The organism is Streptomyces sp. NPDC001927 (assembly GCF_053594455.1).
In genome coordinates this window covers 1-57,671 of sequence record NZ_JBSFEN010000011.1, presented here as the reverse complement: position 1 = coordinate 57,671, position 57,671 = coordinate 1, and the positions used below count along the sequence as shown (strand labels likewise).

Here is a 57,671-nt window from a genome sequence, read left to right as displayed (position 1 = left end):
CCACAGGCGGGTGAATCCCTTGGTGGCGTTGGTGCCGAGCGCGAAGAGGACTTCGAAGACGATGGCGATGCCGAGGTAGACCCAGGTCATGGTGGTGACTCGTTTCGGGAAGGTGGGACGGAGCGGAGGTCGGGGAAGCGGGTGAAGCTGCCGAAGCGGCTGAAGCGGCTGTGGGTCAGCCGACGGGCTGCGCGGCGGGGGCCTGCGCGGCCTCGGCGGCGGCCTGCTTCTTCGCGGCCACGTTGTCGGAGATCCGCAGGCCGAGGGCGCCACCGATGATCAGGATGAAGGCGAGCACCTTCCAGATGGTCATCTTCTCGTCGTAGATCAGGGTGCCGAAGACGACGGTGCCGACGGCGCCGATACCGGCCCAGACGGTGTAGCCGACGCCGACGTCGACGGTCTTCAGGGCCATGGAGAGCGTGAAGATGCCGCAGGAGGCGGCGGCGACGGTGAGCAGGGACGGGCCGAGCTTCGTGAACCCGTCGGTGGCCTCGGTCGAGAGCGCGAAGGTGATCTCGAACAGTGAGGAGAACAGGAGCCAGGCCCAGCCGACGTTGGCGTTCTGCGGCGTTGCCTGCGGGGAGGGGGACGTCATGGAACTCACTCTCCAGGAAGTTGTTTGTCCGTGCAAGTTCTTCGGGGGCGTAGTCGGCCGGTGACGGACTGACGCGGCGCCCATGAGGTTGCATGAGCATGTACCCTGTTGTCAACTCTCGATGAAAGGTGCGTCACCTTATGGTCGCTACCCACACCGCGTCGTCCGACCAGGTCGTCTGGAGCCGCCTTCTCGTCCTGCACTCGCGCGTCGAGCGGGAGTTGGCGCAGGCGCTCCAGCGACGCCATGGGATCGGCCTGTCGGAGTTCCGTGCGCTCGAATCGCTCACCCACGCCGAGGACAGCGAGCTGCGCATGCAGGACCTGGCCGAACGGGTCGGTCTCGGCCAGTCCTCGGTGACGCGCCTGGTCGCACGCCTCGAAGTGGCCGGATTCGCCTTCAAGGACCTCTGTCCGTCCGACAAGCGCGGGGTCTACGCGGTGATCACGGACGAGGGCCGCGAGCGGTTCGCCGCCGCCCGTACGACCTACGCGGACGTGCTCTCCTCGGCGCTCAACGCCCTGACTGCCGACCCCGAATACGCCGCCACGGTCCAGTCGCTGCGCGCCGCCGGCGTCTGACGGGCACCTGGTCCGCACCTCCGGACAGAGTCGGTTCGGCACTCTCCCCCAACCCCTGACGCGCTGTCAATCGCGGGATCTCGGCATAGCGCGCCAGGGGTGCTTTCGTTGCATGATCAAGCGTAACGAGAACGCGGTTCCCGGTTCTCGACTCGTCAATCTCGTCGCGAGATTCTCGCGATCTCTTTGTATGACGATGCAAGCACCGCCCCTTCGGAGGGCGATGCGCGCACTTGATCTCAACGACTCGAACGTCTCGGGGGAGAGACCGCCGTGCCATCGACACTTCTCGCCGCATCCATCGACGCCCACAGCCGGGAACGCGCCGGCCGGGTCGCCCTCTCGTACGACCGGCGCACCGTCACGTACGAGGAGCTGGGCGCCATCACCCGGGAGCTCCGCGACCAGCTGGGCCGCCTGGCGCTGCCGGCCGGCAGCACCGTCTGCGTCCCGGCCCACAAGAACCCGGAGACGATCGCCCTCCTGACGGCCGTCTTCCACGAGGGCCTGATCGCCCTGGCGCCCTCGCCCGACCTGGGCCTCGCCGCCCGCACCAGGCTGGCCCAGCAGGCCCGCGCCTCGCACACCCTCACCGTCTGCGCCGAGGGCGACCTGGTCGCCGAGGCGGTCGTCGCCAACGCGGTGGAGGCCGAGGGCTTCGACCGGCCCGACGCCGGCCGCACCCGCCTCCTGCTCACCACCTCGGGCTCCACCGGCACCCCGAAGATCGTGCCGATCCCCGCCGAGGGCTTCGACGCCTTCGCCGACTGGGCCACCGCCGAGTTCGCGCTCACCGGGGACGACGTGGCGCTCTCCTACGCCCCGCTCAACTTCGACCTCGCCCTGCTCGACGTCTGGACCTTCCTGCGCCTCGGCGCCCAGGTCGTCCTGGTCGAGAAGGACCGGGCCACCGAAGCCCCGCACCTGCAGGGCCTGGTGGCCGGCCGCGACGTCACCTTCGTCCAGGGCGTGCCCATGCTGCACCGCCTCCTGGTCCAGGACGGGCCGGAGTTCGCGGCCGTGCGCACCCTCATCACCACGGGCGACTCGCTCGCCCCCGAGCTCCTCGCGCCGATGACGCGGACGTTCCCGAACGCCCGGTTCCACAACATCTTCGGCTGCACGGAGACCAACGACTCCTTCATCCACCCCATCGACCCGCACGCGGCCGCCGCGCCGCCGATCGGCCGCCCCCTCGCCGGGGTGAGCGCCCTCGTGGTCGACGCCGAAGGCCGGGCCGTCCCGGGCGCCGGAACCGGCGAACTCCTCGTCTCCACACCGTTCCAGACCGCCGGCTACCTCAGGTCCGCCCTGAACGAGCAGGCGTTCACCGTCCAGGACGGCCAGGTGTACTACCGCACCGGCGACATCGTCACCCGTACCGAAGAGGGCCTGTACCGCCTCGAAGGCCGGTCGGACTGGCAGGTCAAGGTGCGCGGCGTACGCACCAACCTCCAGGAGGTCGAGACCGTCGTCGCCTCCCACCCGGACGTCGCCGAGGCCGTCGTCGTGGCCCTCCCCGACGAGCAGACCGGTGTCCGCCTGCACGCCCATGTCACCCGGCACCCGGCCACCGCGCTGACCGGTCTGCGCCTGCGGACCCACATCAGCAAGCACCTCCCGCGCCACGCGATCCCGTCCTCGGTGCACGTCACGGAGGCCCCGATGCCCCGGACGTCGACGGGAAAGCCCGACCGGAACCTCATCAGGAACAACCGCATGAAGGAGAACCAGACCGCATGAGCGAGACCGGCGCCACCCACGTGACCGCGGAGATCCGTGCCTACCTCGTCACCGAGTTCCTCGCGGGCGAGGACTCCTCGGACCTCACCGACGACTACGACCTGATCGACTCCGGAGTGATCGACAGCCTCGGCCTCGTCCGGCTGATCTCCCACATCGCGAGCCGCTACGGCGTGGCCGTGGACGACATCGACTTCGGCCCGGACGACTTCCGGACCCTCACCGCGATCACCCGCCTCGTCCGGGAGAACGCGCCCGCCACGGCGGCCTGACCGCCGTAACGACCCCTCCGCCGGCGCCGCCCGCTCGACCGGCGCCACCGCTCCACCAGCTCCGCCGGCGCCACCGCACTTCCGCTCACCACACCCGCACACACACCACACCCGAGGGAGTAATCCGCATGTTCACCCGCAGCGTCGACGACGTCGTCCCCGTCCAGTGGGGCAACGGAACCAGCCACCGCCTCCTCACCAAGACCGACGGCATGGGCTTCGCCGTGGCCGTGACCCTCGTACGTCAGGGCACCACGAGCGCGCTGCAGTACCGCGACCACCTGGAGGCCTGCTACTGCGTGGCCGGCTCCGGTGAGGTCGTGGAGAAGGACGGCACCCGCCACAAGATCACCCCCGGCACGATCTACGCGCTCGACGAGCACGACCCGCACTACCTGATCGCGTCGGACTACGAGGACCTGCACCTCATCTCGGTCTTCAACCCGCCGATCGTCGGCACCGAGAAGCACAGGCTGTCCGCCGACGGCTTCTCCCAGTACTGATCCACCCCGCTCCGGGACGGCACACGCCCGTGCCGTCCCGGAGCACCCCCTCCCCACCCGATGTGACAAGGACCAGGCTGTGACCGACGACCTCTTCCACCTCGCGACCCCGTGGGCCGACAAACTCAACGCCGACCTCGGTGAACTGGACCGCAGCGGCTCGTTCCCCACCGACAAGTGGCCCGCCGTCCAGGACTCCGGGATCCTGCGGACCCCCTTCCACCCCGACTACGGAGGCCACGGCCGGTCCCTGACCGAGACCATGCGCGTCCTGGAAGGCCTCGGTCACACCTCCCACGACGCCGGCCTCTCCTTCTCCACGTCCACCCAGATCGTCTCCGTGGGCATCCCGCTCCAGCAGTTCGGCAGCGAGGAGCTCAAGCGGCGCCACCTCCCGCGGATCATGGCCGGTGACGTGATCACCGCCCACGCCATCACCGAGGAGTCCGGCGGCTCGGACGCCATCAACTCCACGACGACGGCGGTCCTCGACGGCGACCACTACGTCGTCGACGGCAGCAAGATGTTCATCACCAACGCCCCCGTCGCCGGCCTCTTCCTGCTGTACGTGCGCACCGGCGCCCCGGGCCCGTTCGGTCTCACCACCCTGCTCGTCGAGGCCGGCACGCCCGGCCTCACCGTCGGACCGGCCATGGACAAGATCGGCCTGCGCACCAGCCCGATCGGCACGCTCGCCTTCGACGGGCTGCGCGTCCCGGTGTCCCAGCGGGTCGGCCGGGAGGGCTCCGGCTTCCGGGTCCTGGACTACGTCATGAAGCGCGAGGTGCTCTTCGCCTTCTCGATCACGCTCGGCGAGATGACCCGCCGGCTCGCGGACACGATCCGGTTCGCCAAGTCCCGTACGCAGTTCGGCCAGACCATCGGCTCGTACCAGGCCGTCAGCCACAAGATCGCCGACATGAAGATCGGCCTCGAGACCGCGCGCAAGTGGCTGCGCGACACCGGCGCCAAGGTCGAGGCAGGCCAGGACGCCGCCATCGACCTCGCCGCCACCAAGACCGTCGTCTCCGAGGCGAATCTGAGGATGGCGCTCGACGCCGTCCAGATCCACGGCGGACGCGGCGTCCTCACCAGCCACGGCGTCGAGCGCGAACTGCGCGACTCCGTCGCCGGAACCATCTACTCCGGCACGAGCGAGATCCAGCGCAACCGCATCGCCGCCCTCCTCGGCCTCTGAACCGGCCGCTGCCACCCGGCCTGAGAACCGCCCTCCGCACGGGCCTCCGAACCGGCCTTCGACCCAAGGGAACCCGATCGTGATGACCCTCGACCTGTACGACCGGCTGACGCAGCCCACCGAGTTCCTCGACTACGAGACCGACGCCGTCCAGACCTTCATCGACGACGTGGTCAAGGACCGCGCGTCCGACAAGCGCACCATGGCCATCGAGCTCTACTACGCCGTCCGCGACGGCGTCTTCTACGAGGTCTACGGCGCCGACCTGTCCCCGGACGGGCTGAAGGCCTCGCACACCGCCACCACCAAGTCCGGCTTCTGCCTGCACAAGTCGGCCCTCTACGCCGCCGCCGTCCGGGCCCTCGGCATCCCCTCCAAGCTCGTCTACGGCGACGTCCGCAACCACCTCGCCTCGCCCCGGCTGATCGAGCACATCGGCGGCGACGTCTTCTTCCACGGCCTCACCCAGGTCTACCTGGACGGCAAGTGGGTCAAGGCCACCCCGGTCTTCAACAAGATGCTCTGCAAGCTCTACGGCATGGAGGCCCTGGAGTTCGACGGCCTCGCGGACAGCCTCTACCACCCGTACGAGGGCGGCGCCGGCGCCATGGAGTTCCTCACCGACCACGGCGCCTTCGACGACGTCCCGTACGAGTTCGTCATCGGCTCGATGCGCGCCCGCCACCCCAAGTTCCTCAGCGACACCGGCGTGAGCACGGTGGCCGGCGGCCGGCTGGCCGACGAAGCGAAGTAAGGAGCCGTACCCCATGACCCAGGTCACCGAGGCCGCCCACGCGCCCCAGGCAGCCACGCCCACCGACGGCTGGGACGCCGCCATCAGGATCGGCGTCGTCGTCCCGCACGCCGACGTCGGCCCCGAGGCCGAACTCCAGGCCATGGCCCCCGCGTCGGTCTCCATCCACGGCTCCCGCGTCCACTTCGGCGCGATGCGCGCCGGCGGCGAGATGGACGAGAAGATCCCGCACGACCCGGTCCGCGCGTTCGTCGAACCGCCCTTCCTGGACAACGCCGTCGAGCAGCTCGCCGCCTCGCCCCTGCACGCGCTCACCCTCGGCTTCACCTCCTCCAGCTACGTGCTGAAGGCGGCGGGGGAGCGGGAGCTGTACGAGCGGCTGCGCCCGGTCACCCGGGAGCTGCCGATCACCGGCACCACGAAGGCCGCCCGGGCCGCGTTCACCGCGCTCGGCGCGAAGCGCATCGCCCTGGTCAACCCTCCGTGGTTCGACGACAAGCTCTCCGGCCAGGGCGCGGACTACTTCCGGGAGTTCGGCTTCGACGTGGTCCACCACGGACCGTGCGGGCTGCCCTCGAACCAGAAGGCGATCACCCCGCAGAACCTCTCGGAGTGGCTCCGTACCACTGTCGCCTCCCACCGGCCGGACGCCGTCCTGGTGGCGGGCAACGGCATCCGCGCCGTCGGCACCATCAAGCCGCTGGAGGAGGAGCTGGGCTTCCACGTCGTCACCGCCAACCAGGCGATCTTCTGGCACGCCCTGCACCTGGCCGGCGCGACGGCCATCAGCGAAGGCGTCACCGAGTACGGCGCCCTCTTCGCCACCCGCCCGGCGCCGGCGGACGAGGCCTGATCCACGCGCGCGTGAGCCCGGGCGGCCGACGGCCGCCCGGGCTTCGCGTGGGGTGAGACCGCTCAGAGCTCGGTGGGCACCTCGGCCAGCGCGACGACCGAGGTGAAGATCTCCTCGCCGTTCTGCTGCGCCGTCACCAGCATCCACCGCCGCCCGTTGGGGTCGTCCGGCAGCGCCCTCGCGGTGATCCAGCACGGCGCGTCGAGCTCGGCGTACCGGGTGAAGTCGCAGCTCATGGCGGTGACCAGGGTCTGCCGCGGCTGGGCCGCGGCCTGCGCCGCCTGGCGCGCGGCCTCCAGGAGCAGCATGCCCGGGGCGTGGTCCACGGGGTGGTCGAAGAGGACGGGGTGCGAGGTGTCCGTCCGCAGCTGCCAGCGCAGGGGGACGTCGGTGCAGGAGAGCACGACGTCCTGGAACCGGGTCCGGCCCGTCTCGTGCGTCGGGGACGGCGGCGGCAGCGGCAGCACGCGCGCGTTGGCGCTCGCGATGTCGGCGTACTGCCCGCGCAGCCGCTCGTAGACCGCACGGTCCTGGATGGTGAACCGGGTCCTGGCCGTGGCGAGCCGGCGCCCCGCGCGCGTGGCCTCCACGGCGAGAGTGAGGGCGGTCGCCCGCCCCTTGCGGTACTTCACGTCCGAGCAGGTGATGTGCAGTTCGACATGGGCGTCCCGGCCGTCGTCCCACAGCTCGTCCGGGTCGATGTCCCAGGCGAAGTCCTTCCACAGCAACTGGTGTCCGAACGGGACGTCGTACGCGGCGTGGGAGAGCATCGGCAGGGTCTGACGCACGGTCTCCGTCAGGAACAGGGGGTCGTACCGGCCGTGCCGCGCCAGGTAGAAGGTGTGCTCGCGCGGCCAGCGGGCGGTGATGGTGAAGGTGTCGGCCCCGGTCCGGCACCAGCTCACGAGGAGCACTTCGGCCGGGTTGGTCTTGTGGGTGTACGACATCGGAACGGGCACGGGACCGGTGGTCGTCCGGTCCGGTGCGAGCTCTATCGGAGGCACAACAGTTCTCCCCTGACTGTTTCCAGATATTCGCGGACCTGCACACTGGTGTGGTGGCTGGCCGCTCACATAAGATAGTGGTCACTCTTTTTCTTTGTCGATGTATACGGGGTAAAGGCGCAGTGGCGGAACACAGGCAGGAACGGGCGGTCCGCACGCGGGAGTTGGTGCTCCGAGCTGCGGCGGAGGTGTTCGACGAGGCCGGATACCTCGGCGCGAGCATCACCAAGATCCTCGATCGGGCGGGTGTCACGGCGGGCGCCGTGTACTTCCATTTCCGGTCGAAGGAGGGACTGGCCCGTGCGGTCATCCTGGAGCAGGCGGCCGATCTGAAGTTCCCCGAGGGGGAGGGCGGCCTCCAGCAGCTCCTGGACATGACCGGCTACCTCGCCGTCGAGATGCAGACCAACACCCTGCTGCGGGCGGGCGTCCGGCTCGCGGTCGAGCAGGGCGTGGTCGGTCCGCAGGAGTACCAGATTTACGAGTGGTGGGCCGACCACTTCCACCAGGAGTTCGTCCGGGCCCGGGAGATGGGCCAGCTGCTCGACGGCGTGGACGTGGCCGCCTTCTCGCAGCTCCTCGTCGCCGCGTACACCGGTACGCAGGTCATGTCCCAACTCGCCACCGGCCGCGCCGACCTGCCCCGGCGGATCGGCGACATGTGGCGATGTCTGCTCCCCGCCCTCGCCCCCGCCGAGGTCGTCGCCGGGCTGCGCCTCCCCGCCGACGACACCGTGGGCGCTTCGTGAGCGCACTGCATGTCGTCCTGACCGGGGCGACCGGCTTCGTCGGTTCCCGCGTGCTGCACGCCCTGACCTCGACCGCGCACGACACCGGCCGGACGCTCTCCGTCCGGGCGCTCGGCCGCTCCGCCACCGCCCCCGCCTCGGCCCCGCCGGGCGTGACATGGGTGTCCGTGGACCTGACCGACCGGGCCTCGCTGCGGAAGGCGGCGAGCGGCGCGGACGTCCTGATCCACCTCGCCTCCCGGATCTCCGGTGACGACGCCCAGTGCGCCGCGGTCAACGTCGAGGGCACCACGGCCCTCGTCGAGGAGGCCGTCCACCGGGGTGTGGACCGTATCGTCCACCTCTCCACCGCCGCGGTCTACGGACCGGGCCCGCACCGCGGCATCGCGGTGAACGAGATCGCCCCCGCCCCCGTGTCGCCCGCCAGCCGCACCCGCCTGGCCGGCGAGACCCCGGTCCTCGCGGCGGGCGGAACGGTCCTGCGCCCGGGCCTCGTTCTGGGCGCCGGGGACCGCTGGGTGGTGCCCGCCCTCGCGGAGCTGCTCGCCCGCGTCCCGGCCCGCTGGGACGGCGGCCGCGCCCTGCTCTCCGTCGTGGACGTGGACGACCTCGCGCGCCTGATCGCCGGCCTGGCCACGTCGCCGGCCGCCCCGCCGCCCGGCGTGCACCACGCGAGCCACCCGGTCCCGGTGAGCAACGGCGACCTGATGGCGGAGCTGGCCGCGCTCGACGTCCTGCCGAAGGTCGAGGACGGGGCCGACTGGTCCTGGGACGCGTGCCTCGACCGGCTCCGTACCGTGCCCGGCCGGACGAGCGAGCGCCAGTTCGGGCTGCTGGCCCAGGACCACTGGTACGCGAGCGAGTCCATCTGGCCCGCCGCCTCCTGCCCCCCGGGTCCCGGGCCCCTGGCCCGGCTGGCCGCGGCGGCCCCCTGGTACCGCTCGTTCCTGGCGGGCTGACGGGCGCCCGGTTCGACCGGGCACGGCACGAAGCGGACGGGGCACGACGACACGAAGAGGGCGGCGTACTCCGACGGTTGGTCGGTGTACGCCGCCCTGGGCCGGCAAGGGGGTCGTCGCGGGATCTGGCCCGCGTGGTCACGGCGACTACTTCGGGTCGTCGTTGAACTTCGAGGTGGACCAGAAGTAGCCGAGGACCGCGAGACCCACGCACCAGGCCACCGCGAGCCAGCCGTTGTGGCCGATCTCGGTGCCGAGCAGCAGACCGCGCAGGGTCTCGATGGCCGGCGTGAAGGGCTGGTACTCGGCGATCGGCTGGAACCAGCCCGGCATCGAGGAGAGCGGGACGAAGGCGCTGGACAGCAGCGGCAGCAGGATCAGCGGCAGCGCGTTGTTGCTGGCGGCCTCCGCGTTCGGGCTGATCAGGCCCATGCCGACGGCGATCCAGGTGAGCGCCAGGGCGAAGAGCACGAGCAGACCGAAGGCGGCGAACCACTCGAGGACGGTGGCGTCGGTGGAGCGGAAGCCGATGGCCACGCCCACCGCGCCGACGAGGACGACGCTCACGACGGACTGGAGCACGCTGCCGACGACGTGTCCGACGAGCACCGAACCGCGGTGGATCGCCATCGTGCGGAAGCGGGCGATGATGCCCTCGGTCATGTCGTTGGAGACGGAGACCGCCGTACCGATCGTGGTGCTGCCGATGGTCATCAGGAGCAGACCCGGGACGATGTAGGCGATGTACTTGGCACGGTCCGGCTCGCCGCCGCCGATGCCCACGCTCATCGTCTCGCCGAAGATGTAGACGAAGAGCAGCAGCAGCATGATCGGCGTGAGCAGCAGGTTCAGGGTGAGCGACGGGTAGCGCCGGGCGTGCAGCAGGTTCCGCCGCAGCATGGTGGAGGAGTCGCGCACGGCGAGGGAGAGGGAGCTCATCGGACAGTCTCCTTGGTCTGGTTGGGGATGTCGGCGGTGGCGGTCGTGGTCGCGGTCAGGGCGAAGAAGACGTCGTCGAGGTCGGGCGTGTGCACGGTCAGCTCGTCGGCCTCGATGCCGGCCGCGTCCAAGCGGTCGAGGACGGAGCGCAGTTCGCGCTGGCTGCCGTCGCTGGGGAGCTGCAGCGCGAGGGCCTCGTCGTCGCGGGTGGCGTCGTCGCCGAGCGCGGCGCCGGCGGCCTGGTACGCGGCCGGGTCGGAGAACCGGAGCCGTACGTGCCCGCCCGGGACGATCCGCTTCAGTTCCTCCGCGGTCCCCTCGGCGGCGATCTTCCCGCCGTGGAGCACGGCGATGCGGTCGGCGAGTTCGTCGGCCTCCTCCAGGTACTGCGTGGTGAGGAAGACGGTGACGCCGTCGGAGACGAGCTCGCGGATGATCTGCCACATGTTGTGGCGGCTGCGCGGGTCGAGGCCGGTGGTCGGTTCGTCGAGGAAGATGATCCGCGGGTCGCCGACCAGCGTCATCGCGATGTCGAGGCGGCGCTTCATGCCGCCGGAGTAGGTGGAGGCGGGCTTCTTCGCGGCCTCCACGAGGTCGAAGCGCTCCAGGAGTTCGGCCGCGACCCGCCGTCCCTCCCGCTTGGAGAGGTGGTTCAGGTCCGCCATGAGGAGCATGTTCTCCTCGCCGGTGATCAGACCGTCGACGGCGGAGAACTGCCCGGTGACGCCGATCGCGGCGCGTACGGCCTGCGGGGCGGTGGCCAGGTCGTGGCCGGCGACGCGGATCTCGCCCTGGTCGGCGGAGACGAGCGTGGAGAGGATCTTCACGGCGGTGGTCTTGCCGGCGCCGTTCGGGCCGAGCAGCGCGAACACGGACCCGGTGGGGATGCGCAGGTCGATTCCGTCGAGGACGGTCTTGTCACCGTAGGACTTGCGCAGTCCGGTCGCCGTGATGGCGAGGTCGTTCATGGGTGGTCACTCCTTGGGGAGGCGGAGGGGCGAGGGGTCTCAGAGGCTGCGGGCCGTGATGTCGCCGAGGGCGGTGGTCGCGTGGATGGTCAGCTCGGCGGCGGCGCCGCCGGAGTTCTGGAGCGCGTTGTGGATCCGGCCGTGGGCAGTGCCGGCGTCCAGGGAGGCGGAGACGCCGCGGGCGGCGCCGACGGTGATGGAGCCGGCCTCGGTGCGCAGGGTGACCGTGCCGCGCACGGCCTCGGCGACGCGGATGTCGCCCTGCTGGGTGCTGATCTCGGCGGAGCCGCCCAGGCGGGCCACCGAGACGTCGCCGGCCTGGAGGACGAGGCGGGCGTCCGCGGTCTCGTCGAGCTCGACCGTGGACTGCTGGCCCTCGAAGGTGACCTCGCCGAGCGGCCCGGTGGAGCGGAACTCACCGGCCGCCGCCTTCGCCTCGACCCGCGAGCCGGCCGGCAGCTGGACGGTCACCTCGATGGAGCCGCTGTTGCCGAGCACCCGGTTCTTCGCCTCGGGGACCTCGACCCGCAGGACACCGTCGGCGTAGGCGACCTCGGTGACCTCCGCGGCCTTCACGTCGCGGCTCTTGGTGGGGTCGGCGGGCCGGACCTCGACCGTGGTGTCGACCCGGTCGGCGGCGACGAGCCGGATGACGCCCGCGGGGATGTCGAGGACGGCGGTGACGGGGGCGGGGGTCGTGAACGTCTGCATGGTTCTCTCCTTGACTTCGTTGCTTGACCTCGGTGTTTCTGATGGATGAAACACTACGTTGCGTTCGAAGGTCTGGCAACAAGCCTGTTGCGCAAGAAACCGGTAATCGCAGGTAGTTGCGGCATTTTCGTTGCAACGGGATTGATTGCAATGCAACGACGGCCTCTCGTTGCGTTGCAATGGAATGAGATTGAACGCCCTGAGGGCAACGAGAAGGCCCTCCGGGGGCGGGAGGGCTGGACGTCCTTGTTGCACATATATTGCAAGTGCAGTTGCCGTGCAGAAGGAGGGGCGCAGTGGGTGGACCAGTGGTGCTCGGGATCGAGTCGTCGTGCGACGAGACCGGGGCGGGGATCGTGCGGGACGGGAAGCTCCTCGCGCACGTGGTGGCGTCGAGCATGGACGAGCACGCCCGCTTCGGCGGCGTCGTACCGGAGATCGCCGCCCGGGCGCACCTCCAGGCGTTCAACCCGGTCGTGCGACAGGCCCTGGACCAGGCGGGGTTGCGCCTCGGCCAGGTCGACGCGGTCGCCGTCACGACCGGGCCCGGTCTCTCCGGCGCCCTCCAAGTGGGCCTCGCCGGGGCCAAGTCGCTCGCGTACGCGGCGGGGGTCCCGCTCTACGGAGTGCACCACCTCGCCGGGCACGTCGCCGCCGACACCCTGGAGCACGGCCCGCTGCCCTCGCCCTGCGTGGTCCTGATCGTCTCCGGCGGCCACACGTCCCTGCTGCTCGTACGGGACCTGGTGCGCGAGCCGATCCTGCACCTGGGCGACACGCTCGACGACGCCGCCGGCGAGTGTTTCGACAAGGTCGCCCGCATCCTCGGCCTGCCCTACCCCGGCGGGCCCGCCATCGACCGGGCCGCACGGGAAGGCGACCCGCGCGCCGTGGACTTCCCCCGGCCGCTGACCCGGCCCGGGGACGCCCCGTACGCCTTCTCCTTCTCCGGCCTCAAGACCGCCGCCGCCCGCTGGGTCGAGAAGCATCGCCTCCAGGGCCGGGACGTTCCGGTCGCCGACGGCGCCGCCGCCCTCCAGGAGGCCGTCGCCGACGTGCTGACCCGCAAGGCGCTCGCGGCCTGCGAGGCGTACGACGTGAGGACGCTGATCGTGGTCGGCGGCGTCGCGGCGAACTCGCGCGTGCGGGGCCTCGCCGAACAGCGCTGCGCCGCCGCCGGGGTGGAGCTGCGCGTGCCGCCGATGACGCTGTGCACCGACAACGGCGCCATGATCGCGGCCGCCGGCGACCTCCTCGTACGCTCCGGGGCCGAACCGGCGCCCCTGAACGTGTCGATCGACCCGTCCGCACCCCTGGAGTACGCCTCCCTCACCCCACTGCCCACGCCCTCGGCGAGAGCCGCTTCGTGACCGCCCCGTCCGTCACGCCCCGCTGACCGCGGCGCTCTCCTGACGTTTGCGGGCCCGGTAGGCGGCCACGTTGGCGCGGGTGGCGCAGCGGTCGGAGCAGTAGCGGCGCGAGCGGTTGGTGGAGGTGTCGAGGTAGGCGTTCCGGCAGGGCGCCGCCTCGCAGAGCCCGAGCCGACCGGGCCCGTACTCCGTGAGGTGGAAGGCGAGCCCCATGGCGCAGAGCGCCGCGTACCCGGTGGTGGCATTGGACGAGTGGTCGGCGAGGTGCATGTGCCAGCGGGGCCGGCCCTCGTCGTCGAGATGGTCGTGGCCGGAGATCTGCGGGGAGACCGGGAACTCCAGGAGGAGGGAGTTGAGCAGATCGACGGTCCCGGTGTGATCCCCCGTGTCGGCGGCGACGAACACGGCCCGCAGCCGCGCCCGGACGGCCCGGAACCGGGTCAGGTCGGCGTCGGTGACCCGCCGGGCCATCTGCGCGGCGGGCCCGAAGAGCTCCTTGACCACGTCGACGGAGCTGAGCGCGTCCTGACCCTTCGCCGGCACCTCGGTGTTGACGAGGCGCACGGCGTACTCCGCGTACTCGGCCAGTTCCACTCGCAGTCCTTCGTAGCCGTGATCCGTAAGCAACTTGGTAAGGAGGAGGGTATTACGGCGTGGTACGGGGGTGTCGGGCCCGTTGCGGGCGCCACGACGGCTCACCTTGTCGGTATGAAGGAGAACGCGGAGCCGACTCCGATGACGACCGACCCGCACGTGACGCGCCGCGCAGCCCTGCGCGCGGCTACGGTCACCGCCACCGCAGCCGTACTCCCGTGGGGACCGGCGGCAGCGCTGGGCTCCACCCCGCCCCGGACACCCGAGCCGGCGGCATGGCGGGAGCTGCGCCGGCGGCTGAGCCCGGCGGCACGGCTGTACCGGCCGGGGGACCCGGGCTATCCGGCGCGGGCGACGCCCGACAACCAGCGGTACGCGGACATCCGCCCGGCGGGGGTGCTCGCGTGCGCGGTCGAGGCCGACGTACGCACGGCGATCCGGTGGTCGGCCGAGCACGGCGTCCCGTTCGTCCCCCGCTCGGGCGGCCACAACTACGCCGGCCACTCCACCACGCCCGGCCTCGTCGTCAGCCTCCGCCCGATGCGGGACGTGGCGCCGCGCGGACGGCGGCTGTACGTGGGCGGTGGCGCGACCAACTCGGACGTGTACGCGGCCCGGGACGCCGGCCTGTACTTCCCCGGCGGGCGCTGCCCGGGCGTGGGCGTGGCCGGCCTCACCCTGGGCGGCGGACTCGGCTTCAACGACCGCAAGTGGGGCCTGACCTGCGACCGACTCGCCGAGACCCGCGTGGCCCTGGCCGACGGCACCGTGGTCCGCGCGGCGGAGGACGAGAACGCGGACCTGTTCTGGGCGTGCCGGGGCGGTGCGGGCGGGAACTTCGGCATCAACACGGCCTTCGTCTTCGACGCGGTCCCCGTGGCCCGGCAGCGCGCCACGGTCTTCGACCTCACGTTCCCGCTCACCGCGGGCCCGGCGGTCGTGGACGAACTCCAGCACGTCCTGGACACGGACCGGGCGGGCGACTTCGACGTACGCATCGGCTTCAAGCACGCGGGAACAGGCGCCAGGACGGTAGGTGTCCTGGGCCAACGCCTGGGCCGGGAGGCCGCGCTGCGCCGCACGCTAGGCCCCCTCCTGAAGCTGAGCCCCTCCACGACATTCATCGAGGAACGGGACTTCTGGTCGGCCCAGGACCACCTCATGGAAACCCCGGGCGCGAAGGACAGCTACGCGTCCCGCTCCCTGGTCCCCGACCGATGGCTGACCCCCGACACGGTCACCCGCATCACGGAGTGGACCCGCACCTGGCGACCGGGCCCCACCGAAGCGACCGGTTACGTGACCCTGTTCGCGATGGGCGCCGCCAGCTCCGCGCCACGCCCCGACGAAACCGCGTACCCGCACCGCGCGGCCACGTTCGTCATCGACATCGGCACGCACTGGAACCCCGGCACACCGCCGGCCGAAGTAGCGCCGCTCCTCTCCCGAACTCACACGCTCCACCGCACCCTGCGCCACGACCTCCGCACCGACACGGCCTACGTCAACTTCCCGGACCCCGACCTCCGCGACTGGCGTCACGCGTACTACGGCGACAACTACGCCCGCCTGGCCAAGATCAAACACCGCTACGACCCGAAGGGCCTCTTCAGGAACCCCCAGTCCGTAGGCGCCCATTGATCCACCACGGACGCCCGATCCGGGGGACGATGACCGCATGAGAGATCAACAGGCGCTGCTCCGCGCGGCGATCGAGGGCAGCGGCATCGCGTCGATTCCATGCGAGTGCGGCAAGGAAAGTGCGCGGCATGTGATCGACGAGTTCCTGGAGACCCTGGACCGCGACCCTGGGCGCCTCGTCGGGGGTGACTGGACGGATGGGCATGCCACCGATGCTTCGTTCCGATATCGATCGGCACCGGCCGTCGCTCAGATCCTCATGGCAGCCCTGCCGTTCTACGCCACCGGAGTGGCGCGTGGGGTCCTCCTGGAGAGCCTTCTCGGCCTGTCCGGTGGTGACACCCCAGACCTGGTCGAGCAGTGTCAGGCCATGATCCGTCCGGGGGTCTGGCTGTTCCTGGAAGAGATCGCTTCCGGCCGATCGATAGGCGGTGCGGCTTTCGCCTTCGACATCATCGGGGCGCTCGACGAGGACGCCTGGGTCGCCTTCGCGCGCGAGCAACTCGCCGCATTTCTGCCGTCGTACCAGTTGGACCCCGACTACCGGTGAGTCGCACACCCATCGCCGGAAGGTGAGCGGTCAGTCGTGCCGGGCGAGCTTGACCGCGGACACGAGCAGGATCAAGGCCAGCAAGGGGATGAGGACCACGTCCGGAAACACCCCCAGCAGCAGCCCGCCCAACACCGCACCGACAACCGACCCCACGGCCATGATCACGGTGAAGCGGAGGTTGGCGCCGAGGACGGCGAAGCTGCCGTCGCGGCTGTAGCGGGCGAACGCGACGAGCATGGTGGGAAGGGAGACCAGCAGGGACAGACTCCCGGCGGTCTTGATGTCCTCGCCGAACAGCAGCACGATCGTCGGGATCAGCAACTCGCCACCGGCGACGCCCATGATCGCGGCGACCACCCCGATACCGAACCCGGCCGCGACCCCGCAAGGCACTTGGGCCCAGAGCGGCAGGGGGACCGTGTCCAGAGTGGTGGCATGGGTGACCACCAGGGCGCCCGCCATCACCACCATCAATGCGGCCAGCACCTTGTACAGGGTGGAGCTCCGCATCCGCACAGCCCAGGACGCCCCGGCCCACGCACCGATCAAGCTACCGGCCAACAGATTGACGGCCACGGGCCACCGCGCGGCGAGGTCGCCGACCGGAACGGCCACGAGCCGAGCGGGCAGCGCGACCAGCACCACGACCAGGCTCATGGCCTTGTTCAGAATGACGGCCGAGAGCGCGGCGAACCCGAAGACCCCGATCAACAACGGCAGCCGAAACTCCGCCCCACCCAGCCCGACCATCCCACCCAACACCCCGATTGCCGCCCCCGCACCGAACACGAGCGGCGACGCATACACGGAGCGGAGGGGAGAGGGATCGAGGTCGGCGGCCATGACGGCCATCATCGCCGTCACCCACCCCGCCTGCCACAACCCGCCCCCATGTTCGGACGAACCACCCGGAAGCCCCCGCAGAATTCGTACGGAGAGCCCACCGCCCGAGCGCCCCTCGGGACGGCTGCAGTGAACCACGTGAGATGCCGCGTGTCATCTTCCCGCCAACGGACGCGTCCGCCCCGCCCCGGGCCGAAGCCGCCACTGACCAGAAAGGACCCTCCCGAAGGAGGGTCCTTGGCGAAGAGCCCGGGGCAGGACTCGGACACTGCGGCCGAGTGCTGAGAAGGATGTGATCTCGGCATCACCGCGTCAGTGCCGCCCGGTGGTCCGGCCTTCAGCCGGACCACCACGCGACAGACCCTCCGGGATCAGCCGATCGCCAACTTGTCCTTCCAGCCACCGCCACTTGAGCTGATGATCTCTGTCCCGCTACCAGGTAGCGAGGGCCGTGCGCCGGCGTAGAAGCGCACTGCGCCGTCAGCGCGTACGGTCCAGACGTCAGGAATACCGTCACCTGTGGAGTCTGGGGTGCCGAAAAGGAGGCGGATGCTGGACCGCGCCCAACCGGCCGTTCCGTACACGGTGTCGGTGCCGCCGGCCGAAGCGGCCGCTGTCGCCAGCGATGCGAAGTCGACGCCGGTACCGGAGGCGGCCTTCTTTCCCGTTCGCAGCATCAGGCGGGCAGTGGAATTGGATCGGTAGACGAGATCTGTCACGCCGTCACCACTGATGTCTTGAGCAGTGACGATGTCCTGGTCCAGCCAGGCTGTGGACGACACCCGAACGGCTTGCTCCACGGTTGCGCCGTTGTAGCCGACGAGAGCCCAGAGGGTGTCTCCGACCTTGAGGAAGAAGTCTGGCTTGCCGTCTCCCGTCGCGTCGCCCGCACCTACGATTTGGGTGATGGTGCTCGGCGCGGGAGCGTTCGACGGCAGCAGGATCTCCTGGCGTTTGTCTACGTTCACGCTTCCGTACCCGTCACCCGGGTAGACCCAGATCCTGCCTTCACGGACCGCGATGAGGTCCTGGAGGCCGTCGCCCCCGTAGACGTCGCCCAGGTGGGTAATGAGGGTGTTCTTCCAGTATCCGGACGGTGCGGCAACATACACCGGTGTGCCGTCGTCACCGTTCGGGTCCTTGTCCGGGTTGTCTCGATAGGCGCCCGACATGGAGTAATCGAGATCGCCGGTGCCCTTGGTCAGGTCAGTGGTCGCTTCTGACGGGTAGAGACGCAGATTGCCGTTGGCATCCACCACCATGAGGTCGGGTAGCGCGTCACCCGTGAAGTCGCCGGGCTTGTCGGCCTTGTCGCGTGGGGTCACGTAGAAGAAGTACTTGGTCGGTTCGGAGACATGACCTGCACCGTCGACGGCACGCACATACAGGACATTGGGACCGGCGAGCGGTGGCTTGGCGTCGATTACCAGTACTTCGTTGCTTACTGGTGTGCCACTGCCACGCTTCACCGAGAACGGATATGAGGCCTGGTTGAATCCGTACTCGAAGCGGTCTACATCCGTCTGCTGGGCCTGGAAACTAAAGGTTCCGGGAGTGCCGAACTTGATTGTGCTCCACTTCGTGTCTTCGGGCTCGTTGTTGAACCCATTTCCGTTGCTGTCGGCGTCCGGGAACTGTGTCGACCTGACGAGTGGGGGAGATGGGCGCGAGTTGTCGAAGACGAACCGGCAGGGTGTCTTGGTGTGGGAATAGGGTGAGCTCTTGCCGAACTTGTCGATGGCTTTGGCCCGCCAGGAATAGGTGGCTCCGTTGACCAGCTTGAGGCCGCCCGTCACGTTTCCGGTCGGGAACGGATCCGTGTGGACGCGCGCTGATTTGTTCTGGCCACCGACAGAGACGGTCCCCTTGGCGCCGAGCAGGTTGTTCGTCGAACCAGCGGAAGGCCACAACTCGAAGGCGATTGAGGCCAGATTGCCATCCTTGTCGGTGCTGCTTCCCCAGAAGGTAATGGAGGACGCGCCGACGTTGACATAGGGGGCGGTGGTGTCGCAGCTGAAGTTCGGGTCGAGGTCGAGACTGTTCGGCGCTGCAGGCGGACGATTGTACGAAAGATCGACGTACACTCCGTTGTTGCCGTTCGCCTGGAACTTCTTCCAGGCGAACTGAGAGTTCTCATCGCCTGCCTTGAAGCCCACCGTCAGAGTCTTCCAGCCGCCGGTGACGGCCTTTTGAGCTGTGGACTTGATGTCGAATGCGACGAAGTCGTCCGGGCAGGACGACGACTTCCAACCGTGCGCGAAACTTGCCCCGCCGATCTTGTTCGAGTTGTTCATGGCAGGCGCGTTCTTCCAGTTGGTCTTGGAAGATATCGTACCGGTGAGGTGGACCGTCATCGTTCGTGCGCTGCACGACCACGAGTACGTCTCCAGAGCGCGGAGCTTCGCACTGTGTACCGTCGCGCCTTTCAGGTCGGAATCCCAGTCGATGCTGAAGAACGAGCGAGAAGTCCCCCATGTGTCGGACTCGAAACCGACCCGAGCTTCGTGAGTGCCGCCCTTGTTGAAGTTCTTCCCGTTGTAGAAGCTCGCGTTCTGGTGCCGGCTGTACGCCGTGGTCCAGTCGTTGGTGTGCTTCTTCACCGACGGATCGATGAAGACCGGATAGACCGTGGAAGGGTCGGCGAGGAAGGCCTGGTCCGGCGTGAGAAACCAGCCGTTCTCAGTCCATTCGCCGTTGTAGGCATCCAGATCGGTGCCTACGAGCGCTCCATGTGAGTCAGGCTGGGGACCGTCCAGCGACGGGAGCGAGAGAGTGGCCCCGGCGCCCGTGTGCGAGGGCTCGGACGTCGGCTCGGCAGGCACCGAGGGTTGGGGCGTCACTCCCCAGGAGGGGTCGGCGGTCCCGTCAGAGGCATCGGGCAGGGGCTCCTCGAGGACATCCCCTTGGTCACCGTCATTGGCCGCGTCCGTGGGCTCTGGAGAGGCGGTGTCCGTCGGGTCCGGCGAAGGTGTCGAACTGTCGCTGGGGAGCACTTCGGGACCGGTAGGCGTTGCGCCGGTGCCGACCGCACCGTCACTGACAGCCGGAGTGCCGGCGCTGTCCCACATCAGGGGTGTCGCAGACTCGAGGACGTCCTTGCCATCCCTGGTCCCGGTGAGCACGCCGGTGACAGGATCGATCCGGAAGTCCATCGACATGGACCAGAGCCCGTAGGAGAGTCTGGCGACTCTCGGGTCGGAGGCGGCCTGCCGGCTCTTCACGACGAGAACCTGGGCGAAGCCTCCGTCGTCGGCCGTGATCACAAGATCTGCACCAGGAAGGATTTCGGGGTAGAGGATGCGGGAGCCGCTGACGATCGGCTCGGGTATGACGCCGTCCCAGGTGAGCGCCATCCAGCTGTCCTCGGACTCGATGATGGCGAGGGAAGTGGGCGGTGGTGCCACGGTAGGCAGCATGGAGACGGTTCTCCCGCTCGCCCGTGAGGCCCGGCTCCGATCTGCTCGGGATCCGGCGGAGAAAACCATGTGTGTATTGGTGGCACGGGGAGACCAACCACCCGGTACGCGAACGAGGTTCGTGTCGACGGGCTTCCACTCGCCCCCCACCTTGGCTCGGACCGGGTTGGCGTGGATTCTGCGTTGCATCAGCCCGTCGGGCCTCGCCCACGTCGTCGAGTATGCCGTTCGGAGGGCAGTGGCTTCCACCGGCCTGCGCGTCCTACTAGCCTCCCGCGCGGCGTCCGCCTCGCTCAGGGGCGTTTTGTGTTCTGCTCGTGGCGGGGATGGATTCCCGCTCTCGTCCGGAGCACTCAGTCCTACCACGGTCAAGCCCGTGGCCACGATGAAAGCGGCCATGGCCGCCGCAAGTGACCGGCGTCCGGGCGAACGACGCCATCTGCTCGGCATGAGCAGTTTCCCCTCCCCGTCGAATCCGGCTGACGGGCGGGCCGTCCACCGGGCTTCCTGGCCCGTCACGCAGGCACGCCGATTGGGCCAGTCGTGACGGATGCGTGGAGATCATGGCTCAAGTGATGACGGGAGTCACGGCCCAGTGAGGGTGGACGGCCGAGGGCTGAAGGGCGATCGCGGCGGGAGAGCGGACTGTAGAAGCAACTGCTTCACAGTCCCATAACGATCACTTAGGTGCATATCAGTATATGGCGTAGGTGATTTTGATGGGTTTACTTGCAGTCTGCCGTCGATGTCGCTGCTGTGCCAATCAATCGGCATTCATCTGCCAACTGGCCATTCCACCCCTTCACGGGTGACGTCCTGGAGTGTCCCGATAGCGCAACGTGACGATCATCACTTGATCACCTTTTTCCTGGATCTCCTTCACGAGCCCCCCACAGAATCACCCTGTCTGATGTGGCCCGGCTACGGTCCGCGCAGGACGCTACTTCGTCCGGGGGGACTTCACTCGTGCCTGCTCCAAAGTCGGTACGCCATCGGCGTGTTCGCTCCAGTCTGGCGTCGGCGCTCGGCGCCACCCTTCTGGTCACCCTTCTGCCGTTCGAAGCCATGGCCCTGCCGCCGGGCCCTGTCGAGGTCGACGTTGCGCGCGACGGAATAGTCCTGGAGAAGTTGCCGGAAACCCCTCCAGTCGCAGGGCAGACGCGGAACGCGGGGCTGGGCAGCATCGAGGTCGAGGCTCCCCAGGACCTGGAGGAGGCACCCGAGGGAACGGCTTCGCCCCCCGCCGGTGGCTCAGCCCCCGTTACGTTCGACGCTTCGCCGATGCAGCAGACCCTTCACTCTGCGATTGCCGCCCCCCGAACAGCGGCGGTGTCCGCCGAGGCGTCGGGCGATCTCGTCCCCGTGGGGACTCTTCCTGTGAAGCTCGGCCAAGCGCCTGGGGCGGCCGCTCCGTCAGGAACCTGGGAAGTGGGGCTTTCGCCGCGAACCGCCCCTGAGGCCGAAGGCATCGACGGCGCGCTGGTCACGGTGACGGCGCCGACCGCCGGGTCCGTACCGGTGTCAGTGCAGCTCGACTACAAGGCCTACGAGAACCTGTATGGGGCGGACTGGGCCTCCCGTCTGACGTTCGTTCAGTTCCCAGAGTGCTACCTCGACGCACCGGAGCTCGAGGAATGCCAGACGTATGAAGAGCTGGAGACCGTCAACGACCCTGCGGCCAAGACTCTCACCGCGACGGTGGACACGGCGGCCGACGGCACCGTCACGCCGGTGGTAGCCCCTCGTGGGGCCGAGGGACCCAGCGTGATGCAGGCATCGTTCGTGACGCCCGCCGCCTCGGGTGGAGACCGAGCGGTCGTCGGTGCCGTCGACTCCGGCACGGGAGCAGGCGGTTCGTTCAAGGCAACGCCACTCGCCTCGAACGGCAGCTGGGCGGCTGGCGGATCGTCGGGCGCCTTCTCCTGGTCCTACCCGCTGACGGTGCCTCCGGCGCCTGCCGGCCCCGCGCCCGACATCGCCTTCGAGTACAACTCCCAGTCTGTGGACGGCAAGACGGTCACCACATCACCGCAGGCGTCGTGGGTCGGCGAGGGTTGGGAGTACGACCCCGGGCACATTGAGCGCCGCTACCGCAGCTGCCGGGACGACCGTGACACCACCTCCGCCGGAAAGCCCAACAACACGGCCAAGAAGGACAAGACCTCTGACCTGTGCTGGGTCTCCCACAACGCCGTGATTACGCTCAACGGCAAGTCGATGGAGCTTGTCCGGGTCGGTGAGAGCAACCTCTACAAGCCTCAGCAGGACGACGGCACACGTGTCGAGCTGAAGACCGGAGGCACGAACAACGACAACGACGGCGAGTACTGGGTCGTCACCACGCCCGATGGAACGGTGTACCACTACGGCTTGAACCGGATCGGCGAAGGCCACGCAGACACCAACTCCGTCCTCACCGTTCCGGTGTTCGGCAATCACCCTGACGAGCCCTGTCACGCTGCGACGTTTGCCGCCTCGCGCTGCAATGGCGACGAAAAGAAGCAGCAGGCCTGGCACTGGGGGCTGGACAAGATCGTCGACGTCCACGGCAACGTGATGATCGTCAACTGGGAGAAGGCGCAGAACTACTACGCGGTCAACAAGAAGTTCAAGACGCCGGAGGCCTACGACCGCGGTGGCATGCCGAAGTCTGTCGAATACGGACTGCGCGTCGGAGCCCTCGGGGCAACGCCCGCCGCGCGTGTGGACTTCGTATTGAAGGAGCGCTGCCTCCAGGACGACACCGCCTGTGCGCCGGGAAGGTTCGACAACACCAAGGACCCGGCGGCCTACCGGCCTTGGTGGGACAGCCCCGGCAACCTCAACTGCAAGGCCGACTCCAAGCTCTGCCCTGCCTTCCCGTCGTTCTGGAACCGGAAGCGTCTCGCCGAGGTCGTCACTTACGCGCACCGCCCCGGTGTCACCGGCCTGGCCAAGGTCGACACCTACCGCCTCCACCACTCCTTTCCCCGAGACTGGTACGACACGTCCCCGGGGCTATGGCTGAACTCGATCACACGCTACGGCCACCGCCCCGGCGACGACGCCGGCACCCTGATGTCGGCTGCCGGCGTCAGTTTCGCCCCGTACGTGGTCGACACCACCCACCCGTTGGGCGGGCACCTCAAGGACCAGCAACTGCCCAACCTCGTACCCCGGTACGGGGGCGATCCGCGCCCAGGTATCACGCGCCCGCGCATCGGCACTGTCTCGACCGAGCATGGCGGCGAGATCGAGGTTACGTACTCCGGGGGATGCAAGGTCCAGCCGACTGTTTCCCCGAAGGACAACACTGGTACGTGCTATCCGGTCCGCTGGTCCCCGGATGGTGAGGTGGAGAAGCCCGCGCTCGCTTGGTTCAACAAGTACGTCGTCCACTCGGTGACCGAGACCGACCGGATCACCGGTGTATCGGATCGCATTACCACCCGGTACGAGTACAAGGAAGCCGCCTGGGCCTTGAGCGACGACGAGTTCATCAAGCCCGACCTGCGCACCTACAGCATCTGGCGTGGATACCAGCAGGTCACCACCGTCAAGGGACACAAGTCTCCGCCGGGTGCCAGGCAGCCCCAGTCCCTTTCGGTGACGCGCTACTTCCGCGGCAAGGGCGGAACGGTGAAGGACTCGGAGGGGGCCGTCACACTTGCCGCCGACGACGCGCCACAGTACGCGGGCATACCTTCCGAGAGCATCACGTACGACGCCTCGGGCGGCAAAATTGTCAGGCGAACCCTGAATTTCCCCTGGTCTAAGCAGACCGCCTCGCGCGACCGCGCCGGCGGCCTCGACCCGCTGCTGGCCCACCAGGGCGGCATCCGGCGGACCGACGCCATCCAGACGGTAGAGGACGGCTGGCAGGCGGTCCGCACCGAGACGGAAGTCGACGCATACGGCTACCCGGTTGAGGTGCAGAGCGCGGTCGTGAAGCCTGACGGCACCGGTGGGGAGAAGCTGAGCGACTACACCTGTTCCCGGACGGAGTATGTCCACAACACCGCCACCCACGTGTTCGGCATGCCCAAGTCGGTCCGCAAGACGGGAACGGCGTGCGCGGACTTCGCCTCGGCCGATCCGGCCAAGGAACTCATGGAGTCGGAGCGCTACACCTACGACAATCTGGAATGGGGTGACGCGCCGACGAAGGGGCGGGTCACCAGCGTCGCCGGCATCAACGGTGAAGGCACCGCGCACAGTGTGGTCACCCACACTTCTTACGACCCTCTGGGCCGGGTGCGGACCGTTACGAGCCCTCTGGTGGGCACCACCGAGACGCAGTACACCCCGGGTGACACCGGGGGGCCCACGACCTCGGTCAAGGTGATCAACCCTAAGAAGCACGCGACCGTCACGACCTTCGACCCGGGTCGCGCGCTTGAGCTCACGGTCACCGACGCGAACGGGCGGATCGTCCGGAGCGAGCACGATGCGTTTGGCCGCCTCGTCAAGCAGTGGTCTCCCACGCGCTCGTCCGGCAATCAGACCCCCGACGTCCAGATCACCTATCAGGGCGCGCTGGCCACCACTACGGCGACGCGGCCCGCGGCGGTCACAGTCCAGCGAATCAAGGACGACGGCAGCTACGCCAAGCAGGTCACCATCTACGACGGCCTGATGCGTCCCGTGCAGAGCCAGGGGGAGGCTCACGGCCCTGGTCGCATCATCAGCGACACGTCGTACGACGATCACGGTCTTGTGCGGGAGCAGACTAGTGCCTACCTGGCGAAGGGCGAACCTACAGCAGCCCAGTTCAAGAGGGTGTCCGACACCCTGGTGCCGAACCTGACCAGAACGGAGTACGACGGCCTCGAGCGCCCGGTACGGGTCTCGACTTACCACGGAGGCGCATTCGCGTACTCCTCGAACACCTCGTACGGGTTCACCAGCACGCACGCGCTTCCAGCGGGCGGTGCCGCTCCGTCGGTCAAGACCTGGACCGACGCACGAGGTCGGGTCACCTCTGTCCAGCACGCCACGAACGACTCCGGCAGTGCGTGGCGTGACACCACGTACGCCTACGACGCCAGGGGCAACCTCTCGAAGGTCACCGACCCCGCCGGCAACGCTTGGACGTACACCTACGGTGACGCACGCAGCCGGCTCACCAAGGTCGTCGACCCTGACACCGGGTCCGCCGAGTACGGCTACGACGCCGCCGACCGCCGAACGAGCGTGACCGACAGCCACGGTTCGGCGTACACCACGTACGACGAGCTCAGTCGCGTCACCGCGGTCCGCGAGGGTTCCGAAACGGCGACTCCGACCAAGGAGTTCACGTACGACACTCTTCCCGGTGCCCTGGGTCTCAAGGTGGCTTCGATCCGTCACGATGCCAGTGGCGACTACATCAACCGGATTACGGGCTACGACACCGCCTACCAGGCCACTGGAAGCGAAAGGGTCATCCCTTCGAATGCGATGACCACCGGCATCGCAGGGACGTACTCCTACTCCTACGCCTACACCCCGACCGGACGGCCCCTCTCCGTGACACTCCCCGCGAAGGGCGGGCTCGCTCAGGAGAAGGTCGTCACCCGCTACAACGGCGACGGTCTGCCCGAGTCGACCTCGGGAATCAACTGGTACACCACGGATGCGACCTACTCCGCGTACGGGGTACCGCTCCGTACAGTCAGCGGCCCGCAGCCTCACCGGGTGTGGACGACGCACTTCGTCGATGAGTACACCGGCCAGGTACAGCGTTCGGTCGTCGATCGGGAGACGTCCAATTCCCATCGCATTTCCGACAGCCACTACTCCTATGACCTAGCGGGCAACATCACGTCCAACCCGCGCAAGCTCACGGATGGGGCCACGTCGCGCTGGGACAATCAGTGCTTCACCTATGACGCGCTGGGACAGCTTGTCCACGCTTGGACTTCCAGTACCGCTCCGACCACCTCCGGCACGGGCTGCAAGTCTCAGAGCGGAAAATCCTGGGGCCCGACGACGGGCGGCAAGGCTTCCAGTGGCCCTGTGGCCGAAGCGGCGGACTCTGTCGCAGATTCCGAATCCCCGGACACGGAGCTGAGGGACTCCCTCGTCGATGCCGGTCCCGCCGCAGGGACCGTGGCCAAGGACCCCACTTCCTACTGGCAGTCATTCACGTTCGACGTGATCGGCAACCGGCTCTCCTTGGTGGAGCACAACCCCGCGGACGCCTCCAAGGACGTCACCCTGACCTACGGCTACGGAACTCTGGTCACGGGTAACCAGACCACTCCGTCGTACAGGGCCCAGCCGCACACCCTGACGAGTGTCGGATCCACCGTCGCGGGCGGCGGCAGCACCTACACGTCTGACGCCGCGGGCAACACGACGCACCGGAACCTGCCGACGACGAGCCAGGTCCTGGATTGGACCAAGGAAGACAAGCTCGCCTCGGTCACCGAGAAGGGCGTCACGACGAAGTACGTCTACGACGCCGACGGCAATCGCATCCTGGAGAACACCCCGTCGGGAAGCGTGCTCTACCTCGGGGAGACGGAGCTGACGACCGCCGCCGGCAAGATCACCCGGGCGAACCGCACCTACGTCCAAGAGGGTGCGCCCACCGTGGTCCGTTCCGCCACGGACGGCGCGACCACGGGCCATGTGCTGACGGTCCTGGTCGCCGATCACCTGGGTACCTCCACGACGGCCGTGACACAGGCGACCAACCAGACGGTGACCCGCCGGTTCTTCAAGCCCTACGGCGAGACGCGCGGCACCAAGCCCGCCTGGCCCAACAGGCGCTCCTACCTCGGCGTGGGCATCGACGACCCGTCTGGTCTTACACACATCGGAGCCCGAGAGTACGACGCATCGGCCGGACGCTTCATCTCGGCCGACCCGATCATCGACGTCACCGACCCGCTTCAGATCAACGGGTACACCTACTCGCATGCCAACCCCGTCACCAGAAGTGACCCGACGGGGCTCTGGGACTGGAAGCGCTGGACCAAGGACACCGCCAAGGGCGCGTGGCACGGTGCCGTCGACTGGACCTCGGAGATGGGCGAGGGCTGGAACCGGCTCACCGGCGACCACGAGGAAGCCAACCGCATCAAGGCGGAGCGGGAGAACAAGGTCGGTCCCATCAACGGGACCCAATGGCTCAAGAATCTGGCGGGCCAGCCGTCCAACAGCTGGGTCTACCGGGCTGTCTACACGGCAGTGAAGTTCCTGATGCCCTTCCTGCCGGGCGCGGGCATGGCAGCCAAGGCGCCCACGGTCGTCGCGAAGGCGACGAGCAAGGCGGCGGGGGGTGCGGCCAAGGCATCCACCGGTGCGGTGAAGGCAGGTACCTCGGGTTCGATCAGGAATGTCCGATCCGGGATGCCACGTATCGAGCCATCCATTCGAGGCGAGAAGGCATCCGCGAAGATTCCGAGGGCGCTGAAAACCATTCCGGCCCAGCCTGGGTGGACGGATGCCGGCCAACTTCAGAAGGCGGTTTCCGAACTGCCATCCTTCGCATTGAGTAACCGAACCCGAAAGACCCAAGACCGTGCGTATGTCGCGGGATATAACATTGATACCGGAGACATCGCGCTTGCCAGTTCTGGCGGGGTTTACCCTGGTTGTGGCTATTGCGCCGAAGGGAACGTCGTGTGGGCCCTTGGTGGTGATGCCTCCCGGGTGGTGCTTACAACTGCATACCATGTGCGCGGTAAGGCACAGACTGGCTACTATGTATGGCCGAAGCCTGTGTGTGACGAATGCCAGGTGGACTACCCCGATGCTCACTTCTATGGGAATAACGTCATAGGAGAGGTAGGCGGAATATGGTGGCAAAATGGCGGAGACGGCCGACCCTTCTCTCCCTAAATGGGAGACCAGTCGCTCGCATCTTCACGGACAGGGGATAATGGGCCCATGCGAGATCAACAGGCGCTGCTCCGTGCGGCGATCGAGGGCAGCGGCATCGCGTCGATTCCGTGCAAGTGCGGCAAGGGAAGCGCGCGGCATGTGATCGACGAGTTCTTGGAGACGCTGGACCGTGACCCTGGGCGCCTCGTCGGGGCGGGCTGGAAGGATGGGCATGCCACCAATAGTTCGTTTCGATACCGGTCGGCGCCGGCCGTCACCGAGATTCTCATGGCGGCCCTGCCGTTCTACGTCACCGGAGTGGCGCGTGAGGTAATCCTGGAGAGCCTCGTTGACCTGTCCGGGGGTGACACCGACGACCTGGTCGAGCAGTGTCAGGCCATGATCCGTCCGGGTGTCTGGCTGTTCCTGGAAGAGATCGCTTCTGGCAGATCGCTAAACAGTGCAGCATTCGCCTTCGACATCATCTACGCACTCGATGAGGAAGCCTGGGTTGCCTTCGCGCGCGAGCAACTTGCCGAGTTTCTGCCGTCGTACCAGTTGGACCCCGACTTCCAGTAGATTATACGTCAACAGGCGGGCCACCGGTCTTGCATGGGCGCCAACCGCGAACTCGCCTTCTGTGCTTTGGCGCCCGACGTCAAGGTGGTTTTCGTGCGGGGCCTCGGGCTCGCTTTCAAGTGGTTCAAAAAATTCGCCAGAGGTCCGATCATTGTCGGGTACCACACGAACGCGTGGGGTGGCGTGTGGCTCTGTGGCCGCCGCTCAACGAGGAGCGGGCTGCCAAGCGCCTCGGCCGGGTCTGCGCACGGTCGAGGGGTGCCTGGCGGCTGAACATCCCCTTCGCTGTGATCCCCTGTGTCGGCGCCGCAGTGGAGGGGCACGGGGGAGCTGACATGGATCCTCCGGGCCCACATCGAGAAGGGGGCCGGCTTCCGGTCGGGCACCGGGTGTACAACCTCCAGCGCACCTGCCTGACCGACTGGCTCACGCCAGCGCGTCCCGACCCGCAACTTTGGCCGAGTGCGCGCAGCAGCAGCGTGCCCGTGCTCCTGGTCACGCACGCGCGGGTGCGTCGAAGGACGGATCGACGACCTGAAGCAGCGGATCGAGGAGGTAGGGGAGTTGCCGGACCTCGCGGCGGCGGGGTTCTGAATACACACCACGCCCCATTCACCGCAGCCACCCGGTCCCAGCCGGACACCGCCGGACGCGCCCCACCCTCGCCATGGGGTGCGTCCGGCCCCGGCGTCGTCTACCCAGAACCGGCCATGACCAGCAAAAAAGACCCTCCCGAAGGAGGATCTGTGCGGAGCGCCCCCGGCAGGACTCGAACCTGCGGCCAAGTGCTTAGAAGAGACTTGGCCGCACTGGCCGCCACGCGGCGTTGACCTGCTGCTTCGTCGCTCGCGGGGGCGCCGTCGTTGATCTCTTCTCGCGTATTCACCGGAGGCCGCTGTTCCGGCAGTCCGCTGAGCATGTTCCGTCCACTTTCTCATTTGTCGCGACTCAAGTAACTCAACGCGTCTCAGTGCAGGTCAGAAGGAGGGACCGCGAGACCCTGTCGCTACTCAAGGCGTCGCAGATCGTGACTCAGGCGGCGTGCGGTGAAGAGACCACCAACACCCCGTTGGCCGGTGGTGGTCTCTTCATCGCGCTCGCGCGGCGGTGGTAGACGCCCTGTGGGCTCCGCCCACGGTCAGGTATTGCCCGTCACCGGGTATGAGTCGGCTGGTGGGTCGAGAACAGGGATTCGGAACTCGGCAGCCACGGCGTCCACTACTTCCCTCGGGATTGGGCCACGATGCTCGACTGTCACCAGTTTGTCCTCGTGGTTGCCGCTGATCTCGGCGAACAGCGCGAAGTTGGTGCGGGTGGCGGTCATGTCGCGCAGGCTCTTCCAGTGCACTCCGTCGAATCCCTCGTCGCGGGCGGTTCGGGCGAAGTCCCGGCTGAGTGGGTAGTTCTCGTCTACCTCGTGGACCAGTTCATAGCTGATGCCCATGACGTCGTAATTCGCGTTGATGGTCAGATCCGCCAGGTGGTGGAGATCGATTACGTACATGAGGGCGAGAAACATCTCCTCGACCCGGGCTAGCGGTATGCCGACACCCAAGTAGGGGCGGAAAACCTCGATAAGTGCACCTTCGGGCGAGGATGCGGTGTAGCAGGTTCCGCCGCTCTTCGGGAGGTCGTAGCGGCAGACCTTGGCACCGTCGCAGTACCAGGCCGGTTTGCCCGGCACACCCTTGTAGACCCGGGGGTAGACGCGGAACAATCTGGCTTCTGGGTCGAGGTCGAATCTGATCAGGGGCCTGGTGTGGTTGGTCATTGGGTCAGCCCCTCTATCGCGCACTTCGCGGACCACTCCAGCTCTCCTGGGGGCACCTCGAAGACGGCGGTCCGTGGCTCGCGGTTGCCGAGTTCGGGTTGCTCGGTCGCGGCCCAGAGCACGACGAGCTCGGGGGAGAACGCGTCGCCCAGCCCCTCAACGAACACCCTCAACACCTGGCTGACGGCGTAGGACGGTTCCTTGTCTGCAACGCCATGAGCGAACTGCCACAGAGGCAGGAAGGTTTCGTGCCGGCCTTGCAGGCCGACGAGCTGACCGTGCTGGACCTTGTCGATCACGCTTTGGACAGGCAGGCTGAGTGTGGTGGCCAGGGATCGCGCGGTGGTGCAGTCCCCGAGGGCGATGCGCCAGGACAGATTGCTTAGGGCCCGGGCTGCGGCGTCCTGGCCGATGGTTCGGACTGTGTCTGCATCCAGGTTGGCCTGGTGGGCTTCCAGGTTGCGTAGGCTCTTCCAGCGCTCGCCGAGCGAGCGGGAGAAGGCGTCCGCCAGAACCGATTCCGTGTTCTCCTTGTTCGGCTTCAGCTGGAGGAGGGCGAACACAGCACCCTGTGGATCTTTTAGGATGCACAGCTGGCCCATGGGATGGTCCGACGGCACCAATATTGCGGGGGCCTGGTATTCATTCGCCGTGCGCGCGGTTTCGTCGACATCGACGACTGCGAAGCAGACCAGCCAGTGCGCTACCGGGAATGATGCGTCGAGCTCCCGAATCCCACCAATCGGCCTTCTATCTAGGGTTAGTTCGTAGTACTTCGAGGGGCCCGGCCTGAGACTAGGCTCAAGGCCAAACACAGTCTGGTAGAACATGGCGGCAGCGCGCGGGTCGCTGGTGCGCAGCTCGTTCCACACCATCGCGCCAGGCTCATCCCTTATCTGGGCGCCGGTAAACTCGTCCGGCTGCCAGACACCAAAGACAGCCTCAGTCGGATCCCGAGCTACGAGTAGACGACCGAGCGAGCCGATCTGGTAAGGGGAACGCAACAACGTACCGCCGGCTTGAACAATTGCCTTCGAGGTGGTGTCGATGTCTGCGGAGGCTAGGTGGGTGGTCCAGCCCGTGGGCAGCGCAGGCTTCTCCTCACTCTCGACTGAGACCGTGCCGATCCCAGCGACCGCTTTGCCATCCAGTGAACAGATCGCGTAGCCACTGATTTCTCCGAACGCAGGTGGGTCTGGCTGGTCCTTCCCGCCGCCTTGCCAGTCGAAGATCCTCTTGTAGAAGAGGAACGCCGCCTTAGGGTCATGAGCCAGCACATCGACCCAGCAGGGTGTGCCGGGCGGGTATCTCTTGGGGTCGGTCATGATCGTCTCTCCCGGCAATGGCCGCCTCGCAGGGCAAGGACTCATCTCACAAGCACGGCTCTAACCCCGGGAGCGGAGAGGCGCCTTAGGGCCTTGTGGCCACCGTGCGCTTTCGTTTCCTACTTCGACGCTACGACAATCTACGAACTCATGCGATGTCGGTAGCACGGGGTCGAGATCACAATTACCAACGAATCCCGCAGCAGGCGCTCGGCCTGGCGCGGTCGGACGCTGATGCACCAGGAACGCGACGAGGGACCGCGGTCATGCCGGGGTCCCTCGTGTGCGCGCGGCGCTGCTACTGGATGAACCATTCCAGGACGGCCTTGACCGCCTCTTGGACCGGGCTGGACGTCGTCGAGCCGGCGGCCGAACTGAAGACGGGGACGGTTACTCGGGCAGCACGCTTGGCCGCGTCGAGCCAGGCGCTGTTGCCCTTGGCGTGCTTCGGGTTTCGCTTCTTCGCCACGTTGCCCTCGCAGGGGTCGGGGAGAGCGAGCCTCTCCCGGTATCCCTTCGCGGCAGAACTGGAGCGTTTAGCAGTACGACTTGAGCGTGATCTCGATCACACCGGTTAATTCGGGGGCGGGCAGGGCTCGGCTGCTCCGGGCGCGGGTGCCAAGGCTGCCGGGTTGGCTTCGTCACGAATGGCCACCTGGGGCCCGCGCAGCTGTTCGACGAGCGTCTCCAAGGGCGTGCCGCGCAGTGCTTCCCCCACGTCCACCTCGCCCAGAACGATCGCCCGCATCGCGCTGATGACGCCCGCCACGTCGTCCTCGGTGGCGTCCCACATGGAGCCCGAGGGATCCATGACGCGCATCTGGCGAAGGAACGCCAGGTAGGCGTCCGGGTCGGCCAGAGCATCAGCGGCATCCTGTGAGAGCCCCACGACCTTCTCGACGATCCGGACCATCTCCCCGGCCTGCTCCTCGGTGACGTCCTGCGGCGACAGGACGTGGCCGGTCGCGTTGGAGTCCGCGTACAGGGCGCGGAACTTCCGCCGGTTGGTTTGGCGGGCGTTAGTGCGCGCCTTCTTGAACAGCTGCTCCAGGCCCTCGGGCGGCTCTTCGCCGACGATGCCCAACACGAAATACACGCAGAATGCCTTGAACTCGTGGTCGTTGACCGCGGCCTTGAACCCCTCCGCCGCCTCCTGGCGCTTAGCGTCAGGCCAGGTGAGCACGGACAGGCAGAGGATGGACTTGCCCATCTCCTCTAGGGCGAGCGCAGCGTTGGCGAAGGCGATCGGCCAGATTCCGGCGCCGAGGATCGCCTTCGCGGCGCGAAGCTGCTCCCGAGCGTGCTTCTGTGCCTCATCCGCCAGGTTTACGAGTACCCGGTCCGTTGCCTCCGGGTCGGGGAACAGTGTTGCCATCGGCTCACTGTGGCAGGCCCGGCCTACGGGCGCACGAGGTTTCTCCGCCCTCTCTGGGATGGCCCGTTCAGAACAGGCCGGCCTGGTATTGCTGTTGCTACGGTCATCCCCCGACAAGTGGATAGGGAGGACACCTTGGTGGATCAATTGATCGGCGTCGTCATCGGTGGTGTCATCGCCCTCGGAGGCGGAGCCCTCACTGCATGGCTCACCGCCCGCCATCAGCGCAAGACGACCCAGGCGAAAGACATGTGGGACCGTCGTGCTGCCCTCTACCTCGACCTGCTCGTCCACCTCAGCGGCACGATCTCCTTCGTGACCGACCCATATGTCCCGGGCTACTACGGCCCCCAGACTCCCGAGCAGCACCAGCTCCGCCGGGACCTGGCGGCCCGAATCTCCCTCTTCGGTTCCCCCAAGGTCCGGACGCTCTGGGAGGCTGCCACCGAAGCCATCGCAGACCTCCACTACGAGTGCACCGAGGGCGGGCTCTACACGCGAGAAGGCGATCTCCCGTCGGGTATCACGGACCCCGGATACCTCAGGTGCAAGGCGGCTCAAGAGAAGACAGAGCAGGCGCTCATCGTGCGCCTTCGTGACGAGCTTGAGGTCGACGATCACCTCAAGGACTGACCTCGTGCACACGAAGGGCCCAGTCGGGGCCCCTAACGCTGCCCGTCAGGTCCGCTTGCCCCGAGGATGCGCTCTAGGGTTCGGCAACATGAGCAATGGAGAACCGGCCCCCGCCATCAAGAGCATCAGGATCGTGTCGCCGCACCAAGGTCGGCACGCACGAATCGCGAACCTGGGCTGGGCGATTCACCCTGGCTCTGCGGATGCCAGCCTCTACATCAAGCCGTACGCCGCCCCGGGATGGAGCGTCAAAGGTCACTCAGCAGCCGAGCTTGCGCCAAACTCGCCAGCCGCCCTGGTCGCGCAGCGAACGTGGCCGAACGCGCAGCTGGGCAATGCTCAACTCTCTCTGCACCACTCAGGACAGAGCCACGTCTACGTCGGCCCTCATCGGGACCCCGCCTCCCGTCTGCCACCAGTCTCTGGCGCCCGGCTCGACGATCCGGCAGGTGGGCACGTTGCCACGATCAGCTGGACGACCCTCGACGGCCTACCCACTCCCGACGTTGGCCTGGTTACCGCTGGACCCAACATCGACGTAGTAGTACCTGCTGTTCCCGGGCGCGTCCGGATGTCCGTGGCCCTGTACGCGGGAACCAACGTCGATGCGATCCAAGAGCGGTACCCGTTCCTGAGAAACAACCCCCTCCTGCGAATGGATCGGTTGGGGATGCCAGCCCCTCTGCACTTCGGCTTTCATTGCCGGCCGACACCCGCTATGGGCCAGCCCGAGCCGGGAGTGACACTGATCGGGGGATGGGGACCCGGCGCCCCCCGAGCGGAAGCTATACCAGGGGTAGCAGTGTGGGTTGGCCCGTAGAGGAGCCGTTCATGCGGCACCCGGCGAGATCACCCGAACGTAAGCGCTACTAGCGCCCTGCCTGCCAGAGTGGCGCCGGGGTTCAACGCACCGATTCCCAGGAGCCGCCGTAGCCGAGCGCCCTAAGCACTGCCACCGGGCGTCCGTCGTATATCAGGTGTGGCTCGTTCATGCTGGGTGGCTCGAAGCGGCCGGCGTGGCCGCAGGTCGTCCTTGCTGAAGTACATGGAGTTCGCGTCGTCGTAGGTCTGGCGGTTGCGTTCGTCGATGGGCCCCCACAGCTCTTCGTGGGTGGCGGGCAGGTAGACCAGCGTTACGTCTGCGCAGGCCTGTTCGCCGATGCGGCGCCACTGCTGGCGCTCGTCGGCCGTCCAGAAGCCGTGGTCCATGACCACGTCCCGGCCGGATGCGAGGGCGGTGCGCAGCTCGGTGGCGAGCTCTTCGAGGATGGGGCGTTCCCTGACCTTGTACTCGCCTCGGGGGAAGTCCCGGCCGTAGTGCCCGTGCGCGCGCCAGACCCGTTCGTCAGGGCAAAGGCGGAGGAAATGGTGGGCTTCCAGCTCACGAGCGAGCGTTGTCTTTCCCGAGCCGGGGAGGCCGGCCATCAAGACCAGACGGGCCGGGCCGGGCCGTCCGGCGAGCGTCCGCATGAGGCGGGGGATCTCGATCCGGTCGGCGGGAGACAGAGTGCCTAGGCGCTCGGCTGCCAGAAGTGCGTCCAGGCGTTCCTCGGCTATACGGACAAGGCTGTCGTCGAGGTGCGGGGTGCTCACTAGACGGACTCTTCCTTGGCCCGGTAGCCGGGCCCGCCCACGTCGACGCCCTACTCGATCGTCATGCCGCTGGTGTCGACGACCCGCACGGTCATCACGATGACCGTGGCGCGGGTGTCCTCGGGAATCTCGAGAATCGCCGAGTCGGCGGGCGTGGTGGTCCGGGCCCACATGGAGCTGAACCGCTGAGCGACCGGGCGGGCGGTGTGATTCGTGATCGCGTCGATCGAGGTGCCACCGGTCAGCCGCTTGCCCATGACCAGCTCGGGCAGTTCCTCGGCGAAGGAGGCTGGGATCCACGAGGTCGAGTGCGAGATAACGGCGTTCGTGTGCTCGTCGCGGTAGACGCGGGAGCGCCGAATCACCGGATCACCAGCGGTGATCCCCAGGGCCTCGGCGACATCCTCTGGTGCGGCAACGATTCCCGCCATGTGGGAGGCAGACCGCTCGCCGGCACGCCAAGAGGAGCCGGTGAGTTTGCTGCGCTCCTCACGCTCGCCGATCTGAGTCGCGATGAGTCGCGACACAGAGCAATGTCACTCCAACTTTTTCGCCCCCGAGGAGGGGACCACCTCGATGGCCAGCACGCCCAAGACCCGCGCGATGCTCACCGTCCCCGAGCTCTGCGAGGAACTCGGTATCACCCGCTCCACCTTCTACGACTGGCGCCAGAAGCAGCGGGCCCCTCGCTGCATCAAGCTGCCGAACGGCGGCATCCGCGTCCGCCGGGTCGACCTTGAGATCTGGCTGAACGAGCACGAGGACGCTGCTTGATGGACACGACGTACGACGTGAAGTTCTGGAAGACCTCCGTGTACGAGGGGAAGAGGAAGACCACGCACACGGTCCGCTGGGAGCTCGAGGGCAAGGAGTGGCGGAAGCCCTTCGCCACGGGCCCGCTCGCGGACTCCTTCCGCTCGGGTCTTGTGTCCGCGGCCCGCAAGGGGGAGGCGTTCAACCTCTCCACCGGGTTGCCGGTCTCGCACATGTCCCGCGCGGCCGGCGTGAAGTGGTACGACTTCGCGACCCAGTTCGTCGACCAGCTCTGGGAGCGGACGTCCGCGAACAACCGGAGGAACGTGGCGAAGGCGCTCACCCCCGTCACGATCGCCCTGCTCCGCTCCCAGCCCACGGCGTTCAAGGGCGTCGACGTGCGCCGGGCTCTCCGCGAGTACGCCTTCAACACCAATCGCCGGGATCAGGCGCCGCCCGAGATCGCCGTGATCCTGCGCTGGGTCCAGCGCAACTCGCTCTCCATGGCGGCCTGGGAGGACGAGGCCATCGTGGAGACGGCCCTGCGCGCGGCCGCGACGAAGCTGGACGGCACGGCTGTGGCCGCCAGTTCGGCGCGGCGGACCAAGCGTGTTCTGAACGTTCTCTTCGAGTACGCCATCCAGAAGAAGGTGCTCAAGGAGAACCCGCTCCCAAAGGGCAAGGGCGCCGGCACCACCGCGACGAAGACCTCCTCCGCCGTGGACAAGCGGTCGCTGCTCAACAGCGACCAGGCCGCCGGGCTTCTCGGCTGGGTCTACGCGCGGCCGCGGGGCGGCCGGCGGCTGCACACCTTCTTCGTTGCGATGTACTACGCCGGGGCCCGGCCCGAGGAGGTTGTCGCGATCGACGTCGGCGACGTTCGCCTGCCCGACGCGGGCGCCGCGGACCAGTGGGGCGAGCTGCTCCTCCATACCGCCCACCCCGAGGTCGGCAAGCAGTGGACGGACACCGGGGAGGTGCGCGAGCAGCGCGGGCTGAAGGGGCGGGCTGCTGACGACACCCGGACCGTGCCGTGTCGCCCCGCCCTGACGCGGATCCTCCGGGCCCACATCGAGAAGGAGGGGCTGAAGCCCGGCGATCTCCTGATGCAGGGGGAGAAGGGCGGCGACCTCGCCGGGTCCGTGATCCGGCGAGCGTGGCGGCGGGCGCGGAAGGAGGTGCTCACGCCGTACGAGTTCGGGTCGCCCCTCGGGCGTCGGGTGTACGACCTCCGCCACACCTGCCTGACGAACTGGCTCAACGCCGGCGTCCCGGCCGCGACCGTGGCGGAGTGGGCGGGCAACAGCGTCCCCGTGCTCCTGGCCACGTACGCCCGGTGCATCGACGGGCAGCTCGACGATCTGAAGCAGCGGATCGAGGGGGCGGGGGAGCTGCCGGACCCCGCCGCGCCCGGGGCCTGAGAATTTCACCGCGTATTCTCCGCAGCCACCCGCAGGAACCCGGTCCCAGCCGGACATCGCCGGACGCGCCCCACCCTTGCCATGGGGTGCGTCCGGCCGCCGCGCCGTCCACCCAGAACCGGCCATGACCAGCAAAAAAGACCCTCCCGAAGGAGGGTCTGTGCGGAGCGCCCCCGGCAGGACTCGAACCTGCGGCCAAGTGCTTAGAAGGCACCTGCTCTATCCACTGAGCTACGGGGGCCGGGTGGTGGGTCGGTGGCCGGGAGCCCCTGGTGGGTGGGGCTTGGCCGGTCGGGTCAAGGATAGGGCTCCGATCCCCTTGGCCCGGTTGCTTCACCTGCGTGCCACGATGTGGAGGTTCGGTGAAGCGGAACGATAATCGCAGGCAGGTGCGATTCCCGCAGTGTTTTTCACGCCACTCGGCCCGGGTGTTGTGCACTCGTTATGCCTGAGGCTCCCGTCATCCTGCGTTCCGTCGGCGCGCAGGGCCCTTATACGCTTCAAAAAGGCTCCAAAATTGGGCATTCTTCGCATGTGGTGACCTTGGACGAACGGCCTCAGCTGATCGACGCACTCTCCGCCCTGCGCGACTGTGTCGCCGCCGTGCGTCTCCCACTCCCCCTCCCAGGCGCCCCACGCGCCCGCCAGAGCCGGGCCGAGCTGCTCGCCCAGCTCGACGACTATCTGGTGCCCCGGCTGAAGGACCCCCACGCCCCCCTCCTCGCCGTCGTCGGCGGGTCCACCGGGGCCGGGAAGTCCACGCTCGTCAACTCCCTTGTGGGGCGCCGCGTCAGCGAGGCCGGAGTGCTCCGGCCCACGACGCGTACGCCCGTGCTCGTCTGCCACCCCGACGACCACCACTGGTTCGCCGGCATGCGCGTCCTGCCCCAGCTCACCCGCGTCTGGCTGCCCCAGAAGGAGGAGGCCGGCGACGAGCCCCCCGAGGAGAACGCGCTCCGAGTCGAGACCTCCTCCGCCCTCGTCCCCGGGCTCGCCCTGCTCGACGCCCCCGACATCGACTCCCTCGTCGTCGAGAACCGGCTGCTCGCCGCCGAGTTGATGTGCGCCGCCGACATCTGGGTCATGGTCACGACCGCCTCCCGGTACGCCGACGCCGTCCCCTGGCACCTGCTCCGTACCGCCAAGGAGTACGACGCCATGCTCGTCACCGTCCTCGACCGCGTACCGCACCAGATCATCGGCGAGGTCTCCCGGCAGTACGAGGCCCTGCTCGACAAGGCCGGGCTCGGAGAAGTGCCCCGGTTCACCATCCCCGAGCTGCCCGAGTCCGCGGGCGGCGGCAGCGGGCTGCTGCCCGACAACGCCGTCGCCCCGCTCCGCGCCTGGCTCGCCCACCGTGCCCAGGACCCCGCCGCCCGCCAGCAGGCCGTCGGCCGGACCGCCACCGGCGTCATCGACTCCCTCGACTCCCGCATGCCCGAACTCGCCGCGGCGGTCGCCGCCCAGTACGCCGCCGCCGTCCGGCTCGGCGGCGCCGTCGAGGGGGCGTACGCGGAGCAGCGCGAGCGTGTCCGGCAGCAGCTCGGCCGCGGCGCCGTCCTCGCCGGCGACGCACGCACCCGCTGGCGCGGCTACCCCCGCGACAGCTCCGCAGGCGAACTGCTCGACGCCCTCGTCGAGTCGCTCGCCGCCCTGCTCCAGTGCGCGGCCGCCGCCGCCGACGAACGCGTACGGGACGCCTGGCGCCGCGAACCCGCCGCGGCCGCACTCGGCACCGCCCACACCGCGCCCGACCGGGAGGCGGCCGAGCGGATCGACATGACCGTACGGCGCTGGCGGCGCGAACTCGACGAGCTGGCCGAGGAGGAGCTGCGCACCACCGAGCGGCCGGGCACCGCTCGCACCGCCGCGCCCGACGCCGACACCGTCGCCGCCCTGCTCGCCGCCGCCCTCCTCGGCGGCCGCCGCACCCGCAGCGCCGGCGAGCGCCTCGCCGAACTCCTCGGCGCCCAGGCCGCCCTGCGCCTGCGCGACAAGGGCGGCGCGCTGGTCATGACGTACCTCGACCGCGCCCTGCACACCGAACGCGACCGGCGGCTCGCCCCCCTCGACGCCCTCGACGTGACCCCCGAGCCGCAGGCGGAACTGATCGCCGCGCTCTCCGTACTGCAGAAGGAGAAGTGAGGACCGGTGAGCAGTAGCACGGTGGACGATCGTTGGGACGACGGGCTGATCGCGCGAAGGGCGGCCGAGCGGGACGGCGTACACCTCCCTGAGGACGCCCCCGACGACCCCGCGGAGGACAGCCTTCCGGCCCTCGGTGGACAGTACGGAGGCCCTCTGCGCACCCGCCTCGACGCCCTGCACGAACTCGTCGGCCTCTCCCGTACGCGCCTGGCGAACGACACGCTCGCCGAGGCCGGACGCGTACTCGACGAGGCCGCCGCCCGCCAGCGGCTCTCCGCCCGGCACACCGTCGTCGCGATCGCCGGACCCACCGGCAGCGGCAAGTCGACGCTCTTCAACGCCCTCGCCGGCGTTCCCGTCTCCGAGACCGGGCTCCGCCGCCCCACCACCTCCGCGCCCATCGCGCTCAGCTGGTCCGAGGGCTCCGCCGGACTCCTCGACCGCCTCGCCGTCCCCGGCCGGCTCCGCCGCCGTCCCCTCGCGGGCGGGGCCGCCGACGAGGACCTCCAGGGCCTCGTCCTGATCGACCTGCCCGACCACGACTCGGCCGTCACCGGCCACCGCGACCAGGTCGACCGCGTCCTGGGCCTGGTCGACGCCGTGATCTGGGTCGTGGACCCGGAGAAGTACGCCGACGCCGCGCTCCACGAGCGCTATCTGCGGCCGCTCGCCGGCCACGCCGAGGTCACCTTCGTGGTCCTCAACCAGATCGACCGGCTGGGCGGCGAGTCCGCCGACCTCGTCCTGGACGATCTGCGCCGCCTCCTCGACGAGGACGGCATGGCCCTCGGCGAACACGGCGAACCCGGCGCCACCGTCCTCGCCCTCTCCGCCCTCACCGGCGAGGGCGTCGGCGAACTGCGCGAACTCCTCGGCGGGTTCGTCACCGAGCGCACCGCCCCCGCGCTCCGCCTCTCGGCCGACGTCGACGCGGCGGCGTCCCGGCTCCGCACCGCGTACGTCTCCGACGGCCAGACCGGCCTGGGGGAGCGGGCCCGGGAGGACTTCGCGGCCCGGCTCGCCGTCGCCGTCGGCGCCACCGCGGCGGGCGAGGCCGCCGAACGCGTCTGGCGCAGGGGCGCCATCCGCGCCTGCGGCACGCCCTGGCTGCGCCTCTACCGCTGGTACGAACGGCTCCGCGCGCACGGCTCCACCGACCCCCGCCTCCAGGCGCCGCTCGAGGACGAACTCACCGCCCGGCAGCGGGTGGAACAGGCCGTACGGGTCGTCGCCGACGACGCCTCGCGCGGGCTCCCGGCGCCCTGGGCGCAGGCGGTGCGCGAGGCGGCGGCCCGCGGCGCCGACGGGCTGCCGGAGGCGCTCGACGAACTCGCCACGACCATCGGCGACCCGGCCGCCCGGCCCCCGCGCCCGGCGTGGTGGCCGGCGGCGGTCCTGGCGCAGGTCCTGATGACGTTCCTGCAGATCTTCGGCGCGCTGTGGCTGGTCGGCCAGATCGTCGGCGTCGTGGAGCCGGGTCTGCTGCCGCCCGTCCTCATCATGCTCGGCGGCATCGCCGGCGGCCCGTTGGTGGAGTGGGCGTGCGCGGCCGCGGTGAAGGGGCCGGCCCGGCGGTACGGCCAGGAGGCCGAACGGAAGCTGCGCGAGGCGGCCGCCGCGTGCGGCCGGGCCCGCGTCCTGGATCCGATCGCGGCGGAGTTGATGCGGTACCGGGAGGTGCGCGACCAGTACGTGACGGTCTCGGGCACGCGCTCGGGGGCACGGATGGCGCGCCTCGGCGCGGTCGGGATGCGGTGGGGCGGTACGAGGCCGGGGGCGCGGCTGCGGTGAGCCTTGCGTGAGCCTTCGCCCTCCGGGGTGACGGAGTTTTCCCCAACCCGCCCTCCCTCCACAGGCCTCGGCGCGCTTCGCCGAACTGATCCACCATGAAGGTCATGAGGGCCACGAAGGCAACGAAAGTCATGGAGCGCACCGAAGCACTCTGAATGGCGCGAAACGGGGGGAACGGCATGAACGACACGATGGTGACGCTCGTCGGGAACGTGGCGACGAGCGTGGAGTACCGGGACACGGCCACGGGCGGGGTGGCCCGGTTCAGGTTCGCGGTGACCGCGCGCCGCTGGGACCGGGAGCGGGGCACCTGGTCGGACGGAAACACCAGCTTCTACACGGTGTTCGCGTGGCGGGCGCTCGGCGCGAACCTCGCCGCGTCGGTCTCGGTGGGGGAGCCGCTGGTCGTGCACGGCCGGTTGCGGGTACGGGAGGAGGAGGTCACGGGGGAGGACGGCGCCGGGGTGCCGGAGGGCCGGCGCAGGACGTTCGTGGACGTCGACGCGGTGGCGGTGGGCCACGATCTGACGCGCGGAACGGCGGCGTTCCGGCGGGTGGTGAAGGGCGAACCACGCGCGACGGAACGTCAAGGGAACGGAGCCGGGGGAGCGGTGGAGCGGGACCCCTGGGAGGCTCCGGACCCCTCGAAGACGGCCCAGGTGCTCGAACCCGTGCGGTGAACGGGAGTTGTGAGGGGATTTGTCGACTCGGTGACCTGCGGATTCCCGTTCGGAGGGGCCCGGTCATAACGATTCTGAGTCGGTATGGTTATCAGCTCGTATGGGCGGGCACTCGGGGCTTCCCCGTCCCTAGGATTCCCAGGTACTCATACGGGACTTGAGTAAGCACTTGAGTCGACAGTGAGTCAACCGGGTCTGTGATTCTGCTGGCGATGCGCTCCCCCCACGTGTCATGTCATGACCGGATGGCACGGAGCAGCTCGCCCGGAGGGGAAATTCATGTTTTCTGTTCGGAGGCGCGGCGTTGCCCGCCTTGCCGCCGCGACCGTGGTCTCCGGCCTCGTCGCTGCGGGTGCGATAGCCGTAGCGGGACCGGCGGCGGCTGACGAGGGCGGCGCCACTGCCACGCTCGGCGGTCTCAAGACCTCCGCCAAGGTGAAGATCGATGGTCACGAGTACTCCGCCGGCCTCTTCGAGATGAAGGTGCAGCCCGGCGGTACGATCCAGACCTATTGCATCGACCTTCACACCGACGCGCTGAAGGACCAGGAGTACAAGGAAGTCGGCTGGGACCAGTCCGTCCTCCACAACAACAAGAACGCGGGCAAGATCCGCTGGATCCTGCAGAACTCCTACCCGCAGGTGAACGACCTCGACGCCCTGGCCAAGAAGGTCGGCGCGAAGAACCTCACCGAGAAGACCGCCGCCGCGGCCACGCAGGCGGCCATCTGGTACTTCTCCGACAACGCCGACGCCGTGCCGGTCAACAAGAACGCGCAGGCCCTCACCACGTACCTGCGGGAGAAGGCCGAGAACCTGCAGGAGCCGAAGGCTTCCCTGGCACTCAGCCCGTCCTCCGTCGCCGGTAAGGCCGGCGAGCGCCTCGGTCCGATCACGGTCGACACCAACGCCGCCAAGGCCACGGTCTCGCTGACTCCGGGCGCTCCGGCCGGTGTGAAGCTCGTTGACAAGGACGGCAAGGTCGTCACCGACGTCGCCAACGGCGACAAGGTCTTCTTCGACGTGCCTGCCGGCACCGCCGACGGCTCTGCCGAGCTGAACGTGAAGGCCGACACCACGGTCCCGATCGGTCGTGCCTTCGTCTCCACGAAGGTCAAGAGCCAGACCCTGATCCTGGCTGGCACCAGCACCTCCACGGTCGAGGCGAAGGCCTCGGCGACCTGGGCCAAGAAGGGCGCGATCCCGGCCGTCACGGCCGAGAAGAACTGCGCCAAGGGCGGCCTCGACATCACGGCGTCCAACGAGGGTGACGAGGACTTCACCTTCGAGCTCGCTGGTGTGAAGCACACGATCGCTGCCGGCAAGTCCGAGACGGTCACCGTCCCGGTCGCCGAGGACAAGGCGTACGACTTCACGATCAAGGGCCCGAACGGCTTCGAGAAGAACTTCAAGGGCGTTCTCGACTGCAAGCCGGCCACCACCCCGGCACCGTCGACCACCCCGTCGACCGAGCCGTCCGTCTCCACCCCGCCCACCGAGGGCACGGCCGGCGGCTCCACCACCGGTGGTGGCGACCTCGCCGAGACCGGTAGTTCCAACGCCACCCCGATGATCGCCGGCATCGCCGCGCTCCTCGTGGTTCTCGGCGGCGGCGCGGTCTTCTTCCTCCGTAAGAAGAAGACGGCCGGCCAGTAGGCACCGGTAGTACCCCGCCTCACGGCGGCCGACGGCCCCGGCGCGCACTCCGCGCGCCGGGGCCGTCGCGCGTCCGCACGCGGGTGGTCCTAGTCGTCCAGGCTGCCCATCGTCAGGTTGACGGTCGTCCCGGTCAGCCCGCTCGCGCGGTCGGAGGCCAGGAAGGCCGCCACGTGCGCCAGTTCGTCCAGGGACATGAGCCGTCGCGGGTGGGTCCGGGTCGCGAGGGTCTGCTGCCACTGCTCCCACGTCAGCCCCGAGGCCTCGGCGCGCGGTGCGAAGGCCTCGCGGATCGTGCGGGTCTCCGGCATGGCCTGGGGGCGCAGGCCGACGACGCGGACGCCGAGCGGGGCGAGTTCGGCGGACAGCGCGCGCGTGAGGGCTTCCTTCGCCGCCATCGCGGGGCCGTAACCGCCCACCAGGGGGATGCCGGTACGGGAATGGAGCGCGGTGACGGTCATGATCACCCCTGATCCCCGCTCGACCATCCGCCGTGCCGCGAGCCGCGCCGTCAGGAAGTACGCGCGTGTGTACGCCGCGATCGGCAGCGCGAAGCGCTCCGCGTCCAGGTCCGTCAGCGGGACGCCCAGGATCTCGGCGTTCGGGATGCCGACGGCGTCGAACGAGACGTCGATCCGCCCCGCCCGCTCGGTCACCGACCGCAGGTACCGGTCCACCGCCCCCTCGTCGAGGGCGTCCACCTCCGCCGCCACCGCCGACCCGCCGGCCGCCACGACATCCTCGGCGACGGCTTCGACGGGGCCCAGGCGGCGCCCGGCCAGGAAGAGCTCGGCGCCTTCCGCCGCGAACGTACGCGCGACGGCACCGCCGATCGCGCCCCCGGCCCCGTGAATGACGGCGACCTTGTCCTTGAGCAGCAACATCGCGACGACTCCTCTCCGTTTCATCCCTCCCGAAGAGACAGACACCGCGCCCGACACGAACCGGGCGCCCGGTTCGCCGCCCGACCGGTGTCCGTACAGGATGGAGGTGGTGGAGCCCATGACAGCCGACCCGACGACAGCCGACCCGACGACAGCCGACCTGACCACAGCCGACCTCATCACCAGGGCGCGGGACGGCGACGGTGAGGCGTTCCGCGCGCTGACCGAGCCGCACCGCCGCGAGCTGCACGTGCACTGCTACCGGATGCTCGGCTCGCTCCAGGACGCCGAGGACGTCCTCCAGGACACGCTGCTGGCCGCCTGGCAGGGCCTCGGCGGCTTCGAGGGCCGCGCCTCGGTCCGTACCTGGCTCTACCGGATCGCCACCAACCGCTGCCTCAACGCGCGCCGCTCCGCGAACCGGCGCCGCGCCCGCGAGTGGGACATGCCCGGCGTCCCACCGCCCGAGCCCACCCGGCGCGGCGAGGTCCCCTGGCTGGAGCCCCTCCCCGACGCCCTCCTCGACGGGGCGACCGACACCCCGCTCGGCCCCGAGGCCCGCTACGAGCAGACGGAGTCCCTCTCCCTGGCGTTCGTCACCGCGCTCCAGACCCTCCCGCCCCGCCAGCTGGCGGTCCTCGTCCTGCGCGACGTCCTCGGATTCCACGCGGCCGAGGTCGCCGAGATGCTCGACGCGACCCCGGGCGCGGTCGACAGCGCCCTCAAACGCGCCCGCAGCACCCTGAAGCACCGCAGCGCCGACCCAGTACCACGCCCCGCCCCCGGCAGCCCCTCCGAACAGGCACTCGTGACCGCCTTCGTCCGCGCCTACGAATCCGGCGACCTGGAAGCACTCCTCGCCCTGCTCACCGACGACGTCCTCGTCTCCATGCCGCCGATCCCCCTCACGTACGAAGGCCGCCCCGCAGCGGCCCGCCTCTTCGCCGCGATCTTCGACTCGGGCCGCCGGGTCGACCTGGTCCCGACCCGAGCCAACGGCCAGCCCGCCTTCGCCGCCTACCTCCGCACCCCCACCCACCCCGCCTCAGGCCTCTTCGTCCTCACGCTCACGGCCACCCCCACCGGCGACCGCATCAGCGCCTTCACCCGCTTCGACGAGACCCTGCTCCCCCGATTCGGCCTCCCACCCACACTCCCCGCCCACGGAACGTGACCCCGGGGGCCCCGGGCCAGTGGCAGCCGCACGCTACTCAGGGGCGACGGCGGACGCGGCTCTGTGTCGCAGCAGCGACAACCGCTGAAAGGGCGGTGGTCGCAAGGAGGCTCCCCACCATGACCGTTCCCACGCCGATCACGAAGAGCCCGCTGGCGTCGTCCGACCAGTCGTAGAAGGCGGCCACGGTCAGACCGGCGGTGGTGCCGAGCACGGCACCCGTGGGGTAGCTCCGGGATGCCGCCCAGCACACCGGTGCCAGCAGCGTCAGGACGAGCCCGATCACCTGCCACGCCTCGTAGGGGCCGGTCGTGGATCCATCAGGGTGCACGTCACGATGCTGGTCCCAGCCCAGCCAGCCGGCCCACGCCGCCAGCGCCACCAGAGCCAGTACGGGGATCACCAGCTGCGGAGAGAGTCTTTTGAGTCCTTGTCGCATGGCCCAAGAGTTCCGCCTCACCGCAGGGCCGACCAGTGCGCAGGTACTCAGCCATGCCCGAGTACTTCCGCCAAGAACGCTGGGCGAGGCGCGGAGACAGGAGCGAGCGGTGGAAACCGAGTCCGCTACGTGGGTTGCCCCGGGAACCAGTAGGCCAGGGGAGCCGGACAGTACTGGGTTCCATCACGGGACGGCGGCCAGGCGAGATGGTGTGCTTCTCTCCGATCGAGGCCACGGAACAGCCCCTCATCAGCAGGTTTCCCGCTGATGAGGGGCGTCTCAGGCAGCATCGGCCGTCTGTGGGCCGTTAGCTGTGGGCGGGCCGTCAGGAACCGAGCGTGGGTTGCTCGCCGCGATGTTCCCGAGGCCGAGATCGTCGCGCATCGTCGCGCGCATCCCCTCCCACTGCTCCCAGAGCCGGACGAAGTCTGTTCGTATTTCCTCGAACGACCCGTCGGGATCCGGATTCCCTTCTTCCAGGCACATGGTTCGCCTGTAGACCTCAGACAGCGCCTTTGTCATCTCATCCAGCTCGGCCAAGACCGCTGCGGAGGCGATCATCTGAGCCTCAGCGAAGACGGAATGATGATCGCGTCGGGCCTCCTCGACCAGCTCACGTGCATCCGGCGTGACAGCTGATTTGTGCACGATCCACAGGAAGTTCATGAGGTGGGTTCGGTAGCGACGTAGGGACGCGTTGACTTGCATGTAGCCGTCGCGTCGACGGTTCAGCTCAGATACTTGCTGCTCGCGGCGCCACTGTGCTTCGGCCGCATACTGCTGGCGCTCGAACTGCTCCGACTGAACGCGAGCCAGAAGGCGTTGCGACAACACGGAGGCAATGAGCGTGCCTGTGACGCCAACCACCGCAGCGGCTAAGCCGATGAGCGCGCTTCCCATTGATCCCCCTGACTGATTGACGGAATCGTCAGGGGCATCCTGCCTCAGTGCGGTGGCTGCGGATGCTCTTTCCGAGCACGGACGCCAGGCAGCCCCCACCAGCAGGTTTCCCGCCGATGAGAGGGGCCGTCTCCGGGCCGTCGTGAGTGTGACCGCCGGCCCAGTACATTTGCGCTGATGGCCTTCGGGCGGAGTCCTCAAACACACCGAGACGCCCGAGTTTGGCGTCGTGCGCGAGGTCCTGAAAGAGACTGGCATCCAGGTCGAGGTGGACGAGCTGAGCGGGGTCCACAAGAGCACGCCCCCCGGCATTGTGACGCTGCTCTTCCGGTGCAAGCCGTCCCGGCGGTGCCGAGCGGACGTCGGACGAGTCGACAGCGGTCGACTGGCCTACGCCGGCCGAGGTCTTGGCAGGTATGGGAGAGGTCCGCGCGATCAGGCTGCTCGACGCCCTGGACGGGCAGGTCCGCACGTCAGGAGCCACGACGGGATGCCTCCGCCCTAGGTGCGGTGAGAGCTTGTCTACTTCATCAAGGCACCCGCCGCGCACGCCTGGCAGCTTGGGTTGATGGCGGGAAGAACCCCGGCGTGGCCGGGGCGAGTACGTGACGTGCCGGCCAGGACGATGCCTCCGGCGGGGGCGCTCAGGCTCCGGGATGGAGGGGCCTGTGGGCGTCTGCCGACAGCGTCGTGGTGAAGGTGGGGAGCCCCCATCCCGCCTGCCATCGACCCAGGCAGAGCCGAGCAGACACGGGCCCTGGCGTCCAGGTCGTTCGTACAGTGGCGCGCTCCACCTGGACGCCAGGACCCGCGCCCGCTCCACATGCGTGTGGGTCGACGGCAGACGGGATGGGAGTTGGGGTGGACCGCGGGCAAGGCCAGCGGGCCAGTGACCCGTGACAGCACCAGCCCAAAGCCGCTCAGCGACCTTTCCGATTAGATCTCTGCCGAATGGCGGGGGCGCTCGCCAGGTCATAGCTTTGAAGCAGGGCGAGTTGACTATCTTCGATGACGAAGTTCTCTCCGGATTCGCCACGGGAGGTGAGGATCGTGGCCCCCGAGCGGAAGGTAACTGCCCTCCAGCCAGGCGATGTTAGTCGCCGAATGCGGCAATGGATCACGGGGGTGGTTGCCGTCGCCTTGGTGGCTGTCGCACTGCCCCTGATTTGGGAAGCGCTAACTCGGCAGTCGGTGCACTTTGCGAAAGTCTTCGGCGGGCACGAGTTCATTCTTGCCGGTGTGGTGGTAATGCTCGGTGGCGTCTTTGAGCTCTGGGGGGTCCGTGTTCGGCCTGAGCGGGAACGTCAGCGAGACCGTGTCGTGTACGCATCTATGGGCGCCCTAGTGCTTGGGGTGCTCGCATATGCAGCGCGTTACAGTATGCACGCGGAAAGTCATGCCGCGGAGACGGATACTTTCGCCTTGGTTCTGTGTAGCTTTGTATTCGCTATCTCGGCCATCATTGGGACCTCGGCCGTCTTGCTGGCGACAGGTTGGTAAGCGTGATGACTCTGCTCCTCGTTACCACTCTCGGAGTCGCTCTCGCGGGAGTGGTCTGTGTATGGACCATCGCGTCCGCGTGGCTGCATGATCGCGCCAAGCGAAACTCTGTCAGGCTTGTCCAGAAACGTCCTGCGCAGGAGTCCCGCGCAACCGAACACGTAGTGGGATTCATATTGGGTGAGTCGACCCCTCGGGGCCTTCCCAGAGAGCGCGTTGTGTCCGTCCGTGTGGGCGAAGAGGGCTACGAGATGCTGGTGGGTGTGGCGGACTCGTCGGAGGAGCCGAAGCTCGTCTCGTTCTGCGTCGAACGGTGAGGGCTGGGTTTGACCTGGGCCGTCCCTGGGCCGTGCAAGGTCGCCCGAGGTCGATCGGTGGCGACCAACAGTGACAGGTCGGCTACTAGGGTGACCGGGGAACGCGCAGGTCAGTGGGGTCCCCACCTACTGGTTCGCACCCGAGGGTGGCGGTCAGGCAAGATGGGGTGTATCTGCCCACTCACTCTTTGCCGGACGGTTTCTCTTGGCTGAGTACATCTACACGATGCGCAAGACGCGCAAGGCGCACGGCGACAAGGTCATCCTCGATGACGTGACGCTGAGCTTCCTGCCCGGTGCGAAGATCGGTGTGGTCGGCCCGAACGGTGCCGGTAAGTCCACCGTCCTCAAGATCATGGCCGGCCTCGAGCAGCCGTCCAACGGTGACGCGTTCCTGTCGCCCGGGTACAGCGTCGGCATGCTCCTCCAGGAGCCGCCGCTCGACGAGTCCAAGACCGTCCTCCAGAACGTCCAGGACGGCGCCGCCGAGATCATGGGGAAGCTTCACCGCTTCAACGAGGTCGCCGAGCTCATGGCGACCGACTACTCGGACGCGCTCATGGAGGAGATGGGCAAGCTCCAGGAGGACCTGGACCACGCCAACGCCTGGGACCTCGACGCGCAGCTCGAGCAGGCCATGGACGCGCTGGGCTGCCCGCCCGGCGACTGGCCGGTCGTCAACCTCTCCGGTGGCGAGAAGCGCCGCGTCGCGCTCTGCAAGCTCCTGCTCGAGGCGCCCGACCTGCTGCTCCTCGACGAGCCCACCAACCACCTGGACGCCGAGTCCGTGCAGTGGCTGGAGCAGCACCTCGCCAAGTACCCCGGCACCGTCGTCGCCGTCACCCACGACCGGTACTTCCTCGACAACGTGGCCCAGTGGATCCTGGAGCTCGACCGCGGTCGCGCCCACCCCTACGAGGGCAACTACTCCACCTACCTGGAGAACAAGGCGACCCGCCTCAAGGTCGAGGGCCAGAAGGACGCCAAGCGCGCCAAGCGTCTGAAGGAAGAGCTCGAGTGGGTGCGGTCGAACGCCAAGGGGCGTCAGGCCAAGTCCAAGGCCCGTCTCGCTCGCTACGAGGAGATGGCCGCCGAGGCCGACAAGATGCGGAAGCTGGACTTCGAGGAGATCCAGATCCCGCCGGGCCCGCGCCTGGGCTCCATCGTCGTCGAGGTCAACAACCTCTCCAAGGCCTTCGGCGACAAGGTCCTCATCGACGACCTCAGCTTCACCCTGCCGCGTAACGGCATCGTCGGTGTCATCGGCCCGAACGGCGCCGGCAAGACCACGCTCTTCAAGATGCTCCAGGGTCTGGAGACCCCGGACTCCGGCTCCGTCAAGGTCGGCGAGACCGTCAAGATCTCGTACGTCGACCAGAGCCGCGCCAACATCGACCCGAAGAAGACCCTGTGGGCCGTCGTCTCCGACGAGCTGGACTACATCAACGTGGGTCAGGTCGAGATGCCGTCGCGGGCGTACGTGTCCGCCTTCGGCTTCAAGGGGCCGGACCAGCAGAAGCCGGCCGGTGTGCTCTCCGGTGGTGAGCGCAACCGCCTCAACCTGGCGCTCACCCTCAAGCAGGGCGGCAACCTGCTGCTCCTCGACGAGCCGACCAACGACCTCGACGTCGAGACCCTGTCCTCGCTCGAGAACGCGCTGCTCGAGTTCCCCGGTGCGGCCGTGGTCATCTCCCACGACCGCTGGTTCCTCGACCGAGTCGCCACGCACATCCTCGCGTACGAGGGCGAGTCGAAGTGGTACTGGTTCGAGGGCAACTTCGAGTCCTACGAGAAGAACAAGATCGAGCGCCTCGGCCCGGACGCGGCCCGTCCGCACCGCGCGACGTACAAGAAGCTGACCCGAGGCTGAGCGTGCGACATATCTACAGCTGTCCCCTGCGCTGGTCGGACATGGACGCCTTCGGGCACGTCAACAACGTCGTCTTCCTGCGGTACCTGGAAGAGGCGCGGATCGACTTCATGTTCCGGCTCGCGCCGGGCGACGGTTCGCCGTCGTTCTCCGGCGGGTCCGTCGTGGCCCGGCACGAGATCGACTACGTGCGCCCGCTGGTGCACCGGCACGCGCCGGTCACCATCGAGTCCTGGGTCACGAAGATAGGCGCGGCGTCGCTGACGATCGCGTACGAGATCAAGGACCCGGAGACGACGTACGTACGGGCCTCGACGGTCGTCGTTCCCTTCGACCTGGAGGCCCAGCGGCCGCGTCGCATCTCCGCCGAGGAGCGTTCGTTCCTGGAGGAGTACATGGACGACGGGATGCAGGGCGGGGCCGCCGCAGCATGATCGCGCCGCTGCACTTCGCCGACGCCAGGGAGGCGGCGGACCTCGCCGCCTTCCTGGCCCGGCTGATCCACTACGACCGCGCCGCCGCCGTCCGCCTCCAGGCCGGTGGCGGCGCGCTCGCCGTCTTCGGGCGGCCGCCGTCGTTCGAGGTGCTCGCGATCCGTACGGCACGCCTCGTCGACGCCGTGGATCTGGACGTCACCGTCTCCGCCGGTGAACTCCTCGAAGGCATCGAGGAGTCGGCCGGCAAGGCCGTCGTCCCCGACGCCGTCACCGGGCCGCCCTGGGCCGGTGTCCTGCCGCCCCGAGGCGGCTGGGAACCGGTCGCCGGACTGCCCGGCGCGGGCGGTCTGCGGGGCGCGGTCGCCGCCGCCGTCGCCGAATTCCGGGCGCGGGACGAGGAGTTGCCCGCGGAACGGCGCACGCGCGCCGAGCGGGACCGGATCGGGCGCGAGATCTGGTCGCGTACGGTCGAGACGACCGGGCTTCCGCTGCGCGCCGTCCACGCCGCGCAGTCCCTGGGCTTCCTGCCGGGAGAGGGTGTGCCGGTGGCCCTGCTCGCCTCGGGTCCGTGGCTCCGGCTCCGTACGCCTTACGGGTCGATAGCCGTACGGACCCTGCCGTCCTCCCTGCCCTTCGCCTGAGTCACAGGCGAAGGACGGTCCCTCAGCTCTTCTTCTCGTCCGGCCACACCCCGATGTGGTCCTGCTCCAGCTCCAGAAGCACGCGGTGCTCCATCCCCAGGGACTCCGTGTACTCCGCCGGGAGTTGCAGCCTTCCCGCGCGGTCGAGCATCGCGTACTCGCGGGACACCAGGGACTCCTGGCCCTCCGCGTCGACCTCCGTGCGGCGCAGCACCTCCGAGGACGTGCGGCCGTCGCGGATGGCGACAGTGCGGCGCACCTCCGAGGCGACCGCCTGGTCGTGGGTGACGATCACGATCGTCGTGCCCAGCTCCTCGTTGGCACGCCGGAAGGCCGCGAAGACCTGCTCGCCCGTCGCCGAGTCCAGCTCGCCCGTCGGCTCGTCGGCGAGCAGGACCGAGGGGGAGTTGGCGAGCGCGACGGCGATCGCCACCCGCTGCTGCTGGCCGCCGGACATCTGGTGCGGCCTGCGGTCCCGGCAGTCCGCCACCTCCAGCATCGCGAGCAGCTCCTCAGCCCGCTCCGCCTTCAGCCTGGAGCGCACCCGGCCGCCCCGCAACTGCATCGGCAGCGCCACGTTCTGAGCGGCCGTCAGGTACGGGAGGAGGTTGCGCGCCGTCTGCTGCCAGACGAAGCCCACCACGTCCCGCCGATATCGCAGCCGTGCCTTCGCGTCCATCGCGAGCAGGTCGCAGCCCGCGACCTTCGCCGCGCCGGCCGTCGGTACGTCGAGGCCGGCGAGGATGTTCATGAGCGTCGACTTGCCGCTGCCGGACGCCCCGACGAGGGCCATCAACTCGCCCTCCCTGACGAGCAGATCGAGACCCTGGAGCGCCTGCACCTCCACCCCGTCCGTGGTGAAGATCCGGACGAGCCGATCGCAGGCGATCAGGGCGTCGTGCCCGTACGAGGGCCGGTCGCGGTGCGCCGTCGCCCGCTGCTCCAGCTCGGCGAGCGTGGTGTCGGTCGTCGTCATCGTGCGTCTCCTGCCCTGAGTTCCTTGATCGATCCGGTACGGGCCGACCACCACGCCTGAAGCCCCGCCGCGAGGGCGGCCAGCAGCACCACGCCCGCCGCCGGAAGCACCAGCGACCAGGCGTCCGCCCGCAGCGGCGCGGTGTCCAGCGTGGCGATCCCCGGCGGCGCCGCCAGCGAGAGCCGGACCAGGTCCACGCCCGGTGCGAGCAGCAGGATCGTGGCCCAGCCGACGAGCGTGCCGCCGACCGCCGCGAGCAGCGCCTGCGGCAGCGCCTCCAGACCGAGGAGCCTTCTGCTCTGCCGCCGCGTGAGGCCCATGGTCCGCAACCGGGCGAGCAGCGTGGCCCGTTCCGGCGCGGACTGCATCAGCGACAACAGGAGGGCGAGGACGGCGTAGCCCGCGCCCGCCCCGATCGCCGCCAGGTAGATCCGCTCGGCGCCCCTCTGCATCGGCGAGTCGACGTAGGTCGCGCGGCGCTCGGCCCGCAGCACCACCGCGAAGTCCTTGGAGTTCGCCGCGACCGCCTTACGGAGCGCCGCCCCGTCCAGCGCCGGCCCGGAGGCCAGCACGACGGTGTCCTCGCCGCGCGGCAGGTCGGCGCCGTTGACCAGCAGGAAGTCCTGCTCGGGCAGGGCCGGCGTGCTGGTCCGTACCGCCACGACCCGTACGGCGAACTCGCCTGCCGCCGCCACCAGGTCCCGCGGTTCGGTCCCGAGCCGCTCCGCGACCGCGGGCGAGGCGATCGCCGGCAGGACCGGCTTGCCGCCCGCCTTGCCCGTCGACCTCAGCAGCCCCGGCGGGAACGGGCCGAAGCCGGTCCGGCCCGCGAGCCGGCCGTACGACTCCGGGTCCACGCCCACAAGCGCGGTGGTCTCCAACTCCGGCTGCTGTCCCGTCCCGTCCGGCAGGGCCACGCCGTACTCGACCTGGGCCGTGGTCACGTCCGTCATCCCCACCGTCCCGCGCACCGCCGCCGTGAGCCCGTCCGTGAGCGGGACGGAATCGGCGTTGCCCGTCACCCGCGCGTCCGCGCCCGTCTCCAGGAGTGCCGCCCGGTCCCGCGCGTCGGCGACCCCCGCGAGCACCGAACCGCCGAACGCGGCCGTCGTCAGCGCCACCAGCAGGGCGAGCAGCGGCAGCACGCCCGTCGCCGAGGAACGCCCGGCCCGGGCGAGCGACAGGAACCCGACCGCGCCCCGCAGCCGACGAGCGGGCCGGGCCGCCCACCGCAGCGGCAGCGGATACAGCCGTACGAGGACGAGCGCGGCGATCAGGGCGACGAGCACCGGAGCCGAACTCACCAGGTGGTCACCGGAGTCCCCGGTGCCGCGCCGGCGCAGCGCGACGACCGCGCCGACGGCCAGGACGAGGACGGTCAGTTCGGCGACGGTACGGCCCCGGGAGGGGCGGGCGTCGACGAGGTCCTCGCGCCCGCCGTGGGTGAGCGGCTTGCGGTGCAGGAACAGCGCCCGCAGGGGCAGCGCGAGCGTGGCGAGCAGCGCGACCGCCCCTGCGGCGGCGAGCGCGGGCGGGAACCGGGCCTCGGGGAAGGCGAGGATCGCGAGCAGCAGCCCGAGCGCGGCGGCGGGCAGGGCCAGGACGGCCGTCTCACCGAGCAGCCGGACGCCGATCCCGGCCAACGAGCCGCCGCGCGAGCGCAGCAGCGCCAGTTCGGCGGCGCGCCGGGCCGCGAACAGACCGCCGGTCATGGCGAGGACGACCGCCGCGACCGCGCCGATCCCGAAGGCGGCGACGGCCACGACCGGCGCGATGGCCGACCGCATCCCGCCGTACGCCTCCAGGATCTCGTCGAGGCCGGTCGCGGTCGCGCCGGTCGGGCCCACCGTGTCCCGGACCCGTACGAGGTCGGGGCCGCCGGAGAGCGAGGCGAGCGCGGTGGTCAGCCGCTCCTCGTCCTGCGCGGTGAGCCGGCTGACGTCGGGGGCGAACCGCCAGTACATCTCGGGCTCGCCGTTGCCCGCCATGATCGTGGTGGCACCGGCGGGCGGCAGCAGCAGGGCGGCCTGCCAGTAGAAGTACGTGCCGTTGGTCGAGGTCTTCGAGGCGTACGTCGGGGTGCGCAGGAGCGGGTCGGCGGACCAGTAGGCGCCCTGCGGGCGCAGCGGTTCGACGATCCCGACGACGGTCAGGGCGAGCGGCTCCTTGGCGAACAGATCCGGTACGTGGACGACCGAACCGACCTTCAGGCGCAGCGACTTCGCCGTCTCCCGGGTGACGGCGACCTCGCTCGACCGGCCGGGCTCCGCCCGGGTGGGCAGCCGGCCCTCCCGTACGGTCGCGTGGCCGGCGAGCTCCGACAGCGTGCTGAGGGTGAACTCAGGGGGCAGGCCGGACGGTTTCGGGAGCCAGGGGTCGAGCCCGGTGACCCGCTTGGTGGTCCGCACGCCGTGCGCGGACTCGGCCCGGTCGACGCGGAGCGGCGCGGGCAGCAGCTCCTGGAGCGCGGTGCTCCGCTGCGCGAGCACCTCCGGCGAGACCTCCGCCGCGCGGTCCTCCGGAGTGAGGGTCAGCGGCGGCTGGCTGGTGATGTCGAGGACCGTGGTGCGGGGCGGCGCGGTCACGATGTCGTGGCGCAGACCCGATGTCTCGTACCGGTCGACGGTCCTGGGGAGCGCGGCGGCGAGGAACGCGGTGACGAGGACGAGGAGCGCGAAGGCCGCTGCCGTCCCCGGCGCGGTCCGCAGCCGGGTCCGTACCCAGGGCGCGACGGCGCGGGCGGGACGGCTACGGGGGCCGGCGGCCGACGGGGAGGCCGATCGGCCGTCCTTGCGGGGCATGGTGTCGGTCGCCTTCCTTGCCGAGGCCGTGCGGGTCGTGTCGGTGACGGAGGCCTTGGGGGTCGTGTAGGCGACGGGTTCCGAGCCGGTCGTCCCGTCGTCGGCCGACTCGCCGGTCGTGTCGTCGCGCTTCACTGGTCCCCCTGGTGGCGCAGGGTCTCGACCGGGTCCGTGCGGCGGAGCGCGATCCCGGTGACGATCAGCAGCGGCAGCGCGGCGACCCCGGCGAGCAGCAGGGCCACATGACCGGGCGGGAGTTGGACCAGGACGCGCGGGACGGGCTGGGCCGCCTGACCGGTCAGCACGATCAGGGGCACGACGGCCCGGGTCAGGACGGTGCCGAGGGCCACGCCCACCAGGAGGCCGATGCCCACGAGCAGGCCCTGCTCGGCTGCGATCAGCCGGGCGAGCTGGCGGCGCGGGGCACCGAGCGCCCGCAACACCCCGAACTCCGCCGACCGTTCACGCGTCGAACCGGCCGCGCTCACCGCGAAGCCGACCGCCGCGAGCGCCGCCGCGGCCGCCGCGACGGCCATCAGCGCCACGTTGGGGCCCGCGCCGAGCGGGTCGCCGAGCAGCTCGGCCGCCGCCTCGTCCCGTACGAGCACCTGGGCGGGGTCCGCGTCGGGCCGGGCGCGCAGGGCGTCGGCGACCTCGCCGGCGCGGCCTGGCGCGGTGGTCAGCCACCACTCGGTGGGCGCGAGGCTCGCCGTGGGGTCGGTGGAGAGGAAGGTGTTGGCCGCCCGCAGGTCCACCAGGAGCGCGCCCCCGTCGTCGGGCGTGGCGGCCGGGGAGCCCGCGGTCACGGTCGTGGCGCCGGGGCCCGTGGTCGGCAGCTCGCGGGCGGTGCCCACGATCGTCACGTTCAGCCGCAGACCGCCGAGGGACACCTCGACCTGGTCGCCCTTCTTCGCTCCGGCGGCGGTGAGGAAGGCGTCCGTGGCCACCCCGCTCAGCGTCTTGGGCGGCACGGGGCGCGGGGCGGTGATCCGCAGCCCGTACTCCTGCTCGCCCCACATCGGGTCCGGTGTCGTCGCGCCGGCGGACCAGCCGGCGGTGAACCCGACCGTGTAGGGCGTCGCCCCGGCGGTACGCCCGGTCAGCGCGACCGGCTTCTCGGGTTCGCCGTCCTCGACCGCCTGGTAGTGGGTCGGCCAGGAGGCGAGGGAGCGCACGGCCTCGACCGGGCGCTCGGTGCCGTCCTCGTGGCGGGAGAGGAGCCCCTCGATCGCGAAGGTCTGTGGCCCGCCGCTCCCTTCGAGGACCGCCCCGTCGAGTTCGACGCCGGTCAGCCTCATCGGCCCGACGTTCCGGGTGCCCTGCGGCGTCGCGCCGAGGTCGAGCGTGAGCCGGTGGCGCTGCCCGTCGGAGGGCAGCCGGCCGGCGAGCCTGCGGTACGGAATCCCGTACTGGTCCTCCACGACGACCGTCACCTGGACCGGCGCCGTGTCGCGCGGCGCCGTGCGCCGCAGGTCGAGGGCCAGGCCCCGGGTGCCCTTCGGCAGCGCGATCCCGGATTCCGCTTCGTCCCGGCCCGTGAGCGAGGACAGCAGCCGGCCGGTCGGGACGTCCGCGAGGTCCTCGCGGAGCCGGAAGTCGTCGGCGGCGTGCTCGATGTCGAGGGCGAGGACGGTCCCGGTGCGGTTGCCCGCGAGGCTCGTCGTGGAGCGGTGCGCGGGGGCGACCGAGCGGACCCCGGGCAGCGCCGTGAACTGCCCGGCCTGCGCCGGTTCGGCGGCGCCGTTGGTCAGGACCCGTACCGCCGTACCCGTACGGAAGTCGGCCCGGTCCTCCTGCGAACGCTCCCAGGAGGCGCTCTGCCCGATGGCCAGCATGCCCATCGCGACGGCGAGCACGAGCAGCAGCACCGGGCCCGCGCCGCGCAGCGGCCGACGGCTGAACTGCCAGCCCGCGAGCGCGGCCGGCAGCCCCCGGCCGCCCCCGGCGCGCCGCGCCGCCGGCCCCGC

General features: G+C 69.2%; 46 protein-coding genes, 1 tRNA gene and 1 pseudogene (1 of these 48 running past the window's edge). 26 read left to right on the top strand and 22 right to left on the bottom strand.

The window, feature by feature from the left end; genetic code table 11:
• Window positions 1-90: the 5' portion of a DMT family transporter gene (locus tag ACWCO8_RS28105; protein ID WP_362006778.1), read on the bottom strand. 228 nt of this gene lie to the left of the window's left edge; 90 of the gene's 318 nt are visible here — the first part of the coding sequence; the start codon lies at window positions 88-90; its stop codon lies off the left edge, out of view.
• 85 nt (window positions 91-175) lie between these two features.
• The gene (locus tag ACWCO8_RS28100; RefSeq protein WP_362006776.1) at window positions 176-598 is read right to left on the bottom strand and encodes a DMT family transporter; all 423 of its coding nucleotides are present in this window, start codon (window positions 596-598) and stop codon (window positions 176-178) included.
• Window positions 599-738: 140 nt separating this feature from the next.
• Between ACWCO8_RS28100 and ACWCO8_RS28095 the strand changes: the two genes are divergently transcribed.
• The 7 genes from ACWCO8_RS28095 to ACWCO8_RS28065 all read left to right on the top strand — a co-directional run bounded on the left by ACWCO8_RS28095 (window position 739) and on the right by ACWCO8_RS28065 (window position 6,502).
• Window positions 739-1,179, top strand: coding sequence for a MarR family winged helix-turn-helix transcriptional regulator (locus ACWCO8_RS28095; protein WP_362006773.1), 441 nt, complete (start codon window positions 739-741; stop codon window positions 1,177-1,179).
• Between the two features lie 273 nt (window positions 1,180-1,452).
• Entirely contained in the window at window positions 1,453-2,922 is a 1,470-nt protein-coding gene (locus tag ACWCO8_RS28090; protein WP_451034612.1) for an AMP-binding protein, read from the top strand.
• Window positions 2,919-3,194 carry an acyl carrier protein gene (locus ACWCO8_RS28085; protein ID WP_362006769.1) on the top strand — a complete coding sequence of 92 codons (276 nt, stop codon included), beginning with the start codon at window positions 2,919-2,921 and terminating at the stop codon, window positions 3,192-3,194. Before ACWCO8_RS28090 ends, ACWCO8_RS28085 begins: the two co-directional genes overlap by 4 nt.
• A 128-nt stretch (window positions 3,195-3,322) precedes the next feature.
• The gene (locus ACWCO8_RS28080; protein ID WP_451034611.1) at window positions 3,323-3,697 is read left to right on the top strand and encodes an ectoine synthase; all 375 of its coding nucleotides are present in this window, start codon (window positions 3,323-3,325) and stop codon (window positions 3,695-3,697) included.
• 79 nt (window positions 3,698-3,776) lie between these two features.
• Window positions 3,777-4,895, top strand: coding sequence for an acyl-CoA dehydrogenase family protein (locus ACWCO8_RS28075; RefSeq protein WP_451034610.1), 1,119 nt, complete (start codon window positions 3,777-3,779; stop codon window positions 4,893-4,895).
• A gap of 82 nt (window positions 4,896-4,977) precedes the next feature.
• Window positions 4,978-5,649, top strand: coding sequence for a transglutaminase-like domain-containing protein (locus ACWCO8_RS28070; protein WP_451034609.1), 672 nt, complete (start codon window positions 4,978-4,980; stop codon window positions 5,647-5,649).
• Between the two features lie 13 nt (window positions 5,650-5,662).
• Window positions 5,663-6,502 (top strand): maleate cis-trans isomerase family protein, encoded by an 840-nt coding sequence (locus ACWCO8_RS28065; RefSeq protein WP_451034608.1) that lies wholly within the window; start codon window positions 5,663-5,665, stop codon window positions 6,500-6,502.
• Window positions 6,503-6,564: 62 nt separating this feature from the next.
• On the opposite strand, the gene ACWCO8_RS28060 is transcribed toward ACWCO8_RS28065, so the two are convergent.
• The gene (locus tag ACWCO8_RS28060) at window positions 6,565-7,506 is read right to left on the bottom strand and encodes a ScbA/BarX family gamma-butyrolactone biosynthesis protein (protein WP_362006757.1); all 942 of its coding nucleotides are present in this window, start codon (window positions 7,504-7,506) and stop codon (window positions 6,565-6,567) included.
• 122 nt (window positions 7,507-7,628) lie between these two features.
• Here ACWCO8_RS28060 and ACWCO8_RS28055 point away from each other — a divergent pair, with 122 nt between their 5' ends.
• Together ACWCO8_RS28055 and ACWCO8_RS28050 are read left to right on the top strand one after the other, a co-directional pair.
• On the top strand, window positions 7,629-8,255 hold the full coding sequence (locus ACWCO8_RS28055; RefSeq protein ID WP_362006756.1) for a ScbR family autoregulator-binding transcription factor: 627 nt from the start codon (window positions 7,629-7,631) through the stop codon (window positions 8,253-8,255).
• Window positions 8,252-9,214 carry an NAD-dependent epimerase/dehydratase family protein gene (locus ACWCO8_RS28050; RefSeq protein WP_451034607.1) on the top strand — a complete coding sequence of 321 codons (963 nt, stop codon included), beginning with the start codon at window positions 8,252-8,254 and terminating at the stop codon, window positions 9,212-9,214. Before ACWCO8_RS28055 ends, ACWCO8_RS28050 begins: the two co-directional genes overlap by 4 nt.
• Window positions 9,215-9,361: 147 nt before the next feature.
• On the opposite strand, the gene ACWCO8_RS28045 is transcribed toward ACWCO8_RS28050, so the two are convergent.
• The 3 genes from ACWCO8_RS28045 to ACWCO8_RS28035 are packed head-to-tail and all read right to left on the bottom strand — an operon-like array spanning window position 9,362 to window position 11,832.
• Window positions 9,362-10,153 (bottom strand): ABC transporter permease, encoded by a 792-nt coding sequence (locus tag ACWCO8_RS28045; protein WP_362006753.1) that lies wholly within the window; start codon window positions 10,151-10,153, stop codon window positions 9,362-9,364.
• Window positions 10,150-11,121: an ATP-binding cassette domain-containing protein gene (locus ACWCO8_RS28040; protein ID WP_451034606.1), complete on the bottom strand. Its 972-nt coding sequence runs from the start codon at window positions 11,119-11,121 to the stop codon at window positions 10,150-10,152. Before ACWCO8_RS28040 ends, ACWCO8_RS28045 begins: the two co-directional genes overlap by 4 nt.
• Window positions 11,122-11,160: 39 nt before the next feature.
• A complete protein-coding gene (locus ACWCO8_RS28035) occupies window positions 11,161-11,832 on the bottom strand; it encodes a DUF4097 family beta strand repeat-containing protein (protein ID WP_451034605.1) in 672 nt (223 codons plus the stop codon).
• Window positions 11,833-12,140: 308 nt separating this feature from the next.
• On the opposite strand from ACWCO8_RS28035, the gene tsaD reads away from it, so the two are divergent.
• Window positions 12,141-13,202 carry a tRNA (adenosine(37)-N6)-threonylcarbamoyltransferase complex transferase subunit TsaD gene (gene tsaD, locus ACWCO8_RS28030; protein WP_451034809.1) on the top strand — a complete coding sequence of 354 codons (1,062 nt, stop codon included), beginning with the start codon at window positions 12,141-12,143 and terminating at the stop codon, window positions 13,200-13,202.
• Window positions 13,203-13,214: 12 nt separating this feature from the next.
• Here the strand turns inward: tsaD and ACWCO8_RS28025 are convergent, their stop codons facing one another.
• Complete coding sequence (locus ACWCO8_RS28025) at window positions 13,215-13,796, bottom strand: CGNR zinc finger domain-containing protein (RefSeq protein WP_451034604.1); 582 nt, start codon at window positions 13,794-13,796, stop codon at window positions 13,215-13,217.
• A gap of 114 nt (window positions 13,797-13,910) precedes the next feature.
• Here ACWCO8_RS28025 and ACWCO8_RS28020 point away from each other — a divergent pair, with 114 nt between their 5' ends.
• Complete coding sequence (locus ACWCO8_RS28020; protein WP_451034603.1) at window positions 13,911-15,437, top strand: FAD-binding oxidoreductase; 1,527 nt, start codon at window positions 13,911-13,913, stop codon at window positions 15,435-15,437.
• A 37-nt stretch (window positions 15,438-15,474) separates the two neighbouring features.
• The gene (locus tag ACWCO8_RS28015) at window positions 15,475-15,987 is read left to right on the top strand and encodes a hypothetical protein (protein WP_451034602.1); all 513 of its coding nucleotides are present in this window, start codon (window positions 15,475-15,477) and stop codon (window positions 15,985-15,987) included.
• Between the two features lie 30 nt (window positions 15,988-16,017).
• Here the strand turns inward: ACWCO8_RS28015 and ACWCO8_RS28010 are convergent, their stop codons facing one another.
• Window positions 16,018-16,833, bottom strand: a complete 816-nt coding sequence (locus tag ACWCO8_RS28010) for a sulfite exporter TauE/SafE family protein (RefSeq protein ID WP_451034601.1) — start codon at window positions 16,831-16,833, stop codon at window positions 16,018-16,020.
• Window positions 16,834-17,204: 371 nt separating this feature from the next.
• The gene (locus tag ACWCO8_RS28005; protein WP_451034600.1) at window positions 17,205-20,237 is read right to left on the bottom strand and encodes a DNRLRE domain-containing protein; all 3,033 of its coding nucleotides are present in this window, start codon (window positions 20,235-20,237) and stop codon (window positions 17,205-17,207) included.
• A gap of 1,077 nt (window positions 20,238-21,314) precedes the next feature.
• Between ACWCO8_RS28005 and ACWCO8_RS28000 the strand changes: the two genes are divergently transcribed.
• Window positions 21,315-28,058: an RHS repeat-associated core domain-containing protein gene (locus ACWCO8_RS28000; protein WP_451034808.1), complete on the top strand. Its 6,744-nt coding sequence runs from the start codon at window positions 21,315-21,317 to the stop codon at window positions 28,056-28,058.
• 48 nt (window positions 28,059-28,106) lie between these two features.
• Complete coding sequence (locus tag ACWCO8_RS27995) at window positions 28,107-28,619, top strand: hypothetical protein (RefSeq protein WP_451034599.1); 513 nt, start codon at window positions 28,107-28,109, stop codon at window positions 28,617-28,619.
• A 1,138-nt stretch (window positions 28,620-29,757) separates the two neighbouring features.
• Here the strand turns inward: ACWCO8_RS27995 and ACWCO8_RS27990 are convergent.
• The 4 genes from ACWCO8_RS27990 to ACWCO8_RS27975 all read right to left on the bottom strand — a co-directional run bounded on the left by ACWCO8_RS27990 (window position 29,758) and on the right by ACWCO8_RS27975 (window position 33,090).
• Window positions 29,758-30,390 (bottom strand): RES family NAD+ phosphorylase, encoded by a 633-nt coding sequence (locus ACWCO8_RS27990; protein ID WP_451034598.1) that lies wholly within the window; start codon window positions 30,388-30,390, stop codon window positions 29,758-29,760.
• On the bottom strand, window positions 30,387-31,715 hold the full coding sequence (locus ACWCO8_RS27985) for a VOC family protein (RefSeq protein ID WP_451034597.1): 1,329 nt from the start codon (window positions 31,713-31,715) through the stop codon (window positions 30,387-30,389). The genes ACWCO8_RS27990 and ACWCO8_RS27985 overlap by 4 nt, the downstream gene beginning before the upstream one ends.
• 298 nt (window positions 31,716-32,013) lie before the next feature.
• Window positions 32,014-32,184, bottom strand: coding sequence for a hypothetical protein (locus ACWCO8_RS27980; RefSeq protein ID WP_451034596.1), 171 nt, complete (start codon window positions 32,182-32,184; stop codon window positions 32,014-32,016).
• 105 nt (window positions 32,185-32,289) lie between these two features.
• Window positions 32,290-33,090, bottom strand: a complete 801-nt coding sequence (locus ACWCO8_RS27975) for an AbiV family abortive infection protein (RefSeq protein WP_451034595.1) — start codon at window positions 33,088-33,090, stop codon at window positions 32,290-32,292.
• A gap of 117 nt (window positions 33,091-33,207) precedes the next feature.
• On the opposite strand from ACWCO8_RS27975, the gene ACWCO8_RS27970 reads away from it, so the two are divergent.
• Window positions 33,208-33,723: a hypothetical protein gene (locus ACWCO8_RS27970; RefSeq protein WP_451034594.1), complete on the top strand. Its 516-nt coding sequence runs from the start codon at window positions 33,208-33,210 to the stop codon at window positions 33,721-33,723.
• Between the two features lie 942 nt (window positions 33,724-34,665).
• On the opposite strand, the gene ACWCO8_RS27965 is transcribed toward ACWCO8_RS27970, so the two are convergent.
• Together ACWCO8_RS27965 and ACWCO8_RS27960 are read right to left on the bottom strand one after the other, a co-directional pair.
• Window positions 34,666-35,316, bottom strand: coding sequence for an AAA family ATPase (locus ACWCO8_RS27965; RefSeq protein ID WP_451034593.1), 651 nt, complete (start codon window positions 35,314-35,316; stop codon window positions 34,666-34,668).
• Window positions 35,317-35,366: 50 nt separating this feature from the next.
• Window positions 35,367-35,843 carry a UTRA domain-containing protein gene (locus ACWCO8_RS27960; RefSeq protein ID WP_451034592.1) on the bottom strand — a complete coding sequence of 159 codons (477 nt, stop codon included), beginning with the start codon at window positions 35,841-35,843 and terminating at the stop codon, window positions 35,367-35,369.
• Window positions 35,844-35,892: 49 nt separating this feature from the next.
• Between ACWCO8_RS27960 and ACWCO8_RS27955 the strand changes: the two genes are divergently transcribed.
• Both ACWCO8_RS27955 and ACWCO8_RS27950 read left to right on the top strand, forming a co-directional pair.
• A complete protein-coding gene (locus ACWCO8_RS27955) occupies window positions 35,893-36,090 on the top strand; it encodes a helix-turn-helix transcriptional regulator (protein WP_451034591.1) in 198 nt (65 codons plus the stop codon).
• Window positions 36,090-37,490: a tyrosine-type recombinase/integrase gene (locus ACWCO8_RS27950; RefSeq protein ID WP_451034590.1), complete on the top strand. Its 1,401-nt coding sequence runs from the start codon at window positions 36,090-36,092 to the stop codon at window positions 37,488-37,490. Before ACWCO8_RS27955 ends, ACWCO8_RS27950 begins: the two co-directional genes overlap by 1 nt.
• Before the next feature lie 168 nt (window positions 37,491-37,658).
• On the opposite strand, the gene ACWCO8_RS27945 is transcribed toward ACWCO8_RS27950, so the two are convergent.
• Window positions 37,659-37,731: transfer RNA gene (locus tag ACWCO8_RS27945), tRNA-Arg, on the bottom strand.
• Between the two features lie 302 nt (window positions 37,732-38,033).
• On the opposite strand from ACWCO8_RS27945, the gene ACWCO8_RS27940 reads away from it, so the two are divergent.
• The 4 genes from ACWCO8_RS27940 (at window position 38,034) to ACWCO8_RS27925 (ending at window position 43,765) form a co-directional block, all read left to right on the top strand.
• Window positions 38,034-39,635, top strand: a complete 1,602-nt coding sequence (locus tag ACWCO8_RS27940; RefSeq protein WP_451034589.1) for a dynamin family protein — start codon at window positions 38,034-38,036, stop codon at window positions 39,633-39,635.
• A gap of 6 nt (window positions 39,636-39,641) precedes the next feature.
• Complete coding sequence (locus ACWCO8_RS27935; protein ID WP_451034588.1) at window positions 39,642-41,429, top strand: GTPase; 1,788 nt, start codon at window positions 39,642-39,644, stop codon at window positions 41,427-41,429.
• Window positions 41,430-41,608: 179 nt separating this feature from the next.
• A complete protein-coding gene (locus tag ACWCO8_RS27930; protein WP_451034587.1) occupies window positions 41,609-42,109 on the top strand; it encodes a single-stranded DNA-binding protein in 501 nt (166 codons plus the stop codon).
• 279 nt (window positions 42,110-42,388) lie between these two features.
• Window positions 42,389-43,765, top strand: a complete 1,377-nt coding sequence (locus ACWCO8_RS27925; protein ID WP_451034586.1) for a Cys-Gln thioester bond-forming surface protein — start codon at window positions 42,389-42,391, stop codon at window positions 43,763-43,765.
• An 89-nt stretch (window positions 43,766-43,854) separates the two neighbouring features.
• Here ACWCO8_RS27925 and ACWCO8_RS27920 read toward each other — a convergent pair whose 3' ends face one another.
• Window positions 43,855-44,649, bottom strand: coding sequence for an SDR family NAD(P)-dependent oxidoreductase (locus tag ACWCO8_RS27920; RefSeq protein ID WP_451034585.1), 795 nt, complete (start codon window positions 44,647-44,649; stop codon window positions 43,855-43,857).
• A gap of 118 nt (window positions 44,650-44,767) precedes the next feature.
• Here ACWCO8_RS27920 and ACWCO8_RS27915 point away from each other — a divergent pair, with 118 nt between their 5' ends.
• Window positions 44,768-45,823 (top strand): RNA polymerase subunit sigma-70, encoded by a 1,056-nt coding sequence (locus tag ACWCO8_RS27915; protein WP_451034584.1) that lies wholly within the window; start codon window positions 44,768-44,770, stop codon window positions 45,821-45,823.
• A 37-nt stretch (window positions 45,824-45,860) separates the two neighbouring features.
• Here the strand turns inward: ACWCO8_RS27915 and ACWCO8_RS27910 are convergent, their stop codons facing one another.
• Together ACWCO8_RS27910 and ACWCO8_RS27905 are read right to left on the bottom strand one after the other, a co-directional pair.
• Window positions 45,861-46,262: a hypothetical protein gene (locus tag ACWCO8_RS27910; protein WP_451034583.1), complete on the bottom strand. Its 402-nt coding sequence runs from the start codon at window positions 46,260-46,262 to the stop codon at window positions 45,861-45,863.
• Between the two features lie 279 nt (window positions 46,263-46,541).
• On the bottom strand, window positions 46,542-47,162 hold the full coding sequence (locus tag ACWCO8_RS27905) for a hypothetical protein (RefSeq protein ID WP_451034582.1): 621 nt from the start codon (window positions 47,160-47,162) through the stop codon (window positions 46,542-46,544).
• Between the two features lie 187 nt (window positions 47,163-47,349).
• Here ACWCO8_RS27905 and ACWCO8_RS27900 point away from each other — a divergent pair.
• From ACWCO8_RS27900 to ACWCO8_RS27885, 4 genes and pseudogenes are all read left to right on the top strand, one after another.
• A pseudogene (locus tag ACWCO8_RS27900) lies at window positions 47,350-47,667 on the top strand (NUDIX domain-containing protein); the annotation flags it as partial.
• A 1,517-nt stretch (window positions 47,668-49,184) separates the two neighbouring features.
• On the top strand, window positions 49,185-50,849 hold the full coding sequence (gene ettA / locus ACWCO8_RS27895) for an energy-dependent translational throttle protein EttA (protein ID WP_362006723.1): 1,665 nt from the start codon (window positions 49,185-49,187) through the stop codon (window positions 50,847-50,849).
• 2 nt (window positions 50,850-50,851) lie between these two features.
• A complete protein-coding gene (locus ACWCO8_RS27890; protein WP_362006721.1) occupies window positions 50,852-51,283 on the top strand; it encodes an acyl-CoA thioesterase in 432 nt (143 codons plus the stop codon).
• Window positions 51,280-51,927: a hypothetical protein gene (locus ACWCO8_RS27885; protein ID WP_451034581.1), complete on the top strand. Its 648-nt coding sequence runs from the start codon at window positions 51,280-51,282 to the stop codon at window positions 51,925-51,927. The genes ACWCO8_RS27890 and ACWCO8_RS27885 overlap by 4 nt, the downstream gene beginning before the upstream one ends.
• Window positions 51,928-51,949: 22 nt before the next feature.
• Here ACWCO8_RS27885 and ACWCO8_RS27880 read toward each other — a convergent pair whose 3' ends face one another.
• From ACWCO8_RS27880 to ACWCO8_RS27870, 3 genes are all read right to left on the bottom strand, one after another.
• Window positions 51,950-52,903 carry an ABC transporter ATP-binding protein gene (locus ACWCO8_RS27880; RefSeq protein WP_451034580.1) on the bottom strand — a complete coding sequence of 318 codons (954 nt, stop codon included), beginning with the start codon at window positions 52,901-52,903 and terminating at the stop codon, window positions 51,950-51,952.
• The gene (locus ACWCO8_RS27875; RefSeq protein ID WP_451034807.1) at window positions 52,900-55,704 is read right to left on the bottom strand and encodes an ABC transporter permease; all 2,805 of its coding nucleotides are present in this window, start codon (window positions 55,702-55,704) and stop codon (window positions 52,900-52,902) included. The genes ACWCO8_RS27880 and ACWCO8_RS27875 overlap by 4 nt, the downstream gene beginning before the upstream one ends.
• Before the next feature lie 131 nt (window positions 55,705-55,835).
• On the bottom strand, window positions 55,836-57,671 hold a 1,836-nt coding region (locus ACWCO8_RS27870), incomplete at its 5' end, for an ABC transporter permease (RefSeq protein WP_451034579.1).

Excerpts from the sequence above, each read along its gene's own strand:
- ACWCO8_RS28100 (WP_362006776.1), bottom strand. The coding sequence starts at position 598 with ATGACGTCCCCCTCCCCGCAGGCAACGCCGCAGAACGCCAACGTCGGC.
- ACWCO8_RS28095 (WP_362006773.1), top strand. The coding sequence starts at position 739 with ATGGTCGCTACCCACACCGCGTCGTCCGACCAGGTCGTCTGGAGCCGC.
- ACWCO8_RS28085 (WP_362006769.1), top strand. The coding sequence starts at position 2,919 with ATGAGCGAGACCGGCGCCACCCACGTGACCGCGGAGATCCGTGCCTAC.
- ACWCO8_RS28080 (WP_451034611.1), top strand. The coding sequence starts at position 3,323 with ATGTTCACCCGCAGCGTCGACGACGTCGTCCCCGTCCAGTGGGGCAAC.
- ACWCO8_RS28070 (WP_451034609.1), top strand. The coding sequence starts at position 4,978 with ATGACCCTCGACCTGTACGACCGGCTGACGCAGCCCACCGAGTTCCTC.
- ACWCO8_RS28065 (WP_451034608.1), top strand. The coding sequence starts at position 5,663 with ATGACCCAGGTCACCGAGGCCGCCCACGCGCCCCAGGCAGCCACGCCC.
- ACWCO8_RS28045 (WP_362006753.1), bottom strand. The coding sequence starts at position 10,153 with ATGAGCTCCCTCTCCCTCGCCGTGCGCGACTCCTCCACCATGCTGCGG.
- ACWCO8_RS28040 (WP_451034606.1), bottom strand. The coding sequence starts at position 11,121 with ATGAACGACCTCGCCATCACGGCGACCGGACTGCGCAAGTCCTACGGT.
- ACWCO8_RS28035 (WP_451034605.1), bottom strand. The coding sequence starts at position 11,832 with ATGCAGACGTTCACGACCCCCGCCCCCGTCACCGCCGTCCTCGACATC.
- ACWCO8_RS28020 (WP_451034603.1), top strand. The coding sequence starts at position 13,911 with ATGAAGGAGAACGCGGAGCCGACTCCGATGACGACCGACCCGCACGTG.
- ACWCO8_RS28015 (WP_451034602.1), top strand. The coding sequence starts at position 15,475 with ATGAGAGATCAACAGGCGCTGCTCCGCGCGGCGATCGAGGGCAGCGGC.
- ACWCO8_RS28010 (WP_451034601.1), bottom strand. The coding sequence starts at position 16,833 with ATGGCCGCCGACCTCGATCCCTCTCCCCTCCGCTCCGTGTATGCGTCG.
- ACWCO8_RS28000 (WP_451034808.1), top strand. The coding sequence starts at position 21,315 with ATGGCCCTGCCGCCGGGCCCTGTCGAGGTCGACGTTGCGCGCGACGGA.
- ACWCO8_RS27995 (WP_451034599.1), top strand. The coding sequence starts at position 28,107 with ATGCGAGATCAACAGGCGCTGCTCCGTGCGGCGATCGAGGGCAGCGGC.
- ACWCO8_RS27990 (WP_451034598.1), bottom strand. The coding sequence starts at position 30,390 with ATGACCAACCACACCAGGCCCCTGATCAGATTCGACCTCGACCCAGAA.
- ACWCO8_RS27985 (WP_451034597.1), bottom strand. The coding sequence starts at position 31,715 with ATGACCGACCCCAAGAGATACCCGCCCGGCACACCCTGCTGGGTCGAT.
- ACWCO8_RS27975 (WP_451034595.1), bottom strand. The coding sequence starts at position 33,090 with ATGGCAACACTGTTCCCCGACCCGGAGGCAACGGACCGGGTACTCGTA.
- ACWCO8_RS27955 (WP_451034591.1), top strand. The coding sequence starts at position 35,893 with ATGGCCAGCACGCCCAAGACCCGCGCGATGCTCACCGTCCCCGAGCTC.
- ACWCO8_RS27950 (WP_451034590.1), top strand. The coding sequence starts at position 36,090 with ATGGACACGACGTACGACGTGAAGTTCTGGAAGACCTCCGTGTACGAG.
- ACWCO8_RS27930 (WP_451034587.1), top strand. The coding sequence starts at position 41,609 with ATGAACGACACGATGGTGACGCTCGTCGGGAACGTGGCGACGAGCGTG.
- ACWCO8_RS27925 (WP_451034586.1), top strand. The coding sequence starts at position 42,389 with ATGTTTTCTGTTCGGAGGCGCGGCGTTGCCCGCCTTGCCGCCGCGACC.
- ACWCO8_RS27920 (WP_451034585.1), bottom strand. The coding sequence starts at position 44,649 with ATGTTGCTGCTCAAGGACAAGGTCGCCGTCATTCACGGGGCCGGGGGC.
- ACWCO8_RS27915 (WP_451034584.1), top strand. The coding sequence starts at position 44,768 with ATGACAGCCGACCCGACGACAGCCGACCCGACGACAGCCGACCTGACC.
- ACWCO8_RS27910 (WP_451034583.1), bottom strand. The coding sequence starts at position 46,262 with ATGCGACAAGGACTCAAAAGACTCTCTCCGCAGCTGGTGATCCCCGTA.
- ACWCO8_RS27905 (WP_451034582.1), bottom strand. The coding sequence starts at position 47,162 with ATGGGAAGCGCGCTCATCGGCTTAGCCGCTGCGGTGGTTGGCGTCACA.
- ACWCO8_RS27885 (WP_451034581.1), top strand. The coding sequence starts at position 51,280 with ATGATCGCGCCGCTGCACTTCGCCGACGCCAGGGAGGCGGCGGACCTC.
- ACWCO8_RS27880 (WP_451034580.1), bottom strand. The coding sequence starts at position 52,903 with ATGACGACGACCGACACCACGCTCGCCGAGCTGGAGCAGCGGGCGACG.
- ACWCO8_RS27875 (WP_451034807.1), bottom strand. The coding sequence starts at position 55,704 with ATGCCCCGCAAGGACGGCCGATCGGCCTCCCCGTCGGCCGCCGGCCCC.